82 protein-coding genes and 2 pseudogenes (2 of these 84 running past the window's edge) are annotated in these 52779 nt (G+C 32.8%); 61 read left to right on the top strand and 23 right to left on the bottom strand.

Features of this window, described 5'->3' with window-relative positions:
• Window positions 1–368, bottom strand: the 5' portion of a protein-coding gene (locus tag CVD28_RS03105) for a hypothetical protein (protein ID WP_101590896.1). 118 nt of this gene lie to the left of the window's left edge; the window shows 368 of its 486 coding nt (coding positions 1–368); it begins with the start codon at window positions 366–368; its stop codon lies beyond the left edge, outside the window.
• A gap of 290 nt (window positions 369–658) precedes the next feature.
• Here CVD28_RS03105 and CVD28_RS03100 point away from each other — a divergent pair, with 290 nt between their 5' ends.
• From CVD28_RS03100 to CVD28_RS03085, 4 genes are all read left to right on the top strand, one after another.
• Window positions 659–1210, top strand: a complete 552-nt coding sequence (locus tag CVD28_RS03100) for a hypothetical protein (RefSeq protein WP_101590895.1) — start codon at window positions 659–661, stop codon at window positions 1208–1210.
• On the top strand, window positions 1207–2022 hold the full coding sequence (locus tag CVD28_RS03095; RefSeq protein WP_101590894.1) for a hypothetical protein: 816 nt from the start codon (window positions 1207–1209) through the stop codon (window positions 2020–2022). Before CVD28_RS03100 ends, CVD28_RS03095 begins: the two co-directional genes overlap by 4 nt.
• A gap of 27 nt (window positions 2023–2049) precedes the next feature.
• Complete coding sequence (locus CVD28_RS03090) at window positions 2050–2406, top strand: hypothetical protein (protein ID WP_101590893.1); 357 nt, start codon at window positions 2050–2052, stop codon at window positions 2404–2406.
• A 174-nt stretch (window positions 2407–2580) separates the two neighbouring features.
• A complete protein-coding gene (locus CVD28_RS03085; protein ID WP_180953881.1) occupies window positions 2581–4371 on the top strand; it encodes an LTA synthase family protein in 1791 nt (596 codons plus the stop codon).
• Between the two features lie 109 nt (window positions 4372–4480).
• Here CVD28_RS03085 and CVD28_RS03080 read toward each other — a convergent pair whose 3' ends face one another.
• Both CVD28_RS03080 and CVD28_RS03075 read right to left on the bottom strand, forming a co-directional pair.
• Window positions 4481–5308 (bottom strand): 5'-nucleotidase, lipoprotein e(P4) family, encoded by an 828-nt coding sequence (locus CVD28_RS03080; protein WP_101590891.1) that lies wholly within the window; start codon window positions 5306–5308, stop codon window positions 4481–4483.
• Window positions 5309–5681: 373 nt separating this feature from the next.
• Complete coding sequence (locus tag CVD28_RS03075) at window positions 5682–6368, bottom strand: J domain-containing protein (protein ID WP_101590890.1); 687 nt, start codon at window positions 6366–6368, stop codon at window positions 5682–5684.
• Window positions 6369–6581: 213 nt separating this feature from the next.
• On the opposite strand from CVD28_RS03075, the gene CVD28_RS03070 reads away from it, so the two are divergent.
• Window positions 6582–6923: a hypothetical protein gene (locus CVD28_RS03070; RefSeq protein ID WP_101590889.1), complete on the top strand. Its 342-nt coding sequence runs from the start codon at window positions 6582–6584 to the stop codon at window positions 6921–6923.
• Window positions 6924–6987: 64 nt separating this feature from the next.
• Here CVD28_RS03070 and CVD28_RS03065 read toward each other — a convergent pair whose 3' ends face one another.
• Window positions 6988–7845, bottom strand: a complete 858-nt coding sequence (locus CVD28_RS03065; RefSeq protein WP_101590888.1) for an FxLYD domain-containing protein — start codon at window positions 7843–7845, stop codon at window positions 6988–6990.
• Window positions 7846–8083: 238 nt separating this feature from the next.
• Here CVD28_RS03065 and CVD28_RS03060 point away from each other — a divergent pair, with 238 nt between their 5' ends.
• The 10 genes and pseudogenes from CVD28_RS03060 to CVD28_RS29155 form a co-directional block, all read left to right on the top strand.
• Window positions 8084–8434, top strand: coding sequence for a hypothetical protein (locus CVD28_RS03060; RefSeq protein ID WP_101590887.1), 351 nt, complete (start codon window positions 8084–8086; stop codon window positions 8432–8434).
• Window positions 8435–8590: 156 nt separating this feature from the next.
• Entirely contained in the window at window positions 8591–8851 is a 261-nt protein-coding gene (locus tag CVD28_RS03055; protein ID WP_142384718.1) for an autorepressor SdpR family transcription factor, read from the top strand.
• 4 nt (window positions 8852–8855) lie between these two features.
• The gene (locus tag CVD28_RS03050) at window positions 8856–9488 is read left to right on the top strand and encodes an SdpI family protein (protein WP_101590885.1); all 633 of its coding nucleotides are present in this window, start codon (window positions 8856–8858) and stop codon (window positions 9486–9488) included.
• A 104-nt stretch (window positions 9489–9592) separates the two neighbouring features.
• Entirely contained in the window at window positions 9593–9892 is a 300-nt protein-coding gene (locus CVD28_RS03045; RefSeq protein WP_101590884.1) for a hypothetical protein, read from the top strand.
• A gap of 77 nt (window positions 9893–9969) precedes the next feature.
• Window positions 9970–10320, top strand: coding sequence for a hypothetical protein (locus CVD28_RS03040; protein WP_101590883.1), 351 nt, complete (start codon window positions 9970–9972; stop codon window positions 10318–10320).
• Between the two features lie 65 nt (window positions 10321–10385).
• A complete protein-coding gene (locus CVD28_RS03035) occupies window positions 10386–10721 on the top strand; it encodes a hypothetical protein (protein ID WP_101590882.1) in 336 nt (111 codons plus the stop codon).
• 94 nt (window positions 10722–10815) lie between these two features.
• Window positions 10816–11097: a hypothetical protein gene (locus tag CVD28_RS03030; RefSeq protein WP_101590881.1), complete on the top strand. Its 282-nt coding sequence runs from the start codon at window positions 10816–10818 to the stop codon at window positions 11095–11097.
• A gap of 14 nt (window positions 11098–11111) precedes the next feature.
• Window positions 11112–11384 carry a hypothetical protein gene (locus tag CVD28_RS03025; RefSeq protein WP_101590880.1) on the top strand — a complete coding sequence of 91 codons (273 nt, stop codon included), beginning with the start codon at window positions 11112–11114 and terminating at the stop codon, window positions 11382–11384.
• A 174-nt stretch (window positions 11385–11558) separates the two neighbouring features.
• Window positions 11559–11954, top strand: a pseudogene (locus tag CVD28_RS29160) (PAS domain-containing protein); the annotation flags it as partial.
• Between the two features lie 117 nt (window positions 11955–12071).
• Window positions 12072–12377, top strand: a pseudogene (locus tag CVD28_RS29155) (methyl-accepting chemotaxis protein); the annotation flags it as partial.
• Window positions 12378–12455: 78 nt separating this feature from the next.
• Here CVD28_RS29155 and CVD28_RS03015 read toward each other — a convergent pair.
• Window positions 12456–13130, bottom strand: coding sequence for a hypothetical protein (locus CVD28_RS03015; protein WP_101590879.1), 675 nt, complete (start codon window positions 13128–13130; stop codon window positions 12456–12458).
• Between the two features lie 254 nt (window positions 13131–13384).
• Here CVD28_RS03015 and CVD28_RS03010 point away from each other — a divergent pair, with 254 nt between their 5' ends.
• The 10 genes from CVD28_RS03010 to CVD28_RS02970 all read left to right on the top strand — a co-directional run bounded on the left by CVD28_RS03010 (window position 13385) and on the right by CVD28_RS02970 (window position 17841).
• Window positions 13385–13681 carry a hypothetical protein gene (locus CVD28_RS03010; RefSeq protein ID WP_101590878.1) on the top strand — a complete coding sequence of 99 codons (297 nt, stop codon included), beginning with the start codon at window positions 13385–13387 and terminating at the stop codon, window positions 13679–13681.
• A 25-nt stretch (window positions 13682–13706) separates the two neighbouring features.
• Window positions 13707–14000, top strand: a complete 294-nt coding sequence (locus tag CVD28_RS03005; RefSeq protein WP_142384716.1) for a hypothetical protein — start codon at window positions 13707–13709, stop codon at window positions 13998–14000.
• Window positions 14001–14055: 55 nt separating this feature from the next.
• Window positions 14056–14517 (top strand): hypothetical protein, encoded by a 462-nt coding sequence (locus tag CVD28_RS03000; RefSeq protein ID WP_101590876.1) that lies wholly within the window; start codon window positions 14056–14058, stop codon window positions 14515–14517.
• Entirely contained in the window at window positions 14514–14825 is a 312-nt protein-coding gene (locus CVD28_RS02995; protein WP_101590875.1) for a phage repressor protein, read from the top strand. Before CVD28_RS03000 ends, CVD28_RS02995 begins: the two co-directional genes overlap by 4 nt.
• A 13-nt stretch (window positions 14826–14838) precedes the next feature.
• Window positions 14839–14997 (top strand): hypothetical protein, encoded by a 159-nt coding sequence (locus tag CVD28_RS27800; protein ID WP_180953880.1) that lies wholly within the window; start codon window positions 14839–14841, stop codon window positions 14995–14997.
• Between the two features lie 21 nt (window positions 14998–15018).
• Window positions 15019–15258, top strand: coding sequence for a hypothetical protein (locus CVD28_RS02990; protein WP_101590874.1), 240 nt, complete (start codon window positions 15019–15021; stop codon window positions 15256–15258).
• Between the two features lie 58 nt (window positions 15259–15316).
• On the top strand, window positions 15317–15811 hold the full coding sequence (locus CVD28_RS02985) for a DUF6440 family protein (RefSeq protein ID WP_180953878.1): 495 nt from the start codon (window positions 15317–15319) through the stop codon (window positions 15809–15811).
• 90 nt (window positions 15812–15901) lie between these two features.
• Window positions 15902–16177, top strand: coding sequence for a hypothetical protein (locus CVD28_RS02980; protein ID WP_101590873.1), 276 nt, complete (start codon window positions 15902–15904; stop codon window positions 16175–16177).
• 306 nt (window positions 16178–16483) lie between these two features.
• Window positions 16484–17092 (top strand): YczE/YyaS/YitT family protein, encoded by a 609-nt coding sequence (locus tag CVD28_RS02975; RefSeq protein WP_101590872.1) that lies wholly within the window; start codon window positions 16484–16486, stop codon window positions 17090–17092.
• 140 nt (window positions 17093–17232) lie between these two features.
• Window positions 17233–17841, top strand: coding sequence for a YczE/YyaS/YitT family protein (locus CVD28_RS02970; RefSeq protein WP_101590871.1), 609 nt, complete (start codon window positions 17233–17235; stop codon window positions 17839–17841).
• Window positions 17842–17899: 58 nt separating this feature from the next.
• Here CVD28_RS02970 and CVD28_RS02965 read toward each other — a convergent pair whose 3' ends face one another.
• Window positions 17900–18238 carry a hypothetical protein gene (locus CVD28_RS02965; protein ID WP_101590870.1) on the bottom strand — a complete coding sequence of 113 codons (339 nt, stop codon included), beginning with the start codon at window positions 18236–18238 and terminating at the stop codon, window positions 17900–17902.
• Between the two features lie 132 nt (window positions 18239–18370).
• On the opposite strand from CVD28_RS02965, the gene CVD28_RS02960 reads away from it, so the two are divergent.
• The 3 genes from CVD28_RS02960 (at window position 18371) to CVD28_RS02950 (ending at window position 20072) form a co-directional block, all read left to right on the top strand.
• Entirely contained in the window at window positions 18371–18751 is a 381-nt protein-coding gene (locus CVD28_RS02960; protein WP_101590869.1) for a BC1872 family protein, read from the top strand.
• Between the two features lie 72 nt (window positions 18752–18823).
• Window positions 18824–19570: a helix-turn-helix domain-containing protein gene (locus CVD28_RS02955; protein WP_101590868.1), complete on the top strand. Its 747-nt coding sequence runs from the start codon at window positions 18824–18826 to the stop codon at window positions 19568–19570.
• Between the two features lie 199 nt (window positions 19571–19769).
• Entirely contained in the window at window positions 19770–20072 is a 303-nt protein-coding gene (locus CVD28_RS02950; protein ID WP_101590867.1) for a hypothetical protein, read from the top strand.
• A 40-nt stretch (window positions 20073–20112) separates the two neighbouring features.
• On the opposite strand, the gene CVD28_RS02945 is transcribed toward CVD28_RS02950, so the two are convergent.
• From CVD28_RS02945 to CVD28_RS02930, 4 genes are all read right to left on the bottom strand, one after another.
• Window positions 20113–20991: a prohibitin family protein gene (locus CVD28_RS02945; RefSeq protein ID WP_257985731.1), complete on the bottom strand. Its 879-nt coding sequence runs from the start codon at window positions 20989–20991 to the stop codon at window positions 20113–20115.
• A 228-nt stretch (window positions 20992–21219) separates the two neighbouring features.
• On the bottom strand, window positions 21220–21708 hold the full coding sequence (locus CVD28_RS02940) for a hypothetical protein (RefSeq protein WP_101590866.1): 489 nt from the start codon (window positions 21706–21708) through the stop codon (window positions 21220–21222).
• Between the two features lie 4 nt (window positions 21709–21712).
• Window positions 21713–22285 carry a hypothetical protein gene (locus CVD28_RS02935; protein ID WP_101590865.1) on the bottom strand — a complete coding sequence of 191 codons (573 nt, stop codon included), beginning with the start codon at window positions 22283–22285 and terminating at the stop codon, window positions 21713–21715.
• Between the two features lie 97 nt (window positions 22286–22382).
• A complete protein-coding gene (locus CVD28_RS02930; protein WP_101590864.1) occupies window positions 22383–22694 on the bottom strand; it encodes a hypothetical protein in 312 nt (103 codons plus the stop codon).
• A gap of 144 nt (window positions 22695–22838) precedes the next feature.
• Between CVD28_RS02930 and CVD28_RS02925 the strand changes: the two genes are divergently transcribed.
• Both CVD28_RS02925 and CVD28_RS02920 read left to right on the top strand, forming a co-directional pair.
• Entirely contained in the window at window positions 22839–23648 is an 810-nt protein-coding gene (locus tag CVD28_RS02925; protein ID WP_180953876.1) for an asparagine synthase-related protein, read from the top strand.
• 133 nt (window positions 23649–23781) lie between these two features.
• Window positions 23782–24573: a uracil-DNA glycosylase gene (locus tag CVD28_RS02920; RefSeq protein ID WP_101590862.1), complete on the top strand. Its 792-nt coding sequence runs from the start codon at window positions 23782–23784 to the stop codon at window positions 24571–24573.
• A 349-nt stretch (window positions 24574–24922) separates the two neighbouring features.
• On the opposite strand, the gene CVD28_RS02915 is transcribed toward CVD28_RS02920, so the two are convergent.
• Window positions 24923–26074: a tyrosine-type recombinase/integrase gene (locus CVD28_RS02915; RefSeq protein ID WP_101590861.1), complete on the bottom strand. Its 1152-nt coding sequence runs from the start codon at window positions 26072–26074 to the stop codon at window positions 24923–24925.
• 216 nt (window positions 26075–26290) lie between these two features.
• On the opposite strand from CVD28_RS02915, the gene CVD28_RS02910 reads away from it, so the two are divergent.
• Together CVD28_RS02910 and CVD28_RS02905 are read left to right on the top strand one after the other, a co-directional pair.
• Window positions 26291–29152 carry a preprotein translocase subunit SecA gene (locus tag CVD28_RS02910; protein WP_101590860.1) on the top strand — a complete coding sequence of 954 codons (2862 nt, stop codon included), beginning with the start codon at window positions 26291–26293 and terminating at the stop codon, window positions 29150–29152.
• A 52-nt stretch (window positions 29153–29204) separates the two neighbouring features.
• On the top strand, window positions 29205–29807 hold the full coding sequence (locus CVD28_RS02905) for a metallophosphoesterase family protein (protein ID WP_101590859.1): 603 nt from the start codon (window positions 29205–29207) through the stop codon (window positions 29805–29807).
• 65 nt (window positions 29808–29872) lie between these two features.
• Here the strand turns inward: CVD28_RS02905 and CVD28_RS02900 are convergent, their stop codons facing one another.
• From CVD28_RS02900 to CVD28_RS02890, 3 genes are all read right to left on the bottom strand, one after another.
• A complete protein-coding gene (locus CVD28_RS02900) occupies window positions 29873–30454 on the bottom strand; it encodes a hypothetical protein (RefSeq protein ID WP_101590858.1) in 582 nt (193 codons plus the stop codon).
• Window positions 30455–30601: 147 nt separating this feature from the next.
• Window positions 30602–31759, bottom strand: a complete 1158-nt coding sequence (locus tag CVD28_RS02895; protein WP_101590857.1) for a hypothetical protein — start codon at window positions 31757–31759, stop codon at window positions 30602–30604.
• A 74-nt stretch (window positions 31760–31833) separates the two neighbouring features.
• On the bottom strand, window positions 31834–32424 hold the full coding sequence (locus CVD28_RS02890) for a hypothetical protein (RefSeq protein ID WP_101590856.1): 591 nt from the start codon (window positions 32422–32424) through the stop codon (window positions 31834–31836).
• Between the two features lie 624 nt (window positions 32425–33048).
• Here CVD28_RS02890 and CVD28_RS02885 point away from each other — a divergent pair.
• The 11 genes from CVD28_RS02885 to CVD28_RS02845 all read left to right on the top strand — a co-directional run bounded on the left by CVD28_RS02885 (window position 33049) and on the right by CVD28_RS02845 (window position 37725).
• The gene (locus CVD28_RS02885) at window positions 33049–33603 is read left to right on the top strand and encodes a hypothetical protein (RefSeq protein WP_101590855.1); all 555 of its coding nucleotides are present in this window, start codon (window positions 33049–33051) and stop codon (window positions 33601–33603) included.
• Window positions 33604–33685: 82 nt separating this feature from the next.
• Window positions 33686–33976 carry a hypothetical protein gene (locus CVD28_RS02880; RefSeq protein ID WP_101590854.1) on the top strand — a complete coding sequence of 97 codons (291 nt, stop codon included), beginning with the start codon at window positions 33686–33688 and terminating at the stop codon, window positions 33974–33976.
• Window positions 33977–34039: 63 nt separating this feature from the next.
• Window positions 34040–34243, top strand: a complete 204-nt coding sequence (locus tag CVD28_RS02875; protein ID WP_101590853.1) for a hypothetical protein — start codon at window positions 34040–34042, stop codon at window positions 34241–34243.
• Between the two features lie 46 nt (window positions 34244–34289).
• Complete coding sequence (locus CVD28_RS02870) at window positions 34290–34712, top strand: hypothetical protein (RefSeq protein WP_101590852.1); 423 nt, start codon at window positions 34290–34292, stop codon at window positions 34710–34712.
• A complete protein-coding gene (locus CVD28_RS02865; RefSeq protein WP_101590851.1) occupies window positions 34687–34929 on the top strand; it encodes a hypothetical protein in 243 nt (80 codons plus the stop codon). The genes CVD28_RS02870 and CVD28_RS02865 overlap by 26 nt, the downstream gene beginning before the upstream one ends.
• A 129-nt stretch (window positions 34930–35058) precedes the next feature.
• Window positions 35059–35448 carry a DUF7768 domain-containing protein gene (locus CVD28_RS02860; protein WP_101590850.1) on the top strand — a complete coding sequence of 130 codons (390 nt, stop codon included), beginning with the start codon at window positions 35059–35061 and terminating at the stop codon, window positions 35446–35448.
• Window positions 35449–35461: 13 nt separating this feature from the next.
• Window positions 35462–35842 (top strand): hypothetical protein, encoded by a 381-nt coding sequence (locus tag CVD28_RS02855; protein ID WP_101590849.1) that lies wholly within the window; start codon window positions 35462–35464, stop codon window positions 35840–35842.
• 151 nt (window positions 35843–35993) lie between these two features.
• The gene (locus tag CVD28_RS02850) at window positions 35994–36554 is read left to right on the top strand and encodes a class I SAM-dependent methyltransferase (protein ID WP_101590848.1); all 561 of its coding nucleotides are present in this window, start codon (window positions 35994–35996) and stop codon (window positions 36552–36554) included.
• Between the two features lie 110 nt (window positions 36555–36664).
• Entirely contained in the window at window positions 36665–36817 is a 153-nt protein-coding gene (locus CVD28_RS27795) for a hypothetical protein (RefSeq protein ID WP_180953874.1), read from the top strand.
• Between the two features lie 447 nt (window positions 36818–37264).
• Window positions 37265–37393, top strand: coding sequence for a hypothetical protein (locus CVD28_RS28540; RefSeq protein WP_257985730.1), 129 nt, complete (start codon window positions 37265–37267; stop codon window positions 37391–37393).
• A 47-nt stretch (window positions 37394–37440) separates the two neighbouring features.
• Entirely contained in the window at window positions 37441–37725 is a 285-nt protein-coding gene (locus CVD28_RS02845; RefSeq protein WP_101590847.1) for a hypothetical protein, read from the top strand.
• 13 nt (window positions 37726–37738) lie between these two features.
• Here CVD28_RS02845 and CVD28_RS02840 read toward each other — a convergent pair whose 3' ends face one another.
• Window positions 37739–37948, bottom strand: a complete 210-nt coding sequence (locus tag CVD28_RS02840) for a hypothetical protein (protein ID WP_101590846.1) — start codon at window positions 37946–37948, stop codon at window positions 37739–37741.
• 126 nt (window positions 37949–38074) lie between these two features.
• Between CVD28_RS02840 and CVD28_RS02835 the strand changes: the two genes are divergently transcribed.
• The 3 genes from CVD28_RS02835 to CVD28_RS02825 all read left to right on the top strand — a co-directional run bounded on the left by CVD28_RS02835 (window position 38075) and on the right by CVD28_RS02825 (window position 39552).
• On the top strand, window positions 38075–38341 hold the full coding sequence (locus CVD28_RS02835) for a DUF1294 domain-containing protein (RefSeq protein WP_257985729.1): 267 nt from the start codon (window positions 38075–38077) through the stop codon (window positions 38339–38341).
• Between the two features lie 164 nt (window positions 38342–38505).
• Entirely contained in the window at window positions 38506–39096 is a 591-nt protein-coding gene (locus tag CVD28_RS02830) for a hypothetical protein (RefSeq protein ID WP_101590845.1), read from the top strand.
• A 234-nt stretch (window positions 39097–39330) separates the two neighbouring features.
• The gene (locus tag CVD28_RS02825) at window positions 39331–39552 is read left to right on the top strand and encodes a hypothetical protein (RefSeq protein WP_101590844.1); all 222 of its coding nucleotides are present in this window, start codon (window positions 39331–39333) and stop codon (window positions 39550–39552) included.
• Window positions 39553–39593: 41 nt separating this feature from the next.
• Here the strand turns inward: CVD28_RS02825 and CVD28_RS02820 are convergent, their stop codons facing one another.
• Entirely contained in the window at window positions 39594–39947 is a 354-nt protein-coding gene (locus CVD28_RS02820) for a hypothetical protein (RefSeq protein WP_101590843.1), read from the bottom strand.
• Between the two features lie 164 nt (window positions 39948–40111).
• Here CVD28_RS02820 and CVD28_RS02815 point away from each other — a divergent pair, with 164 nt between their 5' ends.
• From CVD28_RS02815 to CVD28_RS02795, 5 genes are all read left to right on the top strand, one after another.
• Window positions 40112–40366, top strand: a complete 255-nt coding sequence (locus CVD28_RS02815; RefSeq protein WP_101590842.1) for a hypothetical protein — start codon at window positions 40112–40114, stop codon at window positions 40364–40366.
• Window positions 40367–40403: 37 nt separating this feature from the next.
• Complete coding sequence (locus CVD28_RS02810; RefSeq protein ID WP_101590841.1) at window positions 40404–40688, top strand: hypothetical protein; 285 nt, start codon at window positions 40404–40406, stop codon at window positions 40686–40688.
• 24 nt (window positions 40689–40712) lie between these two features.
• A complete protein-coding gene (locus CVD28_RS02805; protein ID WP_101590840.1) occupies window positions 40713–41012 on the top strand; it encodes a hypothetical protein in 300 nt (99 codons plus the stop codon).
• 74 nt (window positions 41013–41086) lie between these two features.
• Complete coding sequence (locus CVD28_RS02800) at window positions 41087–42163, top strand: zinc-ribbon domain-containing protein (protein ID WP_101590839.1); 1077 nt, start codon at window positions 41087–41089, stop codon at window positions 42161–42163.
• Window positions 42164–42284: 121 nt separating this feature from the next.
• Window positions 42285–43604, top strand: coding sequence for a hypothetical protein (locus CVD28_RS02795; RefSeq protein WP_101590838.1), 1320 nt, complete (start codon window positions 42285–42287; stop codon window positions 43602–43604).
• 51 nt (window positions 43605–43655) lie between these two features.
• Here CVD28_RS02795 and CVD28_RS02790 read toward each other — a convergent pair whose 3' ends face one another.
• Genes CVD28_RS02790 through CVD28_RS02780 form a run of 3 tightly spaced genes read right to left on the bottom strand, consistent with a single transcriptional unit; the run spans window position 43656 to window position 44800 of the window.
• Window positions 43656–44063, bottom strand: a complete 408-nt coding sequence (locus CVD28_RS02790; protein WP_101590837.1) for a DUF4240 domain-containing protein — start codon at window positions 44061–44063, stop codon at window positions 43656–43658.
• Window positions 44064–44099: 36 nt separating this feature from the next.
• Entirely contained in the window at window positions 44100–44426 is a 327-nt protein-coding gene (locus CVD28_RS02785) for a hypothetical protein (protein WP_101590836.1), read from the bottom strand.
• Between the two features lie 17 nt (window positions 44427–44443).
• Window positions 44444–44800 carry a hypothetical protein gene (locus CVD28_RS02780; protein WP_101590835.1) on the bottom strand — a complete coding sequence of 119 codons (357 nt, stop codon included), beginning with the start codon at window positions 44798–44800 and terminating at the stop codon, window positions 44444–44446.
• A 254-nt stretch (window positions 44801–45054) separates the two neighbouring features.
• On the opposite strand from CVD28_RS02780, the gene CVD28_RS02775 reads away from it, so the two are divergent.
• The 5 genes from CVD28_RS02775 (at window position 45055) to CVD28_RS02755 (ending at window position 48638) form a co-directional block, all read left to right on the top strand.
• A complete protein-coding gene (locus CVD28_RS02775; RefSeq protein ID WP_101590834.1) occupies window positions 45055–46623 on the top strand; it encodes a hypothetical protein in 1569 nt (522 codons plus the stop codon).
• Between the two features lie 366 nt (window positions 46624–46989).
• Complete coding sequence (locus CVD28_RS02770) at window positions 46990–47397, top strand: hypothetical protein (RefSeq protein ID WP_101590833.1); 408 nt, start codon at window positions 46990–46992, stop codon at window positions 47395–47397.
• Between the two features lie 28 nt (window positions 47398–47425).
• The gene (locus CVD28_RS02765; RefSeq protein ID WP_101590832.1) at window positions 47426–47638 is read left to right on the top strand and encodes a hypothetical protein; all 213 of its coding nucleotides are present in this window, start codon (window positions 47426–47428) and stop codon (window positions 47636–47638) included.
• 488 nt (window positions 47639–48126) lie between these two features.
• Window positions 48127–48405 (top strand): hypothetical protein, encoded by a 279-nt coding sequence (locus CVD28_RS02760; protein WP_101590831.1) that lies wholly within the window; start codon window positions 48127–48129, stop codon window positions 48403–48405.
• 29 nt (window positions 48406–48434) lie between these two features.
• Complete coding sequence (locus CVD28_RS02755) at window positions 48435–48638, top strand: hypothetical protein (protein WP_101590830.1); 204 nt, start codon at window positions 48435–48437, stop codon at window positions 48636–48638.
• A 100-nt stretch (window positions 48639–48738) separates the two neighbouring features.
• On the opposite strand, the gene CVD28_RS02750 is transcribed toward CVD28_RS02755, so the two are convergent.
• The 3 genes from CVD28_RS02750 to CVD28_RS02740 all read right to left on the bottom strand — a co-directional run bounded on the left by CVD28_RS02750 (window position 48739) and on the right by CVD28_RS02740 (window position 50485).
• Entirely contained in the window at window positions 48739–48930 is a 192-nt protein-coding gene (locus CVD28_RS02750; protein WP_101590829.1) for a hypothetical protein, read from the bottom strand.
• 72 nt (window positions 48931–49002) lie between these two features.
• Window positions 49003–49593: a hypothetical protein gene (locus tag CVD28_RS02745; RefSeq protein WP_101590828.1), complete on the bottom strand. Its 591-nt coding sequence runs from the start codon at window positions 49591–49593 to the stop codon at window positions 49003–49005.
• Window positions 49594–49771: 178 nt separating this feature from the next.
• A complete protein-coding gene (locus tag CVD28_RS02740; RefSeq protein ID WP_101590827.1) occupies window positions 49772–50485 on the bottom strand; it encodes a hypothetical protein in 714 nt (237 codons plus the stop codon).
• A gap of 208 nt (window positions 50486–50693) precedes the next feature.
• Between CVD28_RS02740 and CVD28_RS02735 the strand changes: the two genes are divergently transcribed.
• From CVD28_RS02735 to CVD28_RS27790, 5 genes are all read left to right on the top strand, one after another.
• Complete coding sequence (locus CVD28_RS02735; RefSeq protein ID WP_101590826.1) at window positions 50694–51458, top strand: HAD family hydrolase; 765 nt, start codon at window positions 50694–50696, stop codon at window positions 51456–51458.
• Entirely contained in the window at window positions 51446–51658 is a 213-nt protein-coding gene (locus CVD28_RS02730; RefSeq protein WP_101590825.1) for a hypothetical protein, read from the top strand. Before CVD28_RS02735 ends, CVD28_RS02730 begins: the two co-directional genes overlap by 13 nt.
• Before the next feature lie 155 nt (window positions 51659–51813).
• On the top strand, window positions 51814–52200 hold the full coding sequence (locus CVD28_RS02725; protein WP_142384715.1) for a hypothetical protein: 387 nt from the start codon (window positions 51814–51816) through the stop codon (window positions 52198–52200).
• A 49-nt stretch (window positions 52201–52249) separates the two neighbouring features.
• Window positions 52250–52522 carry a hypothetical protein gene (locus tag CVD28_RS02720; RefSeq protein ID WP_101590823.1) on the top strand — a complete coding sequence of 91 codons (273 nt, stop codon included), beginning with the start codon at window positions 52250–52252 and terminating at the stop codon, window positions 52520–52522.
• Window positions 52523–52567: 45 nt separating this feature from the next.
• Window positions 52568–52726 (top strand): hypothetical protein, encoded by a 159-nt coding sequence (locus CVD28_RS27790; protein WP_180953872.1) that lies wholly within the window; start codon window positions 52568–52570, stop codon window positions 52724–52726.
• A 49-nt stretch (window positions 52727–52775) separates the two neighbouring features.
• Here CVD28_RS27790 and CVD28_RS02715 read toward each other — a convergent pair whose 3' ends face one another.
• Window positions 52776–52779, bottom strand: partial view of a hypothetical protein gene (locus CVD28_RS02715; RefSeq protein ID WP_101590822.1) — the end only. It continues 1151 nt past the right edge of the window; only the last 4 of its 1155 coding nucleotides appear in the window; its start codon lies off the right edge, out of view — the gene reads right to left on this strand; the stop codon is at window positions 52776–52778.

Here is a 52779-nt window from a genome sequence, read left to right as displayed (position 1 = left end):
CATAAATGTGCCATTGCTTCTACGATTTTCTTTTTACGTGTTTTGAAGCGAACCATTTTTGGTCTTTCTACACGAATTAAGATTCTTCTCTCCATTTGACCAGAAGCATTAAGTGTTTCATTGTATTCCACAATAAAATCCTCTATATTACGTGCTAAAAGTGTATCTTGAACATCGTCAAGGTCTAATGAAACACATTTCTTTTTCAAATGTTTAGATGCTTTTGCTTTCCAAGTAGGAAACATTTTGATTTCCTTCTTTAAATAAGCAATTTCTTCTTTTGTCATTTGAGTGACATGCTTTTTCTTCTGATTATCAGTCTTTTTTACTTTCCCTCTATAAAGTTCTGCCTTGTATGCCTTATTCATGTTGTTTCCCCCTATTTTTTATCTATAAAGGCTCTTCATTTCGTTTATATAAAAACACCTGTTGTTTTGGTTAAAGATATATTTTCTTATATTCAAATCATTGTTATTTCACAAACAAAATGACTGTTTTCTCGTTCTTACGTTGACTATAGTCTAATAATACATCTTTAATTGAATTTAGTCAACAAAATGCAGAACATTTTTTGTAAATTATATTTTACAACAAGTGATATATATGATAGTCTATTGATAATGAAGGAAAGATATTTTACATAAAAAGAGGGATAGTATTGGAAACTGTTACATTGGTTCGATATGCGAATGAAGGCTTTAGAAATTATGAACAATCTCATGTTCGTTCTGTAAAATCAAAAATAGAAGGGTGTTACGCCTTTATTGAAACAGAAGAAGACAGTCTTTTAACTTATACACCCAACTATCAAGAAGAATATTCTTTGATAAATAGAAGTCAACATAAGCGACAGGAACTTTCGATTTCAGAGGACACACTTGTTTTTGTGAAGAATAAAAGAATTTCGGAAAGCAAAGAATCTATTTTCTTTAATGAAGAAAAAGATTTTGTTATCATTCCAGAAGAACCCATTGAGAAAGAAATCTTGATTGCAGGAGAAGCCTTTCCACTTTCAATGGATATTTACGTAAAAGTACCCCTTTCTTTTGCTAAAAAGCAATTACAGACACTACATTCCCATTATCAATGGATTCGGGAAAGAGTGCCTAATCCAGATAATCTAACCAGTAATACAAAAGTCATTGATTATTGTGAGTGCATTATTGATTGTACTGATATACATAATGAAGGTGAGGAGTTATCCATATGAGTATTGCAGATGTCTTTTATAATGCGAATGAACAATTAAGATTAGAAAATGTGATTCCAGTCACGAAACAGATTTATAAATCTATTGATAAACGGTATTGGAATGAAGAACATCAAGGATTAACTTATGAAAAATGGAAAACTCTTTTGAAAAAGCATGGATATGACATTAAGAAAATCATGAAAAATAAAAACCCAAGAACCAACAGGCAATTTTTCTATGTAGGGGATTACTATACCGTTGAAATTAACTCATTAGACCCTGCTTGGTTGTTAAATGAATTTACAATTGGGTGTTTAAAAGCAAACGAATTAAAGAGGCAGGACTTTTTAAACAAAGAGTATATTTTGTTTTTCTTCCCTGAATGGAATTTATTTGCAATAGATTATTTCCTCCGTCTATACAAGGACATTGAGAAAGAGCAATTATGGGAAGTCTTTAAGAGCATGTACACTCATGCTAATTATGGGTTCGGAATGTTCCCAAAAGAAGTGTTGGAGGAAGTGTTTACGTATGCAGATAATACGTCTGCTGTGGCTGTTTTAAATGAATTGGGAGCGGTAGATAGTGAAGGATACCTAACTCTTTACAGAGGCGAAGGAAAGCGTTCTACGCCATTAGAGAAGGCTTATTCGTGGACATTATCGAAAGACATAGCCAATAAGTTTGCCAACCATTTTGAGAGGGGTAGACTCTATCAAGCGAAAGCCAAAGTTGATTCCATCATAGATTTTGACAATGAAAGAAATGAAGAGGAAGTTTTAGTTCGCTTTGAAAATATTGAACACTTGGAAATCATTCAAGATTATTAATACAAGAGAGAGTGGGGGGAGTAAAAAATGAGTGATACAAAGAAGCTATGGACTAATGAATGGGTAGAACATGAAGGATTGAAGATTATTCCACCCAAACCAGAAGACAAAGGGGCAGAAAAGGTGAGTTTAACAAAGGAACAAGTTGAGCTAATGGAAGCAGTAAATGATGGAGCGACTATTTTTGGCTACAAGGATGCTAAATTGTTAAGGGAAGTACAAAAACAAGAACCCACCTTTATCACCATTATTGACAATTTAGATGAATTAGCCCGAATAGAAGGAAAACGATACAAAGGAAATGAACAACTACCTTATTTTGGGGCTGTTATCACCGAAAAAGGTCAAGATTTCGTAAAAGAGTTTTTTTCCAAAACCTATTAATATCGTTTATACAAGAAAGAGAAGGAGAGGGAATTTCCTCTCTTTTTTATATGGATAAAATGAAAATTTTTCCTATAGAACATAATAAAGTTCTTCCTTTATATTCAAAAATATCCATCCTAACTATAATGATTAAAACATAAAAAACAAAAAAGGATGGTGATTTATTTATTAATGAATAAGAAAGTGAACGACATCTTAGTGTATTTTACGATGTGTTTGATATTGCTTATAAAGTCTATTGGGTTTATCTATTTTTTTGTGCCTGAAGAAGATATTGGTGGGAGTAAAACTATCTTTAATATCTTAAATTATACGTTTGTATGGACTACTTATATGTATCTCTATGTAGCGTTTATTTTGCTGGTTACGTCTTTTTTCTTCCTCCTGAAAGGAAAGGGAAGGGTGTGGTATCTATTTTGGGTAGACCTTGTTCTTACAGTGCTTTTATTTGCAGACCTGGTTTACTTTAATGGGTTTAGTAGTTTTCTCTCTTTCTTCCATATTCAATCATTATCAACGATAGAAGAAGGGGCAAGTGGGATTGGAAGCCTGATAAATCCTCAATTCTTTATTCTTTTCATTGATTTGTTGGTGCTTATTCCAATTATGATAGTTACCGCAAAGACGAATGAAATAAGCAAAAGGAGTCCTATTATTTTCATTCTTATTCTACTTGTTGCAGTAAATGGGATTTGCAACACTGAAAGATGGTCAACATTTACAGGTCTTCGCTACCAACCAAGTGATACCATGATAACACAATCTCCAATTGGCTATCATTTGCATGATATCTATACGTATGTAGAATCTCAATACAGAACGGTTAGCAAAGAAGAGAAAGATTCTGTTCATAAATGGATGAACGAAAATAAAGAGGAATTACCAAACAATGAATACTATGGTTTATTTAAAGAGCAAAATTTGATAACGATTCATTTTGAATCACTTGAACAATTTGTGATTAATGAAAAGGTCAATGGACAAGAAATCACACCGAATTTAAACAAACTTCTCAAAAACAGCCTTTATTTTGATAATTACCATGAAATTGTGAATGAGGGAATATCTTCTGATGCCGAATTTACGACTAACACATCACTTTATCCGATTAGAAAAGGTGCAGTTTCCTATGTATATCCTGAATTAAAATACAATACACTTCCTGCTATATTAAATCAAAATGGATATGAAACAACCATTTATCATCCAGATAAAGAGATTTTTTGGAATTGGGAAAAAATGCACACTTCTTTAGGATTTAAAAATATTTACAGTGAATCAGATTATCATTGCGAAGAACGTACCAGCATTGGAATAACAGATGGATGCCTCTTAAATAAAGTTTCTGACTTTATTCAAAAACAAAAGAAACCGTTTTATTCTTCCGTTGTAACCATGACAAGTCATATGCCTTTCATTATGCCTGAAGAACACCAGGAGCTAAAGTTAGATAAGAACTTAGAAAATACAGAATTGGGTCATTATTTCCAAGCGATTCATTATACAGATAAACAACTTGGTTTGTTTTTAGATAAATTAGAAGAGCAAGGGTTAATGGATAACACAGTCGTTGCGGTCTATGGAGACCATATGGGGGTTCATAAATATTACTTTAACCAAGTATCCGCTATGGAAGGAATTAAACCTGAATGGAAAGATATATCGTTTAAAGTACCTCTAATTATTTATCAAAAGAACTATTTAGATGCCAAAACCATTAGTGTTTTAGGAAATCAAGCCGACTTCTTGCCAACGATTTCTTACCTATTGGGAATCAATGATTCATATTACAAGGATTATGCAATGGGAAAAGTCTTAGTGAATACCACTAAAGAATATACCCTACTAAATGATGGCTCTATTCTATTTGACAAACCAATAAGTGAGGAAGAACGGAAGCATATATTAGATTCCTTCATTATCAGTGAAACCATTACAAAAATGAATAATCACAAAGAATAAAGTGAGAAGTTAAAGAAAGGAGGGGAAGCCCTTCTTTTTTTGTTTTTATAAGGACAATCAGTGGATTATTATGTAAAAAGAGAAGGCAAACCTTCTCCTTTTTTATTTATTATGGGTGAAACACGTTTAGAGCGTCTTTACGAGCTTTATCTTTTTCAGCAGGAGATTTGCTAAAGTTATACTCATAAACTGCCCCTTCCCAATCTCCATACATAGGGTTAGGAAGAACAATGAACTTCTTACCAAATTCATCTTGTAGACGGTCAACATTGCCATTTCGTTCAGCTAAAGGTTTTTTATCGAAGTCTTTTGCAAAGTCACCCAAGTTATCGCCAAAGAACGCTACGATTTCATAGTCTTTTGCAATAGCTTCTCTACGTGCTTCTTTACTGCTTGTTGTTGTTTTTAACACAACATTATCAACTGAAACTTGTGGGAATCCTTTTTCCTTTAAGTTTTTCATTGTTGCGTCTTTTTCTTCAGTAGTACGGTTAGAGACATAGAAGATTTCAATTCCTTTAGAATCAACATAGTCAAGGAACTCTAATGCACCAGGAAGAGCTTCTGCTTGTGCAGATGCAATCCATTCACTCCAGCCAGTAGGGTAGTCAACATTTTCAGCAATAGAATAAGCAGAGTGTGGACTGTTATCAAGTACCGTTTCGTCAATATCTAAAACAATAGCCAATTTAGGAGCTTTGTTTTTATTTTTCATGTCTTTTTGTTCTAAACGCTCGTCAACCATCATTTTACCTAAATTATAGGCTTGGTAATAAAGAGCTTTCATTTCTCCTGATTTCTGATACCAAAGAACTGAATTTGTCATATGCTCATTCTTGGATTGTTGATATTCTGCAGTTGCATAAGCACTCAAAGTCGAAACCGAGACGACTCCTGCTAAAGTTAAAAATGCGATTTTTTTCTTATTGTTTTTCATAAAGATATAATTCCTCCTCAAATATAATAATTTATGGGTATTCCCACAGTTATTATAGAAATCGAGAATCGTTTCACTACCTAATAGATTGTAAGAATGTCTAAACCGTTGCCATTTCAACAATATATGCCATGTTTAAGACTATTATTTAATGAGATTCAACTGCTGGTTATATCTTGACCAATCCGTTGTTTATAGTTAGGAGAGTATTTATTTAATAATGCCAAAAGTACATACACTTGAATTAAAAAGAGGAAAGGGCAAGAAAGAAAGACAATTAGAGAAAAAGGGTGAGAAAAGATAACGAAAAAACATAAGGTCTTATGTAAAAGTCTTAAAGGGCATAAAAAAAGAAGGATTGCTCCTTCTTCTCTTACGATGCTTTTAAAAATTTTTGAATTTGTTCATAAGCTAAGTTTAATTGTACTGTTTTCTGACCAGCTTCTGGTGAAGGATTTAAGTCAGGGTGATATTTTTTAACCAATGCTTTGTAAGCATGTTTAACCACTGACATATCTCTTGTTCCTTCTGGAAGTCCTAAGATATATAAAGCCTGTGACAATGCAGAAGATGTTGAAGCACTCTTTTTTGCTCGTTGTGATTGAGTTTTTTCTTGTGCTTTTTCTCTTGGCATATTGGCTACATACATCATACGGAACTCTAATTTGTTTTTAAACAAAACATAATCCATAACCGTTTGACAATTAGATAGCTCATGATAAATGTCGTCAATCAAAGGATTGTTTCCTTTCTCTATGCTATACCCTTTGGCAACTAACACGTCTTCAATGTGTTGAATGAATTTCATGCACGTTTCATGTAAACTGTGAATCTTTTGCGTATTATGTAGCGTTTCTCTTCGTTGTTTTGTTTTTCTTGAAATTAGCTTTTCTGATTTTCTAAATCCCCAAAAATTAGAAAGAAAGAAAAGAGACAAAAAACCCTTCAAAATAAGAGAATCCACCATAAATACACTTGGGATAAACGCTATACCTGATACAATCAACACATTTTGAAATCTTCTTAACCCTTTTGCTGAACATTTTTCTAACCATTTCATAAGTAAATTTCCTCCTAATTGTAAGCCTGTGCTTAACCTGTTTTTATATAAAATCTATATATATTACGGTAAATCTTGTCTTTTCATAATTAACCATTCCAACTTTCATAAAAGGTCAGCAGATTTCTATAATATAGAAGGTTCAACAATCAAGGGAAATGTTGATTTATATAAAAAAGGGAAAGATTTTTTACTTAAAAAGGAGAGATTTACATGACAAATCAAGTAGCAGGGAAGCCAGATATGAGTTGGATTATCGCCAATTACGAAAATCCAGAATTAGAAGTAAAAGCAATACAGGAAGCCATTGAGTTGTGCGTGAAACAAAAGGGGAGACAACAGGTGGTTAATGATTCGATTCAAAGTTTTCGTGAAGAAAAGGTGGATGAAGGGAATCCAACAGAATTAATGGCAAAAAACACATTGATTGCAGTCGCAAAGACTAAGTTTTTGGAGGATGACCAAAAAGAAATTTTGGTTCGACTTTTAGTTGAACGCAATTTCAGAGGGTATCAAGCTGATTATTCTTATATCTTTGATAAACAGATTGCATAATCAAATAGAGTTATGTACCAAACAAAAAACCGCAGGAGAGCATCATCTCTTTGCGGTTTCTTTTTTATTCTTCATCTAATGGCTCATAAGCATCGATTTCTTTGACTTTTAAGGTCTCAGCATTTTCTTCGTAATTGTACAATTCGATTTTCCATGTTTCTCCTGGTTCAAAATTCTCTGTTGATTCAAGGAAATTATCTAAGAATTTACCTTCTTTATCTAAAATATGAACATTGATATAAGCGGAACGATAGAGTTGGTCAGATTTATTTGTAAGTTCTCCTACAATTAAATCTTTTTCTTTGTCTAATGTGATACTTGTGACTTCAATTCCATATTCTTTAAATGCTTCTTCTGGTGACAAACCATCTAATGTAATTTCCTCATTGCTTGTATCTGACAATGATGTTTCTGATACTGACATTTCTTCATAAATACCAACACCAAATCCAATTAAAAAAATAATACACGTAACAAAGCCAACGAATTTGAAGAATCCTCCTAAGAAAGAACCTTTTTTAGCTGGTTGCTGATATGGTTCATTATCTATATAACTATCAAACAACTCCAATACTTCATTTAAGTCATAATTGGAAATATCTCGAACATGAGCTTTATTTTCCTTTAAGTAAATTTCGATTTCTCCATAAAATGAATCTCTTTGAGGGTGAATAAATGTAATGTCCTCATAATTCATTTGGTCGAATCGTGTATATCCATTATCACGATAAATGAATAACACTCGTTCGTCTGTTAAAGCCAATAATCCCTTTTTGTTATTCATTGTTGCACTTGCTATATATTCAATATATTCGTCTTCCGATAATATTTGAGGCAAGTCTTGAACTTCGTGAAAGGATAATATTTGTTGTGCATTTTGCTGTTCTTTAATATTGTCTAATATTTCTTCCATACTCTGCATATTTTGTTCTCCCCTTTACTCATTTTTTATACTTTATACATAACCTTTTTACTTCAACACTTTTGTAAGAATGATGATGATTTACCCCTAATGTTTCCCACTGTTTTTTCAGAAGGTTGTTGTGATAATTTTTCCTTTGGTTTCTTATGAAATGAATTTCAAACAACTAAAATATAAGAAGTTTTATATATAAGGTGATTGATTTCACCAATTAACTATTATCGGGAGGGCTTTACTTATGCAAACATTAGATGTATCTAAAAACGGAATCGTAATGAACGGTATCGTACAAGAGGGAAGTGTACAATACATGATTTATCCATTCTATTCGGATAAATTAAAAGAATGGGGAAAGGTCATTACCTTTTCAGAGTATGTAGATAGAGCTAAAATGGTCTACTGCGGAGAAGAGAGAGTAGGTTTGATTCTACCTTATCGTGAAGGAGATAATATACTTAAAACATTGAAACGATACCAAGAAAAGGTCAAAATGTATGTGGGTATGCAAATTACTATTTTCTCTTTATACGATTTTAATGGGAATAAGTTGAGAGATATTGAGTTCTTTAAGGAAGGATACTGGTTTTAAGGAGGAGGAGTCGTTGGACTTCTCTTTTTTTTGTACATATATATGATATAAAACTCTCTTAAACAAAAAAGGGCTGTTATAAAAAATATTCTGTCAACTATAATAGTGAAAAACATTTAGATAGCTGTCTAAATGAAAAGAAAGGGGAAAGAACAATTGGATAGTTTGTTTAAAGCCCTATCAGATAAGAATAGAAGAAAAATCCTCAATCTATTAAAAGAAAAGGACTTATCTGCAGGAGAGATAGCTGAATCATTTTCCATTAGCAAACCTTCATTAAGTCATCATTTAGGTATTTTAAAAGAGGCTGAATTAGTGTTAGTGGAAAGGCAGGGGAAACAATTGATTTATTCCCTTAATACAACTGTTTTTCAAGAAGTGATAAGCTGGTTTTTTAATTTCAAAGAAAGGGAGTGAAAGTGTGAAAACAAAAACATTGATTTGGATTTCTATTATTTTATCATTTGTAGGTACGTGCTTCGTTTATTCAGCATTACCAGAATCTATACCTACCCATTGGAATATGAAAGGTGTTCCAGATGATTTTAGTTCTAAGCAATCTATATTTGTCATGGCAGTGATTCCAGCCTTTTTGTACTGGATGCTAATCTTTTTGCCAAAGATAGACCCGAAGAAAGACAATCATATTAAACATGACAAAGCCTATATTAAGATTACAGCATCGATTATCTTTGTTATGATAGCTCTTCATTGGTTGACTGTTTTAGCGTCTCTTGAAATTATAGAAAATGTATCGTTGTTCTTCCGAATAATTGTTGGGGTATTATTTATCATGATAGGAAACTATATGACACAATTACGAATGAATTACTTTGCAGGGATAAAATTGCCTTGGACATTAGCCAATGAAACGGTATGGAAGAAGACACACCGAGTAGGTGGAATTGGGTTTGTCCTCATTGGATTAGTTTCGATTGTTACATCTCTATTCCAAACTCACCTAAGTTTTTATTGGTTTATTGTTTCAGCGATTGTAGTGATTCTTTTCACAGTCATTTATTCGTATATTGAATACACAAGAATTAAGAAGTAAGAACTCTTTTAAAAGGGTTCTTCTTTTTTGTAAAAAATAATTTACTTACTATGAAATCTATGGTATGATGGAAATAAGCGTAATGAAACGGAAGGTGTAAACAAATGAAAGAAAACTATCAATTTTTCAATGATACAATAGAAGAAATTAAACAAAAGGGTTACTTTTCTTGTAGTAATAAAGAACTTTGGGAAGAGCTATACAGTGAGTTGAAGCCATCTATTCCTACATTGTATAAATCTGAAGACAAACATTTTTACTATCTCCATATTATTAAAAGAGAACAAGTGAGAAATTTGGCTAAGATGATTGAGCGTAGAGAAAAATTGAAAGAGCAAGTTCAAGAGATTGATTTTATTATGAAACACTTAAATATTGATTTAAAAGAATTAGGGTTGGCGTAAGACCAGCCTTTTACATAAGAAAAAACGAAAAATAGTAAAAAACGAACTACTTTTCTTAAAAAAGAGGGGAAAAAGAAGTGATTCATTGGAAAAAAATCCATTCTATTGAAGATGAAGATGTTCTAAAATTTTTAGGCAATCAACAACGTGTCGCAATGAGAGGTGAAGGTTATTATGCTGAACAAACAGAACAGGATATATATGTATTAGTTGTAGGGAATGGAGTAATTATTCAAATACATAATTGTTCTTATATTTATATTGTTGTAAAAAAACATTCCTATATAGAAGACCCCTTTTCTAACAAAAGCAAATTAGGCAAAATATATGCCTATGCGATAAAAGAGGTGCATGGAAGTATCGAAGAACAATATTGGTTAAAAAAATACAAGGAGATAGCAGAGCGTGATTTTGGTATAGCTTGGTAACATTGAAATAAGCTGAAATCAATGAGCTGTCATCTCATAACATTCACTTAAAGGAGAGAAAAGATATGAACAATGAACTAACAATTCCTCAACTGGAAGAATATTTACAACCCCTTATTCACTTTGGGAAACTTGAATTAAAGTTATCAGATACAGAAGACGGTAAAAAAATTGAGGTCTTTGAACGTGATGAATATACCTATGAAGCAGAGAATGGAAAAATAGAAAATGGGGGAGATTTAACCCGACCATTGGCTTTATATACGAATGAAAAAGGTGTGATTGGGTTTATCGAGCATACTTATGGTGCTTTTACGACAGCCAATAAAGAAGAGGTCATTCATGTTGCTAACTTAATTGGGAAAGTGATTAAATTCGATGAATCTATAAAGCTCCTTTAAAAAGGGGCTTTTTCATTTCCAATGATGTTTGATTTATAAATTGATTACATACACAGTATATCATCTATATACCTAAGAAAAAGGAGATAACTTTATGTATCAAATTCGTGATGGACAAGGGAAAGTTTTTAATGAAGTGGTGAACCCAACTGTAGTGTATGATTCCAGAGATTCCGTTCTTTTAAAAATTGGAGAAAAGGAAGTTATGGAAACCTATTTTGAAACCGTACAAAATCAATATCGTGCATTTGGACTACATGATGTGGCAGATGATATTTCTCTAATGGAACTACCAAAGAACCAAGAAGAAATCGACAAGGTGTTCCAGATTTGTGATTATATTGGGGTTCTGCATAAAAAGGCATTTATTAATTAAAAGGTGGGATAGTCATGAACTATAAATTTGAAATTGACGGTATTGGAGTTCAGTTTGAAACTGTATATCGAAAGAAAATCGAAAGTGGTATTCAGTATCAAATCAAAACTTTGCTTGGTTTTTGGCACTCACCTAAAGAGTACGCCTATGTATTGGTTTATCAGCGTAATGAGGAAAATGAATTTGAGAGATTCCCATTGCAAGTTACAAAGGTCTACAAAGATGGTCGCTACGAACCTATTAGCCTTGAAGAATGGGAAGAGGATAGAAAAATTATCCGAAGATAGAATATAGAAAAAACTCTTATTAAACATCAGTATCTTTTATAGGTACTGATGTTTTTGTATTTTTTATATAAAATAGTAGAAATATATTGATTATAGTCAATTAAATAAGGTATAATTAGGAGAATAGCATTAGAATGACATTGAAATAATTATAAAAGCATAGGAGAAGCAATAATGTTTAATACATCAGAGAATATAAGTACACAAGTATTGGAGCAAGGAGCAGTATTATCGGCTCTTGAATCCCATTTAGCCATGATAGAATTTACTCCAAATGGAGAAGTGATTTGGGTCAATAATAATTTCGCTAAGACAATGGGATACCAGGTTAGTGAAATGAAAGGGATGCTACACAGACAATTTTGTACGGAAGAATTTAGAAATAGCAGGGAATATACTTTTTTATGGGATAATTTACGTAAAGGAATTAAATCTCAAGAAAAAATTCAACGTGTAGGGAAGAGAGGTAATATTCTATCATTGGAAGCTACCTATATTCCTATATTAGATGATAATGGAAAAGTGACTGCAGTCTTAAAAATTGCTACGGATATTACGGAACGTGAAAATCAAGAGAAAAAAGTAGTGTCGGAATTAAACGATATGTCTATTGAATTAGGGGATGTGGTGAAAACTAAGTCAAAAGAAAATATTGAAGCCCTTGATTACTTGCACGAACAAACGAAAAAAATTCGGGACATTTCTAAGTCTATCAAAGACATTTCTTCTCAAACAAATTTATTAGCTCTTAATGCTTCCATAGAAGCGGCCCATGCTGGTGAATATGGTCGTGGTTTCGCTGTCGTAGCCGATGAAGTTCGTAGATTAGCGAACAATGTTGATATAGCGATTAAAAATGTAAACACGAATGTAGAAGAGATAACAAACGGAGTAGCAAACGTATCAGAGATTACGAAGGATTTGCAAAAAACTGTAGCTGATACAGAAAAGAAAATCACAACAACAATGGAAAATTTTAAAGCCATTAAGTAATGGGGAAATGCCAGTATTTCGATACTGGTGTTTTTTTATGTAAACCATTACTCTTTTAAAGAGTAATGAGGAAAAGCGTTAGTTTAACTGTCCTTTGGGTAATAGTTTAGTTAAATCATGTAAAGCATCTACATGTACACCGTAGTTATCTGCCAACAATTTTGTTCCTTTTGCATTCCAATCTAATTCAGGAAGTCTTTTACGTTCCATAAGATAGCGTTTCGCATTATCTTTGTTTAAGATTAACCCTCTTGGCATAAATTTTTTCTTTTTCCAAAATTCCTTAGAAGAAATTGACCCTGTAATTTCGGCATACACATTATCAGGATTAAAAAGATTCACACGAACAAAGATAAAATAATCAGGAAGAGGTTTCTTTTCTAACAACAAGCAATTCCCATTATCGTCTTCTTTGAACTTCTGTTTCTCTATCATTAAGCAACTTGAACCAAATTTGGAGCTTTTTATACTAATTTCAGTGTCTCCTACCAAAATATCAAAATCATCCGTAACGCCTTCTCCATATATATTAAAATCCAACGCTGATACCAATTGTCCGTAGTGCTGTTTTAGGTATTTTTGCACCGCAACTTCGGCTAACTTTCCTAAAATGACACTTTCTTTTACTTGTTCTTCTGTTCTCTTGGTATGGTTTTTCTTATCTAAAAAATGAGGATGTTTCCACTTTATTTTTTCAGCAAAACTTTCTACCAGATTTCGTTCTTCTTTTGTAAATCGAATGATTTCTCTCATATATACACTCCTTTAGGTTTTATCGACTATAGTCAATTAAACCAAGATGAAGGATATATAAAAATATAGAAATCGTTCAACCAGACACGACAGTTAAGAGATTGACAATCAGATTTATTTACCAACAAAATCATTGACTATTGTCAATTGAATAGTTACAATAAAAGAAGAGGAGTAAACCCTTATTTTTTTTAAAAAAACATAGACTATAGGCTACATAAATATAAAAATTGACTAAAAGGTAGGGTAGAAACATGAGCACAACGATGAATGAACTGAAAGAACGAATGTTTTTACAGCAATATCTAAAAAATGCAACTAAACAAAATCAATGTAGATACGCTCATTTCTTAAATAGAAAGTTGAATGGAGAAGAATTATCTATCAATCAACTAACGGAAGAAGATTTGAAGATACTTTATATCAAAGAGGGATTAGTTGATAAGCAAATTGCTTCTCTATTTGGAGAGACAAATAGAGAAATTCAAAAAAAGAGAGAACAATGGGGAATCAGAAAGAAATTACACCAAGAGATTACATTGGTTTCCTAATTTGAATATAGAAAGGGAAATGCTTGTGAGTGATGTATTTCGTGGCATCTTTGTATGCCTGTATTGGTTAGGAAGTCTTATTTTTATTGGTTGGAATGTGTTTAATCAAGATTTTGTAAAAGCGATTATCTATTTCGGTATCGCTGTCATTCTGTACCTTTTTATTTTTCAGCTTATTTGGAGAAAGAAAAGGAAAAGAGAAAAAGGGGAAGCCTCCTTCTTTGACATATTCGATTGTGATGGATTCGACTGTGACGGATTCGACTGCGATGGCGGTGGCGGTGGATTTGACGGAGGCGGTGGTGGAGGAGGAGATTAAATTGCTCCTCTTTTTGCCTTTCTTACATAAAAAATAGAAATGGAGGATTATTAATATGGATATTGGTTCAGGAACAGGATACCCTTCTGCTTCATTAAGTAACTTTTCTCCGCATCCATTCGTTATCGATGGAGTAGAGTGTGCTTCAATGGAAGGTTTTCTGCAGTCATTAAAATATTCTAACCCTGATATGCAAAAACACGTTTGCACATTAGTAGGAAAACAAGCCAAGTTTAAGGGAAAAAAGAAAGCCTGGTATCGCACACAAACTCTTTATTGGCAAGGGGAAGAGATTAATAGACATAGTGAAAGGTATCAAGAGTTGTTAGATAAAGCATTTTCTTGTTTAGCAACAAATGAAAAGTTCCAGAAAGCCTTATTAGCAACTGGAACAGCAACTTTAACTCATTCAATGGGGCATAATGATGAAAGTCGAACAGTTCTTACAACAAGAGAATTTTGTAGTAGATTAACCAAAATTAGAGAAGAATTGAAGAAAAAAGGGGTGAAAAAGTGAGTAAATCGTCATTTATAGCACAATTACTCCAAAATGGAGAACCAGTTGAACGATACAAAGAGGGTGGGAACAGTATGTTGCCTATTCTTAAAAGTAACCAACCAGTCACTTTAACGCCAGTGAAGGAAGAAACGGAATTAAAGATAGGAGATATTGTCTTTTGTCGTGTAGGTGGTCGTTATGTTACGCATAAAATCCATTCTATTAGGGGCAAACAATATCAAATTGGAAACAATCGTGGATATATGAATGGTTGGGTTACAAAGCAAAAGATTTTCGGTCTTGTGACAAAAATATGGGATAAATAAAGGAGAGGTAGAAGTGGACTTTAAAGATAATTACAGAGCGAAAGTGACCATATCTAATATGAAGAAACTATTAGAAGAAATTGAAGAGAGTATGGATTCTTTTGATGATACATCTCATTTAGTAAAAAAAGTAGCCAATCAAGCGAATGAACTACTTAAAATGACAAAATAAGAAAAAAAGGAGGATGTAAGAATGAAGCCTATTGTTGAATTTATTAATGAGAAAATCGAAGCAATTGACGAAACCGAATTAGAATCTTCAGACTTAAAAGCGATTGCCAATGAAGTGATTGACACTTACAAAACACAATGCAAAGTATTTCATGCTGGTAGTTTTGATAATCCTGGTTATAGCATTGATGGATATATCATTTCCTATATTGATGAACTTGGTGAATTACAAGGAATATCCGTTGATATAGAACGCTGTTAATATCCCTATAAACCAATATTGTCCGTCATAAACGGAAATTAAAACAGGAGGAAGTCATATGAAAAAGGTAATATCTATTATAGCTGTCTCACTATTTTCGGTTCTTTTATTATCAGGTTGTGACAATCCATTTGAATCCACGACTTCTGATACTGGAAGCAAAGTGGAATCCGTAGCAACAACAAATGATTCAAAGGAAGAGAAAGTAGTAAAACAGGTTAGATTTCTTGAAGCACAATTAGATAAATATACATTTATCCTTATTGATAAAAAAACAAAAGTTCAATATATGAAAGTCGTTAGAAATGTAAATTTTGATGGTGGAGTAGATATAACGCCTCTATATCAGAAGGATGGAAAGCCTTTTGTTGGAGAAGAAGTAAAGGCAAATCGTTTCACAACGGAACAATTAGACGGATATACGTTTATTCTTACTGATACCGAAACAGGAGTACAATACCTAAAAGTTACAAGAAATAAAAACTTTGATGGTGGTGTTAGTATCACACCAATGTTAAATGCAGAAGGTGGATTATTAACCAACGAACAGTAATGTTGTTTGAAATCAATTCCTAATATACTATTCTGTCCGTCATAAGGGCTATATCAAACTACTAAAAAATGATAAAAGGAAGGGGATTTTATGTCAAAAATCATAAAAAGTCAGGACATTAAGGATTCTCCAGTAGCCAAACAGCTTGAATTTTATCGAAATTATTTTGCAGGACTGCATTGCGAATTGGATGGTTGTGGTGCAGAGCTTCATAGTGATTGGGTGATATATAAAGGAGAACGATATTGTTCTGATTGCTTTGAATGGAAATGGAATGACGAAAAAGAAAAAGCTGAAATAGAAATAGAGAAAATGAGGAAAAAGATAAAAGAATTGGAATCAGAATATGATTTGCAATCAGAATAAAAAAGGCTGTTAAAGGAAGAGTGATAGATTATGAATATAATAGATTCAGTCAACCTTAGAAGAATGGCTAAACACTAAAGAAGGGCGTGAAGGGGCAATTGTAATCCCTCACGTATCAGACTTTTAATAAATAACCTATATTTCACGAAGCAGACTAAAACAGTCTGCTTTCTTATTTTTTAATAGACTAAAGGCTCTTTATCTACCAGAATAATAAGACTTTTCCTGCATAGGATATCGAGTATTTATATAAAGCAGGAGTGAATCCATTCACGCCACGTTTATTTACAGGGAGGAATTTAACAGATGAAAGAACGATTATTACAGTTGGTAGTGGGACACATTATTTTAACATTTGGGATTAGCTTACTGGTCATTTCAAATGTAGGTGTAGGTTCATGGGATACCGTTTACTTAGGATTGAAAGAGCATATTGGTGGTACATATGGCACATGGTCATTTGTTATTCAATTATCATTAGTTTTAGTGAACAGCTTAATTCTTTGGAAGAAACCTGAATGGAAATCATTGATTGGCATAGCTTTATCTTCTGCATTAATTGATTTTTGGTTGGGTGTAGTGTTTCCTGGTGTGCTTATGGAAGGTGTTGTTCTTCAAGCGGTTGTCTTTGGGACAGGTATTGCTTTATTAGCATTAGGCATTGCTACGTATATTCGTACAAACTTCTTCAACAGTCCATTTGATGGGTTAATGATTGCCACGTCTAAAAGGCTTCATGTATCTCTTCAAACAGCAAGAACAATTAATGAATTTACTGCAGTAGCAATAGGTTTTTTACTTGGGGGACCTGTTGGAGTGGGAACAATTATTTTATCATTATGTTTGGGTTATGGTATTCAAACAAGTATGAAATGGTTGGATTCATTAAAGAATAAAGGACTTGTACACGCATAATCAGTAAAAGGGAGTGCCTTAAATAGCACTCTTTTTATTTTTATCAGACTTACATAGGAAGAAGATACGTTGTAATCAGACTCTCTCTGCATAACATAAAAAGCTGTTTTAGAGACACGAAAAAAGAGAGGGGAAAATGTATGAAAAAACGATTGATTCAATTAATGATTGGACAACTGATATTAACATTTGGAATTAGTTTAATGATTGTAGCTGATTTAGGAGTGAGTTCATGGGATACGGTTTACTTAGGATTGAAAGAACATATAGGAGGAACGTATGGCGTGTGGTGTTTTCTTGTACAAATCTTCGTTCTCTTTTTGAGCAGTTTTATATTGAGAAAAATACCTGATTGGAAAGCATTAATTATTGTTGTTTTATCATCCGTACTTGTAGATATTTGGTTCGCAACTCTATTTAACGGGGTAGAAGTAGAAACATTATCTGTGCGAATCATTTTATTTGGTTTAGGGATATTCTTATTAGCGTTAGGGATTGCTGTTTATGTAAGAACGAATTTGTTCAAAGCACCATTTGATGAATTTATGGTCGCTACTGCTACCAAATTAAAGGTTTCGTTTGCATTAGGCAGAACAATAAACGAATTTATAGCGGTACTGGTTGGATTCATACTTGGTGGTCCTGTCGGGTTAGGGACAATCGTTTCTTCCTTATGTTTAGGGTATGCCTTACAAGCCTGTATGAAGGGCTTAGATAAACTAAAAGAAAAAGGATTACTATACGCATAACCACAAAAAAAGGAGTGCTTTGTTGGCACTCCTTTTTAAGTATTTCTCATATTGATGATTACATGACAAAGTTACTTTTATAAATACTAACAGTTCTTTCGACTTTGATTGGTTTCTTTTTGTTGTCATAGGTCGTTTTAGTAGAAAGTTTACCGTCAAAGGAAATTTTCTTTCCATCAAGTTTTTTAAACGTATAAGACTGAGAAGTAGAAACTTTAAAAGTTCCTTCTTTTGTCTTAAGGAAAACTTGAGAATTAACTACATCAATTGTACCAAGCTCTTTCGTTACATTCTTTTCGGAAATTTTTTGTGTCGTAGATGACGCTTCTGCTGGAGCTACCAATGCTACGGATACTACACCAGCTAAAGCGATAGCTGTCATTGCTTTTTTATTCAAAATTTATTCCTCCTTTATATTTAGACTACAAATTATCATAGATAAAAATGAGATATTTATTCTCTGTATATAATAGATAAAACAACAAAAAAGGATAGTATCGTACTAACCACAGAAAGGAAGGAATCACTCATGAAAATCAAATGGAATGAGTTGACAACAAGACAAAAAAACGAGGTAATTGCTGAAAAAGTAATGAAAGGAACAGAAGATAGAAAATATCGAGATGTTTCTGATATGACAGGCATATTTAACCCAATGGAAGACATGAATGATGCTTGGCAAATCGTTATGAAGTTTGGACTATGGTATTCCTATAAGAAGAAGTTTAATCGTCAAATGGAAGTCAGTATGGGAAATGATTTGTCAGATGGCGATGTTGTCACATTCGTCTTTTGTGTAAGAGATGGACTTCAAAATCATCTTTATTCTGGTGAAGCTATTACTCTGCAAGAAGCCATTTGTTTAGCTTCTTTAAAAGCAGTAGGTATCGAAGTAGAAGAAGAGGAGTAATCCTCTTTTTCTCCAATAAGGAGAAGGAAATAAGGAAAGAACTAACTTATACTAAGAGTAGAGGTGCTGAACATGAAGTTAAAAGACATAGTAAAAATGGAACGTATCAAAAGAGGTTGGACATTAGAGGAAGTAGGAGAAAAAATACAAAAGAGTCATAATGCAATTTGGCACTATGAAAAAGGCTCAAGAACCATTGATTCAGAAACCTTAGAAAAGTACGGAGAACTCTTTGGATATGAATGGAGGAAAACAGGAATGGAAAATCAAGGATACAAAACAGTACGTGAACTTTATAATTCGTTACCAGATGAACAAGCCTATCAATCTTTAGGAAGATTCTATTATAGTTGGAAAGCCGAAGAATTAAGGGAATCTGAACAAAAACTATGTAAAGACATTAATGAACAATTAGGTCTTTATGGGTATCGTCTAAAAGATAAAGAGGAAGCTGGAACATACAATGACATTATTGGATATATGAATATGGAAATCATATTTGTTTCTGAAGATGAAGAAATAGATTTTCAGCAAAAAGAAGATGTTTTGATTCAAAATCCAAGCGATTTAAGCTATGTAGCTCTTTGTAGTAATGGAATATTTAGATACAAAGTTCAATTAGACGGTAGTTTTAAAGAAATTATAACGATTGAAAAACAAGAACAAGGTTATCTATTAACGACTTATTCACCCTTAATAGAAAGAAGTCAGGGATATGGATATGTAGAAGAATGTTTTTATCGTTTAATTGAAACAAATGTATTTAAGCTCAATTACGAAGAAAAACAGAAAGTTTTACGCTACTTTGAAGAAGAATAAATAAAAAAAACAAGAAGAGAGTGAATTTCGCTCTCTTTTTGTCCCTAAAAATCAATACTGACCGTCATAAAGATTTATTAAAAAAGCCAAAAAGTCAACAAGGGAATTTTGGAGTGTATAATATATACATATAATATAAGAGTTTTAAAATAAACAGGATTTACTTCAGTAAAACATAAAAAGGGAAGAGGGTATTCAAATGGATTACACAAAAGAAGAGAAAAAAGTCATGATTTCTGTATTGAAAGAAAGAGATTTTAAAAAAGCGTTTCTTTCTATTACAGAATGTAATTGGTGGGCTAATCATACGATAACAAATGATATGGAACGTGAAAATTTTCTTTATCGTAAATACTTTGATTATCACCATTTAATTTTCGTAGAGGGCATTAAAGAGATTGAAGTAGAAGAAGGATACAAACTTATGAATCATTTAAAAATTCAATTGGATGATGAATTAAGAAAGGTAAAGAAGGGGATTTACGAATCAGAAGAAGAATAGAGTACAAAGAAAGAAGCAGAGTTAATTCTCTGCTTCTTTGTTAGTTTTGAGTAGTAGATGTCAACTCTGCATTAATAAACGGAACTGCTCCACCAGTAACATTTGGCATTTTGCCATCCCATTTATCAATAGCCTTCTCTTGTACTTCTAACATGCGTTCTTTAACCTCAATTTCTTTTAATCGAACCAGGTCTTCCGTTACACTTTGTTTTTTCAATTCAAGAGATTTTGCTTCAGCTTTTGCAGTTTCTACTTTTTGTTGAGCTTCAATTTCAATACGCTCTAAATCACGTTGAGCTTTCAAGTATTTTTGTTCAGCAATTTGCTTTTGTTCAATGCTGTCGTTGAAGTTTTTACTGAAGGTGAAATCTTTAATGTTAATGTCCGTTAAAAGGATATTGTATTTCTCCATCTTTTTACCCAATGCTTCTTTCACCATTTGAGATACTTCTTCACGTTTGGAAATCAATTCATCCGACTTGTATTTCGCAGTGACCGCCTTTAAGGACTCTGCAACAGCAGGAGTGATAATACGTTGTTCATAGTCAAACCCAACTTCTTGATACACTATGTTGACTGCATTTGGATTTAATTCAAAGTTGACGACAATATGCGTAACCACGTTTTGTAAATCCTTCGTAGAAGCAGTTGTTTCCGCTTCCATCTTTTGAACACGTACTTCCATTTCCTCTACGCTTTGGAAGAAAGGAGCTTTAATATTAAATCCTTCTTTCATGACTTTATCTTCAACTGCTCCCATAGTCATTAACACGCCCCTATGACCAGCAGGGATAATCGCAAAAGAATTAACTGCAGTCATTAAAGCAATTACACCCACGATAGAAAGGGCGACAGCTTTCTTAGTATTTTTTTTCGGCTTATCTGATTTTTGTTTTGAAATAGTATTGTTTAAATTCAAATAAAAAGACACCTCCGTTTTCAAAATTTTCCTATCCTTATATCTTAGAAATTTAAAGAAAACGTATAACAAAGAGGAGGGTGGATGTCTTTTAAGATGACAAGAAAAGGAATGCCTTGCAATCCTTACAATCAATCCTGTCCGTCACAAAGTTTACTTAAAAAAAGAAAAGGGGTCATTAAGGAAATTTAAAAAAGAATGACCATTTTCAGCCATCCTTTTTCCAAATTACTTTTCTTTTTCTGATTCAGGTAAACATTTATTATATGAACAAACAACATCTAAACCGCTCATGTAAGAATCATGAATAAAATCTTTCAAATAATATTCTTTTTCAAACGTCATTTTGAATGTTCCATTTTTCTCTTTCAATGGGATAATTTCACTGTAGCCGAATTTTTCTGGATTCGGAATCGCATAAGCATCATGTTCAGAACCAATGATTATGTATCCATCTTTTGTTTTCTTTACTGGATAAGCAGTAAAGTAGGACATCTTTCCATGATTATCCCATTTAAAGGTAATGTATTTATCTTTTCCATATAGATTCTTTGTATCATTCGCAATATAGTAATCTATATCAACAGTCGCAGGATACTTTTCTGGATAGTCTGAATCAGAAAGCTGGAACATAATAGGGGATACGTATTCTTCACAAGCTGTAAGAGATAACAACATTAAAATGAGAAATAAAAATCCTATACATTTTTTTATCATATTTTTAGCCCTCTAATGCAAGAGCATCTAATGAATTTTGCAAAACTCCTAATTGCTCATATTCTTTGTCTAATTGAGATTCCAATATATCTGCTGTATCCATTTCAGGAATTTCTTGTTTCATTTCTTTTTCATAAATAGAAATTATCTGTTTTTGCTCCTCAATGGCTTTTATCAGATATTTTTCTCCTGCTTTTTCTTCACCAGTAGAAACAATTAAAGTATTTAGATAAGCAAGTTTATCTTTCTTAAATTGAAACTCGTCAAATAAAACCTTATCTTGGTTTACATCATAATAAATGTTGTAGTCTTTACTATCTTCTTTATTAGAGAGAGAAGCTACAACCATATTAATTCGGGATTCTCCTTCAGGTGAGAAACTTTTTATCTCCATATTTTTTCCATGTGTTTCTTCAACATATTCTTGAATATCTGATTTCGCATTATGAGCTTGAACATGGTCATATACAACCATTGCTCCGAATTTGCTAAAAGGATATAGATACCACATAACACACAAAATGATTCCTATAAGAATACAAGATAGAAGGAAAGAGCCTGTCTTTTTCTTTTTCAACACAAATCACTCCTTTAGTCTATCTTAATAAATATATTGTTTATAGTCAATAAAAAAGAGAGGAATTATCCCCTCTTTACATGTTAAATCTTTATCATTATTGTTGTTCTTGTTGTGGGATTTTGGTTGCAAATCCTTGAATCAAAAGAACTAATCCAGTGATACCATGAACCAACATACCAACAAAAGGAATGAAAGCAATGAGATTTGCTATAACACCAAAGATATGTCCACCCATGCTTTGCTTTGTAGTAACAGATAATACAATTCCGATTATATGAAGGAACATCATAAGACCTAAAACAGTCCATGCAGAACCAAATACAATAGAAGCACCCAAGAACGGAACTGCTAATAACAATTCCCCTAAAGCAATAACAATTTTATAATATTTGTTTATTTGTTGCACCTAAACATTCTCCTCTCTTAGATAAGTTCTTATATTATATACAACTATAATATTGTTTAATAAACAGAAGTCCGTCTATCTTGTTTTTGAAAAACTTGTCTTTCTTACATATGATAGAACATTATAGAAAAAGGAGGAATTGGTGTGATAACAGAAAAAATAAAGCACGTATTAAGTTCGGAATTGTCTACAATTAATGAAAACGTAGCTCTTTTATTATCAAAGGGGATAGATTCAAGCTCTCTTTTATTCACTTTACTGGAACAGGGGAAATCTGTAACGATTTATTCATTTACTTTAGACTACAGAGAAAGTTCAGACTTTAAAGGGGCAAAAAAAATAGCAGAAACATTCGGAGTTCCTTTTATTCCGATTTATTTGCCTACGGATATAGAATTATTAAAGAAAGATGTTCTTTATTTAATTAAAGAAAAAGGGTTGAAAAAGAAAACAGAGGTTGAATGTACATGGGCGATGATGTATGCGTTAAAAACAATTAAAGAAACCGTTGTTGTAGCTGGTTTAGGTGCAGATGGTCATTTTGTGATTAGCAAAAAGGGATGTCTACATTATAAACATACTGTAGAACTTATGAACGAGTTTAGAAACAAACTCTTTTCCAATCCCAACTATGCTCAAAAAGAAATTGTTACACAATTAGCTGAAGAACAAGGAAAGAAAATGATTCTTCCTTATTTATCAAAGAACATGATAGATAGTTTTAAAAACACAACATGGGAAGAGTTAAATAAGCCGAAGCAAAAACAGGTCATTTTAGACATGTATCCCGCTTTTTTTGAACAAATCAAAGTTTATCATCATAGCAATTTCCAATTAGGTGATTCAGGAATAGCCGAACATTTTACAAGTCTCATGAAAAGCGACTGGAATCAAGGGAAAGGAAAGACCGTTGTGAGTATTTATAATGCCATAGCAAGAGGTGAAATCTATTAATAAGCAAATAGGAGAATTTATCTTCTCTTGCTTTTATTTTGTAAAAAATAATTAACAAATTAGTAAAACTAATGTATAATATAAATACTTTGAAAGCGATATAAGAAAAACAAAAGGAGAAAGGAGAAAATAAATGTCACAATCAACATCTCTATTTTTAAAAAACCTATCTATTCATGATTCATGGGAATCATTTTTCAACCAATCTCATGTAATCAATGAACTGCAGAAAATAGAGCAATCTATTATCTCAAAACCTTTTACACCAAAAGCAGAAGTAGTCTTACGCTTTGCTACACTAAATGTAAAGGAACTAAAGGTTATTGTATTAGGAAAAGACCCTTATCCTCAACAAAAAGCCAATGGAGAATTTGTTGCAACTGGAAGAGCTTTTGAAGTGAGCGGAGCAACTTCATGGTTTCAGAAGGAGATTAATCCCTCCCTAAAAAATGTTATCAAGCTCATTCATAAATCTTATTTTGATTTAGAAATGGGACTTTCCATTAACGAAGTAAGAAATGATATGGAAATTGATGTTTTTCCAATTCCTACACCTGATAAAGCCTTTGGATATTGGGAAAATCAGGGCGTTTTATTCTTAAATACTGCTTTTACATGTGAAGTGGGTGGTATCCAACAAGCAGGAAGTCATTTATCTCTATGGAAACCCTTTTTTCAAATGCTAATAGAATATCTATCAAATGAAAACCCTGATATTCGTTATTTCCTATGGGGAGATGCCAGAAAATATGGTAAAACACTTCGTAAATTAGGAATGTCAGAAGACCTTCTATATGAAAGTAAACACCCTTGTACCAATGGAGATAGTGGTGGTTATGAAAAAAATTCATCTTTCTTAATGAATCCATGTTTTTATGAAACAAAGAACATCATTTCATGGACTGATAAAAATGTTAATGTATAGATAAAGAACAATTTTATTGCATCTTCTTCTTCCTGAAGGATAGCTTTTATAAAGAAGATGTTTTACAAAAGAATGAAGATGGTTTACAAGAGAGGTTCTATAAACAGCTTGGCTGTTGATTAAAAGTTAATAACAGCTTAGATATTTTTATAGAGCTTTTCTTTTTTTTCTCTTTCCTATCATTTTAGATTTTTCGATGGACTATATAGGTTTATGTATTCCGAAAGTTGTTCTTTGACAAATACATTGAGAGAGTAGGGCTTACCGCTATTTTGTTCAAGAAATTATCATACATAAAAAGAGAGAGAACTCTTAAAGTTCTCCCATTTTTCCCCATTATAGATTCTCCTTATTCAACTAACAAGTCTCCAATATTCATTCCTGTTAATTTCTCCAATTCCTTCAACTTTTGAATACTAATCGAAACAGATGGCGTTTTATCTTTTGTTTGACCAAATTCAAAATCACGCATTGACTGTCGTGTTCTTTCTTCATTCGGGTCAGCATAGAATTTCCTGGTCGTTTCGGCTGATTCATGCCCCATAATTTGAGCAGTTAAATACATATCACGATAACGGTTGTAATGTTCTGTTCCAAAGGTTCTTCTAAATACATGTGGAGTGATTTTCATTTTAATTCCTGCACGTAAACGATATTTGTCAAGCATAGCTCTAACTGTTTTGGGGTCAATACGTTTCTTATGTAAAGAAACAAATATCGCTTTGGTATCTACTTGTAATTCATTTCGTTGACGTAAAAACTCTTCAATATCCTGAATAATAACAGAGGGAATGTCTACTACCTCATTTTTCCCACCCTTACGAACGACCACCATTGCTTGTTCTTCTACTCCAATATCTCCTATGTCCAACTGAACCAGTTCTGATATACGAACACCTGTATAAGAAAGCAATAATACCATGATATAATCACGAAATTTTACCTTTTGATGATAAATGTACTCTCGGTCATTAGAGATATTCATGTCTTCTAAAATAGTCGTGTAAAACTTATCCATATCATCTGGTGTTAATCGGTTTTTAATTGAAGCCTTTCTATCAACCTTTACATCAATATTTTTGGTTATGTCTTTGGATATTAACTCGTTATCCAGTAAATAAGAGTAAAACTCATGAAGTGAAGCGATTTTTCGAGACTTTCCAGCATCGGAGTTTGTAAACTCCTGAATTTTGGTTTTTCCAGTTGTCGTAACATAAGCCTTTTTATAACAAGTCAAGTACCCTAAAAAGTTTCCAATATCTCTTGGCTTTAAGGATTTTAAATCAGATGGCTCAACTTCTTGTAGACTTTCCTTTTTAACTAACCCATCAGATAAAAGGAAATCAAAAAATAACTCAATGTCTTTGGCATATTCAATTCTCGTTCGTATTTCCTTCTTTTGAAATTCTAAGTGAAATATATAATCAGCTACAAATTCAGGAAGACGTATTAATCGCTCTCTCAACTTTTCTTCGAGCTTCTTCTGTATATCTGCTTTCACTGTTTGCACCTCCTGTTCCAATCCCTCTTATTATACCAAATTTACCCTACAACTTACAGGAAATGAAGGGAAAATAAACCGTCAAGTAAGGCTTTCTTTCGTGTTTCCTTGTAACCGCCACCACTAAAAACTATGGTCTAAACCCTTTATCTCATTGACTATAAGCAATAAAAATAGTATGATAATACATATGCGAAGTACGAAAGGAGATTTTACATGTTATTCTGGAAGAAAAAAGAAGAAATCGAGAAAGTCCCATATAAAAAAGAAATCGAAAAGATTCATGAAGCACATGAGTCTATTAGCCATATGACACAAGAAGAATTAATTTCTTATACAGCAGAGGTTCGTGAAGAATCGAATAAAGATAAACAAAAAATAAAAGCCTATGCGATTGCACATGAGGTTGTTAAGCGTACCCTTGGTGTTACACCTTACGATGTACAATTAGCTGGTGGATTTGCTTTAAGTGAGGGAAATATCTCTCAAATGAGAACAGGGGAAGGGAAAACAATTACTGCTTTATTTCCTGCGTTTTGGGGATATATGGCGAACTTACAAACGTATGTTATCACTGTTAATGAATATTTAGTAGAACGTGACTACGAACAAGCAAAAGCTGTTTTTGATTATCTCAACATTGAAGTTGGTCTGATTCTAAAAGACATGGATACTTTGGAGAAACAAAACAACTATAAAAAACCAATCGTGTATATTACAAACAGCGAATTTGCTTTTGATTATCTTCGTGATAATATTGCTCAAACCAAAGAGTTCTTCATGCAAGGGAAATTTGATTTTGCTATTATTGACGAAGCGGATTTGGTATTAGTAGATGAAGCGAAGAACCCTGTTATCATTTCAAGTTCTTCTTCTGAAAATGTACCTCATATGCTAAAAGCAAAAGAATTTGTTGAAGCATTGGAAGAAGGGGATTATGAGATTGATGATGAAGTCTTTATTCCTTATCTAACGGAGCAAGGCTTTGATAAAGCAAAAGAATATTTCGGTTTTGAATTGATTGAAAATCATACATTATTCCATGCAGTAAAACAAAGCATGATGGCATACTTTAAATTCAAAGCGGATGTGGATTACATCGTTCGTGACGGTGAGGTTCATATTGTCGATAAATTTACAGGTCGTGTGCTTTCAGGAAGACGATTCCAACAAGGTCTGCACCAAGCAATTGAAGCAAAAGAAGGAGTAGAGATTCTACCTGAAAACGTGGCAGTGGCAATGGTCACATACCAAAACTTATTTAGAAAGTTTGCCTTACTATCTGGTATGACTGGAACAGGGATTGAATCCAAAAAGGAATTTAACGAAATTTACAATATGGATGTAAAAGTCATTCCAACGAATCGACCTGTTGCTCGTATTGACCAAAACGATGTTATGTTCCAAACGAAGAAAGATAAATATGCTCATTTGCTTCAATTAGTAAAAGAGAAGCATGAAAAGGGACAACCAATTCTGATTGGAACAATTTCTGTAAAAGAAAGTGAAGAAGTATCAGAAATTTTAACAAAAGCCAATATACCTTTCCAACTGCTTAATGCGAAAAATGATAAAGAAGAGAATGAAATCGTAGCAAAAGCAGGAGAAAAAGGAGCAATTACCATTGCAACGAATATGGCTGGTCGTGGTACAGATATTAAACTGACAGAAGAAGTGGAAACTTTAGGTGGTTTATTTGTATTAGGCGTAAGCCGAAATGAATCGAAGCGTATTGACCGTCAGCTAATGGGTCGTTCTGGTCGTCAAGGACAAGCAGGGGAAAGTCAATTCCTAACTTCGATTGAAGACGAGTTCCTTGTTATGTATCCAACAAACAAGTTTGAAAAATTCGTGAAGAAAAATAAAGAATACCCTGCAACGAAGGAAACTGTGACAACAATGGTAGACGAAATCCAAGATGTTATGGATTCACAAGGCGTTTCTGTTCGTAAATTCCAATTCCAAATGGATGAAATCCTTCACTATCAAAGAGAGTATGTTTACAATATCCGAAGAGGTATTTTAACGAATGGCTTAACAATGGATTCTGTAAGAGAAAAAATAAGTGAAATGGTAACTGGTTTATTGAAGGCATATCGTGAAGTCTCTAATCATGTGAGTGATTGGGACAGAGAAACATTGAAAGAGGATTTGAAAAAGAAATTCGGTATTGAACTTGCTGTTTCTAAAGAAGAATTAGGAGAAATGGACTACAAAGAATACAAAGCTCTTGTTGAAAAAGAACTTTCTCAATTCCTTGAAAAATTGGAAGAAAAGATTGAAAAAGGTGAAATAGACCAATTACTATATGAAACTTCTTTAGAAGTCATTGACGGTGGTTGGATGACATTCCTTGAATCTTTAGAAGAATACAAACAAGGTTTTGGTTTAATGGCTCAAGGTGAGCAAGACCCAATTCGTAAATTCTCTATGGATGTGGATTCCATTTTTAAAGACATCATGGCTGAATCGTATCAAAAATTCTTCTCTAACATTACAAAGCGTGGAGATGTTCTTTTAACAGTTGCAACTCATGGATTCTTTACTGTATTCCCAATGAAGAGTTCTTATCTCTTTAAGTTCAACCTAAAATCAGAAGAACAAAAACAAGTAAAATCCGTTCTTTATTCAGAGAGAAGCATTGTAGAAGAGTTTAACTTAAGTGGCACAACGGATGTCGTCATTGTGATTCCTTACATGCTGAACCCTGGTAAATACGTGATTAAAAACTTTGTAGATGGAAAAGAAATTAACCGTATTGGGTTCAAAGTCATTGCAGAAGGTGTCGAAGACATTACAGATGACGCACCAGCGTTGACATTCCGCTTACCAGTAGAAGAAATGCAACAAGTAGAAGAATCAATGTACAGAGCGACATTAACGCATGTTATCACGAAAAACACGTTTGAATTTGAAGTGCCAACAAACAACGAATGGCTGAACATTGAAAAGCCAGAAGGACAAAACTGGATGTTGGGTAGATACGTCATTACTATCTTTGGTTCAAATCTTCCTCTTTATCACAAAGAGTATGTGGTATATCCAAAACAATTAAATGAAGAAGAAGTAGCTGAATAAGAGGGGAATTTCCCCTCTTTTCTTGTATAAAAAAAGAGAGAGGAGAAACAAGATGAAATTATTGGTTTTTGCTGATTTGCACTTTGTTGATTATTTTAAATGGAGAGAGTTTCTAAATATTGACCACAATCGTTTTGATGCCGTTCTTTTGCTTGGAGATATAGATATTATGTTTCTAAAGTCGATTAAAGAGAATTTTTCTGACAAGCCAATAGCAGGGGTATTAGGAAATCATGATTATCCTGGTGATTTAGAGTATTATGAGATTCCAAACTTACATGGGAAAACAGCGAAGATAGGAGATTGTCGATTGTTAGGTGTAGAAGGGTGTGTTAGATATAAAAGGGGAGAAGCCCCGATTCATGAACAAGAGGAAATTAAGGAGTTGTTACGAAATAGTCCTGCAGTCAATATGGTATTGTCTCATAACTCACCGAAAGGCATACATGATAAAGCTGGAATCGCTCATGAAGGCTATGAAGGATTGATTGAATACATGGATAATCATTCGCCTTTATTCATCTTACATGGACACCAGCACATTAATAAAAGGACAAAATACAAGAATACAACGGTTTTAGGATTATATGGTGGTGTAATTTTAGATACAGATAATGCCACAACCGAAATCGTGTTAGATTTAGAACAAGATTAAAATAATTAGACTGTATTTACACAAAAAAAAGAACCCCTACATTAGTAGGGGATTTTCTTTAGTCATTATTTAGAATCATCTTTGATTTTTACTTCTGTACCTGGTTCAAATACAACAACTTTTGATTTAAGAGATAGACCAGAGCCACCTTGATACATAGCCAATACAGTGAAATCATATTCACCAACAGCTAATTCACCAAATTCTAAGTTGGCTTTTACTGCTTCACCTGGTTTTAGAGTTGGAGATTGATAAATTGTTTTGCCATTGTAGATAACTTTTGGCTCGATAGGAATGTCACCACTGTTTTTGATTGCCATTTCAGCTTTACCATTTACATTTCCTAAAATAGCACTTTTGATTGCCATACCAATGTTAGGAGCTTTTACTGGAACTGGTTTCCCTGATTCGTCAAATTCATAATCTCGTACAATTTCTCCACCATCTGATTTTTGTTTTTCTTCTGTTTGTGCTTTTCCATCGTCTGCAATGTAAGTTTTGTAAACATATGCTCCACCAGCAAGTAATGTAAACAGTAAGAATATGATAATGGCGATTAACACCTTACTTCCTTTTTTCTTTTCTTTATTAGGATTCGGTGGAAGAGGCTGTTGTGATTCTTGATTTAATACTTGTTGCTCGTTCATGATTTTCCTCCTTAATTTTGTATAATTTCATTGCCTATAGTCATAATATTATATTACAACAACTTTAGTCATTTGTATATATGAAAACCGTATTATCTATATCGAGAAAAACAGGAAAGACAGGGAGATTATCCCTGCCTCTTTTTGTTATTCTAATCCAAATTCAAAGACATAGTTAGCAGTTAAAACACCGTTTACATTTAAGGCAGTACCCGACTGAACAGTTGGTTTTACAACAACAGGAGAATCAGTTTTGATAACACCTATTTTTTGTCCATCTTGAACTTGTGTACTCCAGATATTGTTTGTTTCAACACCACGAAGCCAGTTTAGACTTTCATTTGCCACAATACCAAGAGCTACTTCTGCTTGTGTCTGCTCTTTTGTTAAGTTGTTCCATTGTTCTGCAGAATAAGCAGTAGGAGCAACTAAACTTGGCTTCCATGTTGATTCAGGAGAAATCGCAATAGATTTCATTGTTGCATAAACAGGAGCATTGGTTTGATTAAAAATCGTAAACTCTTGTGCATCGATACGGTTTGTATTTGGGTTATAAATAAAAGAACTTGTTACAGGAATAACAACATCTAACGTAGTTGCTTCAAAAGTTCCAATTACTTTTGTTGTAAAATCATCGCCTGTTACTCCATTAGAATCAGCAGGAGCTTCATAGCGGTCAACTAATGTCACCATGCTATCTGGTTTTAAACGTAGAGCAGGGTGTACGTTTGCAATATGGTCAACAGAGTAATATTCATAAGAAGTTCCATTTAGAACAGCCAATGGCTTTGAAATCCCTCTTTCTGTATCTTTAAAAGCGGTTCTTGTCCAAGCGTTGTTTAATGCTTCAGCAAGTACAGGATTGTTCTCTATTTCTTGTAAAGAAGGTAGTCCAACACGCACACCAATTTGAGATATAAGTTCTCCTGAATATTTATTTTCAACAGTCCACATACGAGAAGTAAGCATTGATTTTTGGTCAGTAGGAATACTGTTTAAAAATTCATTGTTTAAATATTGTCCAATGTTCCCTGCTGACATAGGATTGAAATAAAAATCAGAATCAGAAGAACTGAAGTTTTTACTTGTAACAGGTGTTTGTTTTACGATATATCCAGTCGCAGGGTCAACTACAATATAGTTCTCTCCTGCAAATAAAATGATGTCTCCTGCATTTAATGAGTTAATATTGACGGATTCCGCATGAGAATTAATGGTTACTAAAGGAGCAACTACTCCTAAAGCCATAATACTTGCTAATGCAAGAACAACAGGTTTTTTAAAGGTAACTTTTTGTGTTTTCAATTTTTTTCCTCCTTAATAAGATTCATAAAAAAAGAGCTAAGAAATTGTCTTAGCCCTTCTTAGGTGTTGCTTGATTATTCTAATCCAAACTCAAACACGTAGTTAGATGTTAGAACTTGTTGAGCATTAATCGCTGTACCAGCTTTTAATGTTGGTTTTACATCAACGGATTGATTTGCTTTGATAACCCCAACTTTTTGTCCTCCACCAATTGAAGTGCTCCATAGGTTGTTGTTTAAGATACCAGTTAAATAATCAGCATCTTGGTTAGCGAATAAACCAAGAGCTACGTTTGTTTGAGTTTCAGCTTTGGTTAAGTTCTTCCAACCTTCAACAGTGTATTTGTCAGGAGCTACAAGGCTTGGTGTCCAAGTAGATTCTGTAGAAACTTCAATTCCTTTCATAGTCATATAAACTGGTGCATTTGTACGAGATGCCATGTTCATGTTTTGAGCAGTCATTTCCTCAGTGTTTGGGTTATAAAGGAATGTGCTTACTGCTGGAATCGCAACATCTAAAGTCGTTGCTTCAAAAGTTCCAACCACCTTTGTTGTTTGATTTGATTGAGCTGGTGTCACCTCAGTTGCGTGAGCGAAAGTAGGTGCTACAACACCACCCATAATTGCAAGTGCTAATCCTGTTTGTAATGCTTTATTCTTTTTCATAATATATTTTCCTCCTCTTAAATGTTTTTTTATTTTGGTTTTTTATATAAAGTAAATTGTTATTATATACGTGCTACTTATAGATGATTCCACTAAATACCTCAAATGTTGTCGAATATTGTCAACAAATTTTGCCAATTATTTATATCCCTTTTTTATTCTGTTTAGAGGTGTCTCTTGTTTCCCTCTCCCTATTTTAATTGACTATATTCAATAGTCTGATATGAAAACTGACATAAAATTGAAGTTCTTTATTTTCTTTCTATAAAACTTTTATTAATATAACAACTATGAACCAATAATATAACAAAATATTGTTTGATACCATACAGCATTTGCTTGAATAAGTCGGATATCGTAACGCATTTGCTATATTGATATAAGTGTTTTGGAAGGCTGTTGGATATGAACCCAACCTATTCCAATTTAAAGTTCACAGAAAATTTCCCCATAAATCATTGACTTTAGTCAATAAAATAAGGTACACTAAAGATAAGATATTGAACCAAAAATATCAATAGTAAATTAATGGGTTGAATATAATATAAAGAATTTTGACAAAGCAGGATTTCGATTGAAATAAATAATAAGGTTTTTTACTGATAAAAAGGAGAGATTTTAAACATGGAGAAGAAATACCTGAACAAATTTGTGGTAATGAAAGACCATGTTCTGTTGTATATCTACGGTTTAAAACACGAAGCAACAATTGTTCTGGAAAAAGAGGATTATGAGAATGTATCCAAAGTACATTGGGGCTTAATGGCTGTTGGGAGAGAGGGGAATAAAAAGATTATTCCTTATACAACCATTGACCGCACTTCTATTCCATTGGGAAGATGGCTCTTGAATGTTCAAGAAACTGGAAAACGTGTGGAACATCGTGATAGAAACAACCACAATTTTTTGCGAAATAACATTTATGTAGCAGGGAAACGTGACTACAAACAACAAATCTCTAAGCATGGAGAGGATTTGATTTGTGGGATATATGAAATCAAACAAAAAAGTGGAAAAGTAACTGGATTTAAAGTGCAATTTACAAATTCAGAATCAAATAAAAAGGAATGGATTAGCTTTAATGCAAGAGAGTTTAAAGGTCTTGATAACGCAAAAGAAGAAGCCATTCGCTTTAAATTAAGTTTGATTGAAGATAACAGCATACAAGCCATTGCATAAAAGGGGAACAGAAATGTCTCCCTTTTTACATATAATCGCACAACATCTATTTTAAATATCTTTTGAAAGGATAGGAATAAACATGAATTTAGAAGAAGGTAAAAATTATAAATTAATCAACAAAGTTGGCGTTTCATATGATTTGTATAATCCCTCTTTAGGAAAAGACTACCCTATTCGTGTATATGGAAAGTATGACTTGCTTGTAAACAATGATACAAGGGAATCTCCAAGTGATTTCTGGATTGTCATGCCTGATATAGATGGAACAACATTTGCACAGCCAATAGACGGAGATTCGTTAGCGATAAAGTTAATGACTTTGGCGTTCGTTCCGATTATGAAGGAAATGGTTGATGGGAAATCAATTTAAGTAATATGTCTGAAGATAATGGATTTCTATGAAATCGAAAGTTCAAATCAGTGAGGTGATATTATGGGGGCATTTAGCAGTGGCAGTGTCATTGTCAATCAAAAAAATAGAACAGTGATTCTTGGGAGTGAAGTTGTCGCATTTCCTCCAAATATGAAGGGGAGAAATATCACAACCATTAATGGTAAGTGTTATATAGATGGGTACGAGTACGTGAATGGAAAGTGGAAAAAGACCTTTTGGGCTACTTGGCACAAATGGTTTTAATAAACCATTGAAGTATATTAGGAAGTAAATTTAAGGGGGAATTTTAATGGGAATCACGATTAAATCTAAAAATTTTAGTGCAGATATCGGATATGGTGGCTTTGGTCGATTTAGAAAAAAGGTAGCAACCCTTTCTAATTCAGAGTTCGGAAATCATTATGAAGAGTTAGATAAAGCAATGTTTATTTATGGAGAACGAGATGCTTTTTACAAAACCTATAACGCAAAAACAGACAAACTACTTGAAGCCAATGTAATAACGGTTGAAATCGCTAATTTTTGTTATCAATCTGATTGTGAAGGTTCTATTGACCAACACCAAGCAAAACAGATTTACGAAAAAATCAAAGATTATAATGACGATATTTGCTATGGATATGCAGGAAGGTCAGACTGTGCAATGTTTTCTGACTTAAAAAATATTTTTAAAGATTGTGCAGAAAATGGTGGTTCAGTTAAATGGCGGTAATGGAGATTTGAAACATATTGAAATGACAACTATAGAAATTGAACAAATGGGGAGAAAAACAGAAAAAGTTTTCAAAAATCGAGAAATAGCTTTCCGTTTTTTATCAGCAAAAGGATATGAGTACGATGAAATGGGTAACTATTATTGGAAAGTAGACCCTATGCTTGGATGGTTGACCAAAGCAAAAATAATCGAGCAATCCAATGAAGATGAATAGGCTACCAATAAGGTAGCTCTTTTCTATGCGTTGAATTGTTGTTTTATAAAAGACTTAGACTTCACGTAAAATATACAAGCTATTAGAAATGAGGATTACACTTGTAAAACTAAAAAAGGAGAGATATTTATGAGAGAAAATCAATTAGTTATTATGGAAAGCCCATTTGCAGGAGAAGTAGAAGCGAACATTTATTATGCACGAATGGCAGTAAGAGATAGTTTGCTACGTGGTGAAGCCCCAATTGCTTCCCATTTACTTTATACCCAAGATGGAATCTTAAATGATGATATACCAGAAGAAAGACAACATGGAATTGAGGCAGGATTAGCTTGGGGAAAGGTCGCTGAAAAGACCGTTGTGTATATTGACAAAGGAATTAGTCGTGGCATGACATATGGAATTGAACGTGCAATCAAAGAAGGTAGAATGCTTGAGTTCCGTAGCTTACCTGAATTTGCTGGTTCTTTAACCGTAAAAGAATGTGAAGAACAATTCTTGAAAAACGTGGCACGATAAAGGAGAAAGCAATATGACAAGAGATGAAGCAAGAGCTTATTTCAAAAATAAAGGTTTAACCTATCAGGATATAAAAGAAGGAGATATTAATAGGTTAGTAACTTTATTGGGAGAGTCATTAGAAGATTACCGCTTACATGGTGGTGAACATGCCGAATCAATGGGAATGACCATTCGGAAGCCAAGAGTGAGAGATGTGAAAATCTTAAAAAGAACTGGTTTCCAATATGCTTATCTAAGAGTAAAAGGCAGTTATTTTGAAGGAAGAGAAGCAATTTCATTCAATCGTGATGGTTTTATTGGTTTCGGTGGAGAATTAGACTCTAAAAATATTGCTCCTATTATTAAAGCCTTTTGTAAATGGTGTGACAGCTTAACGCCTCTATCAATTTAAGGATAAGAGACCTTTCGTGGTCTTTTTCCTCTACATATCCATATCCAAATTAAACTGACAGGATAATCGTGTTTGCTAAACATTCGTAAATAACCTCCTGCCTTATTTTTGCGGATACGCTGATTATAATGAAAATTAAGAGGAGGTATTTATGAAGAATTTATTATTTGTGATTCAATATCTATTAAAACCAAGAACAGTGGGAGCAGTTCTTCCAAGTTCAAAAAAGTTAGCCAAAAAAATGATGGAAAATGTGGAGTTTGAACATGCAAAATGTATAGTCGAGTATGGCCCTGGCACTGGTGTTTTTACAGAGCAAATCTTGAAAAATAGAAAGAAAGAAACGGTTGTCATCCTAATAGAACATAATCATGAATTTTGTGAGTTATTACAAAAGAGATATAAAGGAGAGAAAAACTTATATATCGTTCATGATTCTGCAGAAAAGATTGACCACTATTTAGAAGAACACAATATCAACCAAGTAGATTATGTGGTTTCAGGTCTTCCATTTGCCAGTTTGCCTAAAGCTGTATCCAGTAATATTCTAAACAAAACAAAAGAGATTTTAGGAGAAGAAGGGAAGTTTATCACCTTTCAATATACGTTATTGAAAAAGGACTTTATTCAACAGTATTTTGAAACCATTCAGGTAAAAAGAGAACTGATAAATATGCCACCAGCGTATGTATTCTGCTGTCAATTGTCATAAAGGAGACCATAAAGGGTCTTTTTTTATTGGTAAGGGGTTCAAAATCATTGAAGTTATGGTAAACGAATGGTTCTACTATCATATAAAAATGAGAGAAAGGAAGATTAACAATGGATATAAGCGAATTAGTCATGTATATAGTTGGTGTAGCCTTGTTTTCCTTTATGATGATATTCCCTGATACCAGAGACCATTTTGATTTAGAGGATTCATCAGAGAAAAAGAATGAGAAAAAGAAAAAAACGGAGAAAACACAGAAATAGATAAGAATTAAAGGAGAGAAAAAGATAGATTGGAGAGTCATTGAACGAAAAGATGGTTATGTTTGATATATTTTGTGGTGATGATTAATGCGTTTCACCAGGAAATCCATATGAAAGAATCGAATATTTCAAGATTTCAGTTGGTGCAAGCAACAAATCAACATCTATATCAACAAACCCATGCAAGACCATGAAGGAGAGGGTAATTCCTCTTCTTTTTTATTTGCAAATAAAGAATAACTCTAAACCGTATTAGGACTGGATGTACAAAAGCATAATGACCTCTTTTTCTTTCTACAATATAAGAAATTTATATATTTGGGTTTCTTTTTAGAAAACATACTGGAGGATAAGAAAATGACACAGACATAACTTGCGATTTTAAAATTAAAGAAAGAAGATGAAATTCTTCGTTTAGAAATAGAAGTCCTGGAGTTAGAAGCACAAATGACAGGGAAGATGAACACGACAAAATTAAAGAAAATCAAAATTCGTGGAGATAAGTGCTTTGAACGTGTGATGTTAGAACAACAGGTAATACATGAACATCATTTTGGCGAAGAGAAAATTGCGTAAAAAAGGAAAGTACAAATAAAAGGTGAAGATTGAAAGGGGAAGTCTATATGTTGAAAAAAGGCTTAGTTGTAGAATTTGAAGTTTTGGTTAAATATCCTCAATTTGTTTCTGTTGGTTCATTAGTTGAATACCAGGATACGGAAATTGAGATTAAAAAGATAGAAACGGTTGTACCCCAAGAAGGAAAAGTGTTGGTCATTGGTACTGGAAAAGTATTAAAAGACAAAAAAGCTAAAAACAATGGTCATGCCTGTGATGACTGTAATGGTTCAGGTGGAGATATGCGTAGAGCCTGTTCAACATGCAAAGGTTCAGGCTGGATGAAAGAATAGAAGAAAGAGAGGATTATTTCCTCTCTTTTTTTTGCTTTATAACGGTCAACACCCTATCAGGATATATTTTTTGATAGGCTTTTAAAAATTCTTGGTCATTATTGACTTTGTTAATCAAAGTGATAGTTCCCCAACTACCGATAAGTAATCCCAATGAAATTCCACCAACCCAAATCAATATATGTTGAGCTAAATGTGGCAACATAATATCACTCCTTTTCATTATTATTAAGCTCTCCTAAAGGAGCAAGTATTAATCATATATATCAAAAAGGTAAGGGTCTTTCCGTTCTTTTTTATTTGTTTTTTTTGTATAAGATATAAAAATAGGAGGAAAAGAGGGATAAAATTGGGAAAAATCTTGTTAATCTATTTAATCGTAATGAACTTATATGGATATTTTATTATGTATAGTGACAAAGAACGAGCAAAAGCTGGACAATATCGCATTCCAGAAGCAACTTTGTGGAAAGTCACCTTAATAGGTGGAGCAATAGGGACTTGGTTAGGTATGAAGTCATTTAAGCACAAGACGAAACATGCTACATTTAAGTTTGGTTTTACAGCGATTGCAGTTTTAGAAATTATTTTAGTAATTTATATGATTTTTTCATAAGAAAGTAAGAGGTTTTACTAAAAAGGTAAGACCTTTTACTTTAAATAGTTCAAATATGGTTAGTTTTCAAACGATATTGAAGAAAAATACATAAATATAAGAATCACATAGAAAGAATAACTTTTTTGTATAAGGTAAATGATAAAGGGGAAGGAGATGGTGGGATGATATTGTATCATGGAACAACTTTTGCTTCTATTGGGTCTATTTTAGAAAAAGGAAAGCTGATTGGTACTCGAAAAATTAAAAAACATAAACATGCGTATGTCTCCTTTACACCTGACATATCAATGGCTCATGAGTTTGGTTTAATCATTTTAGCTTTTAAGGATATTGATACCCGATTAATCCCTGTAAAAGATTATGATTTTGATTGGGTTTGTCAAAATAAAGAGATATATGAGTATTGTGACTGTATGGAGTATGAAGATTGGCTGGACTTAAAATACTCCAATGATTGGGAATTACTCGAAAAGTCCCGAAACCTTCAGATACATGAATATGTAGCAATGAATGAAATGTCATTCCAACCAAATGAAGTGAAAGTGATGATTTGTGGTGCAATAGAAGAAGAAAGAAAAGAAGTATTTCAGAAAGTACACTCATTGTACGGAAAAGATTACGAAATTATGAAAGAAAACAGAATGACGAAGAATATTTCCAAAATGAAAAATCAACATATCTATTCCTATAAAAATTTTATTAGGGAAGATTTATGTACACAAGACTTTTACAAAGACCTTCTGAATGGATAGAAAGGTCTTTTTTTGTGAATGTCTATTCTTAAACGTGAGATTGTGGTCAATCAATATAACGGAAGACAATAAGCGATTACTCCATTAAAACAAATTAAAAAATAGCCAAGAACACTCTTTGTTGGTGTCTTTGTTTGATGAATAAAAGAATAAACAATACGCCTTATCTGTACAATATAAAGATTTTATATATTTGGATTTCTTTATATAGAAAATGTACTGGAGGATAAAAAAATGACACATACAGAACTTGCGATATTAAAGTTAAGAAAAGAAGATGAAATGCTCAAATTACAGATTGAAGTATTAGAGCTTGACACTCAATTAACAAGTAAAAATCATTCAAAGAAAATTGCTGGAATTAAAAAACTTCGTGGGGAGAAATGTTTTGAACGTGTGATGTTAGAGCGAGAGCTACAACAAGAGCATAATTTCGATGAAGAAAATATTGCGTAACAGCAAAAAAAGAGAGAGGAAAATTCCTCTCTTTTTTATTTCTATTTCCATTGGATTTTATCTGTATTGGAATTGTAAGAACCGTAAATCGCACAATCTCCACCTTTTTTAAAGATAGATAAGAGTTTGTTTTCAAACGCCTTTACATAATTCATGACATTAAAGTAATCTTTAAAAGTCCATTTCTTTTGACCTTTGTAAGCTAATTCTTTTGCCATTTTTGTTGCTTTAGAAGAATTATCCCACAAGGTTTTCTCCAATTCTTTCCCCTGAGACTGACATTGTGCTTTTGTCATTTTAGCTTCCGCTTGTGTTGCCATCATTGGTGAGAAAAAAGCTCCAATAAAAAAGAAAAGTGTAAGAAGTTTTAAAAATAAGACAGCTTGTTTTTTCATAATTTTATTTCCTCCCTTTTTAAAAATTTCCTTCTATCATATGCAAAAAGTAGAAAAATTAATTCACACAATGTAAGATTAGAAGAGTAATTTTTATTGCTTATAGTCAATAATTAGGTTATCATAATATAAAGTCAAATATTTGGAAATAGGAGGGTAATAGAGTGAATAAACGAGAACATATTGCCGAATTAAATGAGAACGCTATTTTATTAGAAGAGGAATTTGATGAAGCCCTTGTGGGGGTACAGGAGAGAAACAGTGTATTTGTGCCTTTATATGATATTCATAAACTGATAGATATTTATATCGAAAAAGGACTATCAGGTGAAGATGCTACAGACCATGTTTATACGAACATTGTTAATGCTTATCTTGGAGAGAACACTCCTGCTTTTTATTACAGTTTTATGGAGTAAAACGAAAACAAGTATCAAATAGAAAGGGGTGCAAAATATGCAGTTATCCACTAATGAAATTGTAGACATTATCCGTACTTACTCGGCTTGTGAAGATGAAGGAGTTGGTTCTGGAATTGATGAATTTGAAACCCCAACTAAATTGTTAGAAAAGCTCAAAGAGGAATTGAAAAATAGGGGGGCGACAGATACATGTGGTTATTGCCATCAACCATTGTATGTAGACAAACCTTTACCTGAATATAAAGGGAAGAATTTCTGCTTTGGAAGATGTAAAGATTTATGGAAAACTCATTTCGAGAAAAAGAATGAGGATAAGTAGATAGAGAAGAAATGGGGAAAAGAATTGAAATTATTTATGAGTGATATGAAGCTCATGTATAAAGTCTTAGGAAAGCGACTTTTAAAAGAGTTTGTTAAGATACAACTCATTGTCATGCTCTTTGCTGGTGTTATGCTTTACGGACTTGATTTCTCATTTATAGAATCACTACTAATTTTGATTATGCCGATGTTAGCCTTTATACTTGCTTATTTATCTATGTATTTTGGTGAATATCGAACATTGTTCAAACGAATTAGAATAGAAGTGAAATTGGAAGATAAGTATGAAGGGCTATTAAGGAAGTTTATGCGAACCTATTAAATTACAAAAAGATGCTTTTAACCGAAGCATCTTTGCTGTTTTTATATGAAATATAAAGAAAAGGTGATAGAAACATGGTGAAATTATCTAATGAAAATAGATTGTCTGTTCTTTATCCTGAAATAGCGAAAGAATGGCATTCAACGAAGAATGAAACACTAAAACCAGAGGATGTTTCTACTGGTAGCAACAAGAAAGTATGGTGGCAATGTCCTAAAAATAACAAACATGCTTGGGAAGCTAAAATTAGTTCAAGGACAAATCTTAAAACAGGATGTCCTTTTTGTTCAGGGCGTTTAACAACTCCTGAAGATTCATTTAAAGTAACACATTCACATATAGCAAAAGAATGGCATCCAACCAAAAATGGCGTTTTAAAGCCAGAACAATTTCGATACGCAAGTCATAAAAAGGTTTGGTGGTTATGTCCAGAAGGTCATGAATATCCAACCATTATTTCTCATAGAACCGTAAGTGGAACAGCTTGTCCATATTGTGCCAATCATTTTGTTTGTTTAGATAATTGTTTAGCCACTGTAATGCCAGATTTAGCAAAGGAATGGCATCCAGAAAAAAATAAAAAGTTGACTCCTTTTGATGTTACACCAGGAATGGAAAGAAAGGTCTGGTGGAAATGTGAACAGAATCACGAGTGGGAAGAAAAACTTAAACATCGGAAAAGGGGGGTTTCTTGTCCACATTGTTTGGAAGAAAAGATTAAGTTAGATAATCGAATGATTGCTCTTTTTCCTGAATTAGCAAAGGAATGGCATCCAACAAAAAATGGTGATTTAAAAGTAGAAGAAATCACTTTTGGTATGAGAGCGAAGATATGGTGGAAATGCGAAAAAGGACATGAGTATCCTTCAAAAGTTTCAAGTAGAACGAAAGGTCGAAGTGGGTGTCCTTATTGTGCAGGGCATAAGCCAACAAAAGAGAATAATTTAGGTGTGCTATTCCCAGAGTTAATTAAAGAATGGCATCCCACGAAAAATAAAGATTTAACTCCATTCCACGTATTGACAAAGAGTAAAAAGGTGATGTGGTGGAAATGTAAAGATGGACATGATTACACAATGGAAATTGTTCAAAAAACAAAAGGATTAATTTGTCCAGACTGTAAGGAAGAACTAAAGAATAAAGAGAAGTAATAATCAACCATTATTCATTTTCTAAAACTGTATAGAACCAAAACTGTATAGATGAAGCGACCAATTTTGTCATATCATTGACTATAATCAACGAGATTTGACATAGGAGGTCGTTTTATTTTTGGAAAGATTTATACAAGGATTATTAGAAATAATGAATATAAAAGACGCAGAAGAGGTAACGATTGAACAACAAAGAAAAGTCATCTCCCTGTTAAATCAATATCTATATACGAATTATGAAGGTATTGGAGATACCCAAGCATTAGGAAAGAGCTTTGAATATATCTCTGATTTCCATAAATTTTGGGAACAACGTCACCAGGATATTTTAAATCCTACAATTAATCGAAATAAATGCAAAGAACTTGCTGATGTTTTTCACGAATTATATAAAGAATCAAAAGCTCATTTTTATAGTATTTATGAGACATATGGGCTATCAAATGAAGCCATTTGTCAGGTTCGATATTTTACTGCTTCCCAAGATTTTAAAATGGATTTAGAAATTGAAAAGATATTAAAGGTTTATAAAAAGAAGCCCCATCTATTTGATAAAGAATTTATCTATGAAAAGCCCGAAACCTTTTTAAAAGAAACAGGCATTACATTGGAACAAAGAGATAAACGAATCAAATTCTTAAAGGCAAGTGCCAAATTATTAATAGATTATCAGATTGAGGCAATAGATTTAGCTTTTATGTGTGACAATGATGTGTTGAAAGTGAAAGAGTTTCTTATAAACAGTGAGGGATTAGGGATTAAAGATAAGAAGGCAGATATGTTTATTCGGGATATGGTCGTATTGAATATCTGGAAAGATGTAAAGAACTTTGAGAAAATTGGTGTAGCCAGTGATTCCAACACGATGAAAGTAGCTTTACGGACAGGAATTTTAAAGACCGATATACCTTTAGTATCCAGTTTCTTTGATATTTTTGACCATCAGCATGATTTAATCTATCAAATGAATGAAAAAGCATGGAGAACGGTATGGGAAGTATGGAAAGAGAAATATCCAGATGAATGTATAGAAAGTCCTTGTTTATTGGATTACTTAGTCTACCGAATCATTGGAAAAGAATTTTGTATAGAAAACATGTATCTATTTACTTGCGAAGATTGTGAGGAAGAGTTTGTTGCAAAAAGCAAAGCAGTGAAGAAATGCCCTCATTGCAAAGGAAATACTATTCAATTTCAAAAGAAGTACATTCCTTGTATGCACCCCAAAGGAAATGAAATCATTAAGAAAAACAAGTTTTTATCCAATCACCATTTATATCAGAATTGTGCAGAGTGTCCTTTTGCTACCGTATGTAAATCGAAATCGGAAGACTTTGTGAAGCTGAATCCACCAAAAACGATTAGCATTTTAAGTGCTTCAGGTTGGGACAGAGCCAGAGTAAAAGGAGAAGAAGGTGGAGGAGGCATTTCCGCTTAATCTACACATAAAAAAGAGGAGTTATTTAACCCCTCTCATTACATAACCTTATTAGTCAAGAGCATCAAATTGGTGGAACGCATAAATCATACATTCATACCGATACTCACTTTCATCAAGATTATGTTTCTTCACATAATCAAGAACTGCTTGATGACCACGTTCTTTAAATTCCTTATATAGTGTTTCGCCCTGTGCAACTAACCAGTTACCAAAATCCATATAGAATCCGTCATCCCCTGCATTAACAATCCCACCTTTGCTCCAATGCAGTTTATTGAATTCAACACTTTTACTAAAGGATTGATACAGCTTGTTCCACTCTTCGTATATACCTTTGATAGTTGCTTTGTCATATTGACCTAATACCTTTAGTAAATTCTGATATTGTTCTTCATTATGACAATACTCTTTTCCTGCTTTTGATTCTTCGATTACTTTCCACATTAATTGCTCCATGTTATGCAACTCCTGTTCTATTCTTAATATCTTCTATTATACTGCATTTACCTGAACATCTATGCTTACGCTGAAAGAAATTTCACCTGTCACAACCTTATCTAAATGCCACCACCATTCAGTAAAAGGTTCTTTTGATAACGAAAAATTATAAATTTCCTGAATACGTTCTACCATTTTCTTCGCATTTTGAATTAACTTCATATCATGAGTGTATAGTTTAAGTTTTTCTTCGTATGTTAGTTGCTGAATAATCTTTTCTAAACAACTCCTTATATGTAACATATGTAATGCTTCAAATGGGCTTGTTTCAAATTCATCTACCTCTAATCCATAATTTCTAATTAGTCTACTATTATCCATCTATATATTTCTCCTTACTAAAGAGTAATTTGGTTAATCTCTTCTAAAGCCAATTCTGTTAATTCGTGAATTTCTTCATATGTATAACCTTTCTCAATCATTTTCTTTGCAACTTTAATTGCTTTATGATGTTCTCCTGCTTCAATAGCCTTTTCTTTAGCTCTGTTCATATATGTAGCATTTTCCACATGTCCTATCATAGTGGCAACCGCACCTTTTTGAGATGTATCATTATCTGTATTTAAAAAGATATGGATAAGCTCCGCATAATCACGCAGTTGGTCATCTGTCATAAGAGGGTAGGCATGAGCGTGTTTTTTTAATACTGCTACCATAAAGTCATATCTTTGCTCTTTATTTAAACCATGACTCATATTAATCATCCTTTGGTATTTTATTCTGTTTCATTCTTTATTTTCATTATACAAAATGTTTGCTAAAAAATGGAGAAGAAGCACACGTAATCCCTATTGTTAAAAATTATAGTTTTATAGACTATAGTGTACAAACTTGATATACTGGACTATATACGAAAAGGGATAGGAGACTATTCCTTTTTCTTTTAGAATGTTTATCGACTATAGATTAAATAAAATAAATTTTGACTAAATTGTGAGGTCTGATGCAAATGTGTCGTGATATAAAGAAACGAAGTCCAAAGGATATAAAAAATGAAGAGATGTTTGGTTATTGGAAAGTCAAAAATATAGGTAAAAATAATAATATAAACAAGTATCAGGTATTATGTGAATGTACCTTGTGTAACACTGAATTTTATGTAAATGCTTTTAATTTGATAAATGAAAAAACAAAAAAATGCAAAGTATGTAGAAATAAAGAAACCGCAAAAACAAGAAATATAGTTTACCAAACAAGATGTAAAACTCATAAAGAATACATTAGTGCGTTAAAAGAAATTAGGAGTCCAGTGAAAGTAAAAGAAGGTCATTTTTATAAGAAAGTATCAGAAAACCTCTTACATGTTTGCCCTTCCTGTGGTCAAGATTGGAATGTTACACCTAATAATATTTTACGTGGAACACAGGAATGTATTTGTTGTTCCAGTAATCGGAAAGAATCATTCATGGCAAAAGTTTTAAAACAAGTATTCAAACACTTTCATCCAGATACAGAATGGGAAGTAGATTTGGGGTTTAGAGGTCAAAAAGGAGGAGTTAGTAGGTATGACATTTATATTCCCTCTTTTAATTTAGTTATTGAATGTCAATCGGCATTTCATGATGAAAAGGAACGAAAAAACCACGATAAAAAAAAGAAAGTGTATGCTTTAGAAAAAGATTATAAGTATATTGCTTTAGATAGTAGAGATTATACTCCTTTAGAAGCTATACAGTTGTTTTTTCCCTTTTTAAACAAAATACCTAATTTTGTTGATATGAATAAAGACACTACTCGTACTTGGAGTTTAAAAGAAGCACAAGCATCATTAAATGAATTTCACACTTTTAAGGAAATATCAGAGAAATTAGGAATAAAACCACATGTCATCTCAAGCTGTATTAACAGAAAATTATTAACAAAACCAAAAGGATATGTCGGGTTGAATAGAAGAGCTTGGGATTTAAGGAAAGCCCAACAATTATTAGATGAAAACAAATACACTTACCTTGAAATTTCTAATATGCTTGGAAACAGATGTACACCAACATCAATATCTAATGCAATATCTAAAGGTCTGCTTATAAATCATGATTCAAAAAAAGGGGTTGTTCAATTAAGCATTAATGGAGATTTTGTAAAAGAATATACTTCTGCATCTGAAATTATAGGATTCAACATGAATGGAATCATACAAGCCAGTAGAGGGAGCTATAGTACAAAAGGACACGAATATCGTAATTATCTTTGGTATTATAAAGCAGATTATGAAAATTTATTAACAAAAAATAAATTCATAAAACCTTCAGAAGTCATTATGCAAGACCAATTAAGTTGTAAAAAAGAACCAAAGAATATAAAGCCAGTTATTCAAATAGATATGGAAGGTCACATAATTTCGGAATATTATATGTTGAAGGATGTGAACTTATATAAATTTGATATTTCTTCTGTTGGAAAAGCATGTAGAGGTAAATATCGCAATAAAATAAGTGGACACATGTATAAAGGATATTTGTGGTACTACAAAGAAGATTACGAACAAATACTTGAAGAAGGTCAAAAAATAGCGATGTAATGCTATAAAAATGTCGCCAAATAGAGATTTGGTGACGTTATCCAGATATTTGCTGTTAGAGACCGTATTTTACGGTCTTTTTCTATAAATTTAAGTATCTATATATAAAAAGGAGAATAAACCATTTTTGTTATTCCATTCTATCATGGAATTATTTTCGCTCTCTCAGGCGAATCGAAATACACTTTTATATACATAGCTCCACAACACTTCGTCTGACAGAAATAGTCTGACAATTTAATAGAAGCAGTTTTTATTTTAAAAAGAGTGCTGGAATAATAGAGTTTTGAAAGAAACTATAATACTACAAAGCCATAAGTAAGGGACTTTATAGAAGTAAATGGAGAAAAGGCAGGAGTGGATAATATGAATACATTAGTGGAACATATTCTTTATTTAGGACAAGAAGAAAAAGGGAGTATCAATAATTTAATTTTGAACAAAGTGTTGTGTCTGTCATTTCGTGATTATTTTCATGATTACGGAAAAAACGAGTTGGTTCAAGAGCTATATGATAACGGATTTGAAATTTGGTCATATGGATTAGCTCATGTCAAACAATATCGTGAATACAAACATTTTGGTCGATTTGCGATTAGGAAAAAAGGGATTTATCATGAGAACCTTTCTGACTTTGACGCTTATATCCATAAATGGCTGAACGTCTCTTTAAGAGAGATGGTCATGGAAGCACAAAATTATGAGTTATGGCGAACAAACATCGATAAAATTCAAAAGGGAAAACAAGTACGGATTTCTTTAGAATCTATTTAATCAGAATTAAAAAAGGAGATACTATTTTATGTTAAACATGACGTTGTATATGAAGTGTGATTGTGGAAGTGAAGGAAAGGTAGAACTAAAACCATCCGAATTTACGGAGAAGGAAGAACTTGACCTATCTGAAAGCATTGAGCAAAACTCAAATGGGCTATTTTATTGTCACCAAAACCAACCAGATGCAATGGATGTGATTTGTGTCATGTGTGGGAAAGAAACCAAATTGGTTTATTAAAAAGAATTTAGTAAAATAGAGCGTATTAAGCAATAATGAAGCCCACAGAAAATCAATTTTTTGTGGGTTTTGCTTTTACCTATTAAATATCTTTAATACAGCCCTATAATTGTAAATAACCATATTTTATTGAATATAGTCTATGAATATGGTAATCTTAACCTATAAGCAGACTTAACTTACATAAAAATGAAGGGGAACTATAAATTATTCAAAAAGTAATAATTCGACATTGGGAGTTGAAAGTAAAATATGCCTTTTGATTACCTCAAAGAACTTGATACGTTGATTAACATTCATAACAGAACAAAGAAAAAACGTATTCTCAAAAAGACAATTAAAAAACTCGAAAAGTTTAACTTTCTATGGGAGTAGTGAACAAATTAACAGACACTTTTTTGTTGAATAAATAAATTGCCTTTTTCTTACTATAGTAAGAGTTTTATAGATTAGGATTTCTATTCAGAATTTATTATGGAGGAGAAAAAATGAAATTAGGTATGGCTATAAATGGAACACCTGATAGTGATAGAAAAAGTTGTTTTGATTGTAACTTTTGTCAGGCTTCTCAATCTTGGTGGTGTGTTAATGAAAAAGCTGTTGAGGAACGTGGAACTAAGTTACCAGGAATCATTAAATGCCCTCATTGGAAACCGATGGTAACGGAAGAAGAGCTATATAACAATGCAACTTTCTTTAGTAAACTATTTGGGACATATAAATCGGGTTATATTGAGGTTGATTTATCTGAAAATGAAAAGAATTAAAAAAGGGTAGATAGAAAGGAGCAGGAATCATGAGTAGTGTTCAACGTGATATGGTTGAAGGATATGAGGAAATCGCAAAAGAGATTCAAGATTTCTTATGGGAAGGAAAACCAGAAAAAAGCCCGAAAAAAGAACGAACAAAAGAAGAATTGGAAGAATTTTTGGAGGGTCTTAGAACGGAATGTTGGGATAATTACAATACTGGTGCAAGAAGTTTAGGATGGGATAGGTAAATCATTGAAATTTGACAAGATTGTTGTTATTTAAAGAATCGAGGAGACCGTTTTTGCGGTCTTTTTCTATGTAAAAAAAGAGAAACAAAGTCTCTTTTCTTTAAAAAAGGTGAAATAAATTGCCTAATGACATCATAAACGCCAAAAGTGCCAGAATCTCAGCATACGTAAACATACTTTCAAATGCTTCTCGTTCCGTCTCATTGCTTATCTTACTACATACCCTGTGCATAAAAAACAACAAAAGAACGAGCAGAAACAAAAGAACTGATACTAACTTTGCTGAAAACATAAACAACCTCCTCTCAATGAATACTCTAATAAAGGAAAAAGACCGATAACCAACTATCAGTCCTTTTACGCATTAAAACAAATGCTGTTCGATTCCTATTTTTATGACTTTTTGAAAGTGTTGAATCGCAAAAGCGTCAGCATATTTCTCTGTTGCAGTGGACTTATGAAGTCGCAATCCTTTTTCCGTACCACCTAATCCATAAGCTCGGATTTGATAGCTGGTATGATTGTTTTCTTCAGTTGTTTCCTGCAGATATTTCTCTACATTTCCTTCATAAGAAACAAACAGTTCATGAGCATGTCCAAATTCATGAAGAATAACAAAGGTCTCTAAAAGAGGTCTTGTTAAGGTTATAGCAATACCATTTTCTCTTAATTGCTCCTCTGTTACAGTGTAAAGAAAGTCGTCATCTTTTTTCATGATTTTATCAGGTAATCCCACATGATAGTATTTCAAATGCTTGTTTTCAATGAAATCGGTAAGCTCAAACATAGGGTCATCGAATAAGTCTTCACCTACTTCATCCCAAATATCTATGCTGTGGTTTCCAATTCCAAAATAAGGACTACCAATGCAATTGGCTTCCATATCAGAGAAATAAACTGGAACGTCTAATCCAGTTACCTGTTTTACAACTTCAACCATTCCTCTATAATCCATAAAAATCTCCCCTTATATAAACTGTCTATATGACTCCGAATTGATTGCTATATGACCATTATATTCAGGATTTGTTAATCCATTATAGCAGGGTATCCCTATCTGATGATTAGACAAATTATCATGAAATACAAAAGACCCTCTAAATAAATAGATAGGTCTTTAGCATTTTTATGAATTATTTTTTATTCCAAGCACCTTGATACTGTTCGATAACCGATTGAACGAACATATCTACTGTTGCCTCTTCATATACCCCTTTTGGATAGGTTGGTGAAGGTGCAATACTTGAATGAACATTCATATATGTTTTATTTGTTTCTGGAAGAGTTCCCAATTCAATAGAAGCTGTAATGTCATGCAAATCACCCATTTTTGCAACACTTCCAACTCCACCATGAACATGTAGCTCATTGTTCAACGCATTATATCCTACCTTAAGTTCCTCATGTAGATAAATCGTTTTTTTCCAACTGTTGAATTCAAAGAAATCATTTGAAAACACTTGGTCAGATAAGGTATTTAAGATAGCGTAAAAATCAATCACATCATTTTCTTCTGAAAAGGATTTTTCGCCTTTTCCTCTTGGAGAATCCAGCAATTCATTCATATAGGACTGAATTACCTCTTTTTTTACCTCTTTGCTTACTTTTTCATAAGTAACAGAATTATTCAGCAAGGATACATGAATCGTATCTTTAGCAGTTAGATAAGATAGTTCTAATCGTTGATGATTTCCATGTGTCGATGAATCACCATTGACAATAAGAATCCGAACGACATGACCACCTGTAGAATATGGTTTTGCTCCAAAATCAAATGAAACACCTTTCTTATTAAATAAACCGACTGTCGCTTCCTTTAAAAATTCTAATTCCTTTTGAAAATCCATAGTAAAAACCCTCTCCTTATTAAGTACATTCAATAGAATCCCTTGTTTATAGATTACCTTATATTATACATTTTTGTTCACATATTATAAAACGGTGGTTTTCACAGATTAAATAAGTCATGTTCCATTGAATATAGTCAATAAAAATGGTATGATTTATATATAATTTAAATTTATTACATAAACAGAAAAGGGCAGGGTAAAAAATATGAAAAAAGTGATTCTTCCATCTAAAGTCGGAAAAGCAATTGGAAAGAAGGGGAACATAATTAAGCCTGTATTAATTTTTGATATGGATGATACATTGATTCCTACGCAAGAGCTATTCAACCAAACGTCTCTTTTAGTAGCCAATCGAATTATCAGCATCCTATCTTTAAGTGAAAGCCCGAAGGAAATCATTGATAAAATGAATGAAATAGATTTAGAAAATGTGAAGCAGATGGGTTTTTCACCTGAACGATTTCCGACCAGTTGGGTACAAACATATGAATGGTACGCCAAAGCATCTCAACACATCATTCAAGAAGAAACGAAAAGAGATATTTATACATTGGCATATAGTCTTTACGAAACCGCTCTTGAAACCTATCCTCACACGTATGAAACACTCACAAAGTTAAAAGAGGAAGGATATTCTCTTATGCTGTTGACTGCAGGGACAGTTGCTATACAAGAAAAAAGAGTATTGGATGCCAAATTATCTTCATTCTTTAATGAAGTTATTATTGTCCCAATGAAAAATCCAGTTGTACTAAAAGAATTGCTAAATGAGAGAGAAATCACCTCTTCTAATGCCTATATGATAGGAAACTCTTTAAAGAGTGACATTTACCCTGCCTTAGAAGTAGGAATGAGTGCTATTCACTTAGAAAGGGATACATGGGCGTTTGACCATTACCAAATTGATAGAACAAATCAACCACTTCAAGTTATTCATTCTATCGAGGAGGTTATTTCTTGCTTGAAATAATAGAAGATAAAAACCTTCTTAAACAAATTAGTGTTATGACTCTAACACAATTAAGGGGGGGGTTGACAGTGAAATACGACAAACAGAAATGTCCTCAATGTGAAAAAGACGTAGTGACGTTATACAAAAAGAAAAGGGAAGATATTGCCCTTTGTTATTGGTGTGACAAGAGGCGTGAAAAAGCATTGAAAAAATCGTAAAGAAGGTGATTATCATTAGTTCACTCACCAGACAGCCTCCTAAATTAAGTGAAGAAGCTACTGAAAAATTTCATAGTAGAGCGAAAGAAAATGAGGCGAAAAGAGAAAATAAGATAAATAGTATCATGGGAGAACAAAGGAAGGAGATATGTAGAGTGTACGATGTTGTCATTATAGAGCCTAAAGAAGAAGATTTAACGCCTAAAGGATTTAATAAACATATTAAAATTAGTGGAAATCAAACTGCAGAATCCTTATTGAAGTATGGATTTACGAACCATCACGAACCTACTTTATACTATTGCAGAAGTGTAGGGAACGACATTAGTTTTAATCTATCAGTCGATAAAGAGACGTTGGAGATTACCAATATAGATATATTGGATGAAGATTTCTTGCAACCATATGATTATCAAGCCATTTTAATGAAAAACAAAGAACATTCTATTGCAAAAGGCGTTTACTACAAAGTGAATGAAGTATTGAAAAAATTGCAAGACGATGGGATTATCGTTGGATTTGAAATCGGAATGTATATTTAAGGGGTAAAGAGCAAGAAATAATAGATTGAAAACAAACTTTGAGGAGGTAATGAAGATAGAAAAGAATAAGAAAGAAGATATACTATCAATATCAAAATGGAAAAAGGGTATTGAAATTAGTACCAAACAAGAGAAATCAACAAAAGATAATCTATCAAATGAGTTGCATTTGTTTAAAAAATTAGCTGGTGAATATCTTCACAGAAAATCACCTAAAAAGAAAAAAGAGATTGAAGACTTATATGTTTCTTTAAATGAAAAGGTTCTTCCAGACTCAATGGAGAAAATTTCCACTGATATGATGTACGATTTAGTCAAATAGTACATAGTAGAAGAGATAAGAGTTTAAAAAAGGAGGTATAGAAAAGTGGATGCCAAATATAAAGCAGAATTAGTCGTTTATACAGGTGAAACCATTGTAGAAAAGGAACATGTTCCTGCTGTAATGAAAGAGTTAGAAGCCTATAATGGTACGTTTTACAGCGACATTGAAATGAATGGATTCGTATTAATTCAAAAGGCATAATGAACGAACATACAGGATAGCCCTTCCATAATAGAAGGGCTATTTTCTTTTAC

This window comes from Bacillus sp. M6-12, from assembly GCF_002860285.1.
GTDB lineage: Bacteria > Bacillota > Bacilli > Bacillales > DSM-1321 > Peribacillus.
Note: the sequence above shows the minus strand (reverse complement) of the source record. Positions and strands in the feature narration are given on the sequence as shown.

What these genes read in the sequence shown, in the direction of transcription:
- CVD28_RS03095 (WP_101590894.1), top strand. Translation starts at nt 1,207, where the DNA reads ATGAGTATTGCAGATGTCTTTTATAATGCGAATGAACAATTAAGATTA.
- CVD28_RS03090 (WP_101590893.1), top strand. Translation starts at nt 2,050, where the DNA reads ATGAGTGATACAAAGAAGCTATGGACTAATGAATGGGTAGAACATGAA.
- CVD28_RS03085 (WP_180953881.1), top strand. Translation starts at nt 2,581, where the DNA reads ATGAATAAGAAAGTGAACGACATCTTAGTGTATTTTACGATGTGTTTG.
- CVD28_RS03080 (WP_101590891.1), bottom strand. Translation starts at nt 5,308, where the DNA reads ATGAAAAACAATAAGAAAAAAATCGCATTTTTAACTTTAGCAGGAGTC.
- CVD28_RS03075 (WP_101590890.1), bottom strand. Translation starts at nt 6,368, where the DNA reads ATGAAATGGTTAGAAAAATGTTCAGCAAAAGGGTTAAGAAGATTTCAA.
- CVD28_RS03070 (WP_101590889.1), top strand. Translation starts at nt 6,582, where the DNA reads ATGACAAATCAAGTAGCAGGGAAGCCAGATATGAGTTGGATTATCGCC.
- CVD28_RS03065 (WP_101590888.1), bottom strand. Translation starts at nt 7,845, where the DNA reads ATGCAGAGTATGGAAGAAATATTAGACAATATTAAAGAACAGCAAAAT.
- CVD28_RS03060 (WP_101590887.1), top strand. Translation starts at nt 8,084, where the DNA reads ATGCAAACATTAGATGTATCTAAAAACGGAATCGTAATGAACGGTATC.
- CVD28_RS03045 (WP_101590884.1), top strand. Translation starts at nt 9,593, where the DNA reads ATGAAAGAAAACTATCAATTTTTCAATGATACAATAGAAGAAATTAAA.
- CVD28_RS03035 (WP_101590882.1), top strand. Translation starts at nt 10,386, where the DNA reads ATGAACAATGAACTAACAATTCCTCAACTGGAAGAATATTTACAACCC.
- CVD28_RS03030 (WP_101590881.1), top strand. Translation starts at nt 10,816, where the DNA reads ATGTATCAAATTCGTGATGGACAAGGGAAAGTTTTTAATGAAGTGGTG.
- CVD28_RS03025 (WP_101590880.1), top strand. Translation starts at nt 11,112, where the DNA reads ATGAACTATAAATTTGAAATTGACGGTATTGGAGTTCAGTTTGAAACT.
- CVD28_RS03015 (WP_101590879.1), bottom strand. Translation starts at nt 13,130, where the DNA reads ATGAGAGAAATCATTCGATTTACAAAAGAAGAACGAAATCTGGTAGAA.
- CVD28_RS03010 (WP_101590878.1), top strand. Translation starts at nt 13,385, where the DNA reads ATGAGCACAACGATGAATGAACTGAAAGAACGAATGTTTTTACAGCAA.
- CVD28_RS03000 (WP_101590876.1), top strand. Translation starts at nt 14,056, where the DNA reads ATGGATATTGGTTCAGGAACAGGATACCCTTCTGCTTCATTAAGTAAC.
- CVD28_RS02990 (WP_101590874.1), top strand. Translation starts at nt 15,019, where the DNA reads ATGAAGCCTATTGTTGAATTTATTAATGAGAAAATCGAAGCAATTGAC.
- CVD28_RS02985 (WP_180953878.1), top strand. Translation starts at nt 15,317, where the DNA reads ATGAAAAAGGTAATATCTATTATAGCTGTCTCACTATTTTCGGTTCTT.
- CVD28_RS02980 (WP_101590873.1), top strand. Translation starts at nt 15,902, where the DNA reads ATGTCAAAAATCATAAAAAGTCAGGACATTAAGGATTCTCCAGTAGCC.
- CVD28_RS02975 (WP_101590872.1), top strand. Translation starts at nt 16,484, where the DNA reads ATGAAAGAACGATTATTACAGTTGGTAGTGGGACACATTATTTTAACA.
- CVD28_RS02970 (WP_101590871.1), top strand. Translation starts at nt 17,233, where the DNA reads ATGAAAAAACGATTGATTCAATTAATGATTGGACAACTGATATTAACA.
- CVD28_RS02960 (WP_101590869.1), top strand. Translation starts at nt 18,371, where the DNA reads ATGAAAATCAAATGGAATGAGTTGACAACAAGACAAAAAAACGAGGTA.
- CVD28_RS02955 (WP_101590868.1), top strand. Translation starts at nt 18,824, where the DNA reads ATGAAGTTAAAAGACATAGTAAAAATGGAACGTATCAAAAGAGGTTGG.
- CVD28_RS02950 (WP_101590867.1), top strand. Translation starts at nt 19,770, where the DNA reads ATGGATTACACAAAAGAAGAGAAAAAAGTCATGATTTCTGTATTGAAA.
- CVD28_RS02940 (WP_101590866.1), bottom strand. Translation starts at nt 21,708, where the DNA reads ATGATAAAAAAATGTATAGGATTTTTATTTCTCATTTTAATGTTGTTA.
- CVD28_RS02920 (WP_101590862.1), top strand. Translation starts at nt 23,782, where the DNA reads ATGTCACAATCAACATCTCTATTTTTAAAAAACCTATCTATTCATGAT.
- CVD28_RS02910 (WP_101590860.1), top strand. Translation starts at nt 26,291, where the DNA reads ATGTTATTCTGGAAGAAAAAAGAAGAAATCGAGAAAGTCCCATATAAA.
- CVD28_RS02905 (WP_101590859.1), top strand. Translation starts at nt 29,205, where the DNA reads ATGAAATTATTGGTTTTTGCTGATTTGCACTTTGTTGATTATTTTAAA.
- CVD28_RS02900 (WP_101590858.1), bottom strand. Translation starts at nt 30,454, where the DNA reads ATGAACGAGCAACAAGTATTAAATCAAGAATCACAACAGCCTCTTCCA.
- CVD28_RS02890 (WP_101590856.1), bottom strand. Translation starts at nt 32,424, where the DNA reads ATGAAAAAGAATAAAGCATTACAAACAGGATTAGCACTTGCAATTATG.
- CVD28_RS02885 (WP_101590855.1), top strand. Translation starts at nt 33,049, where the DNA reads ATGGAGAAGAAATACCTGAACAAATTTGTGGTAATGAAAGACCATGTT.
- CVD28_RS02880 (WP_101590854.1), top strand. Translation starts at nt 33,686, where the DNA reads ATGAATTTAGAAGAAGGTAAAAATTATAAATTAATCAACAAAGTTGGC.
- CVD28_RS02875 (WP_101590853.1), top strand. Translation starts at nt 34,040, where the DNA reads ATGGGGGCATTTAGCAGTGGCAGTGTCATTGTCAATCAAAAAAATAGA.
- CVD28_RS02870 (WP_101590852.1), top strand. Translation starts at nt 34,290, where the DNA reads ATGGGAATCACGATTAAATCTAAAAATTTTAGTGCAGATATCGGATAT.
- CVD28_RS02865 (WP_101590851.1), top strand. Translation starts at nt 34,687, where the DNA reads ATGGTGGTTCAGTTAAATGGCGGTAATGGAGATTTGAAACATATTGAA.
- CVD28_RS02860 (WP_101590850.1), top strand. Translation starts at nt 35,059, where the DNA reads ATGAGAGAAAATCAATTAGTTATTATGGAAAGCCCATTTGCAGGAGAA.
- CVD28_RS02855 (WP_101590849.1), top strand. Translation starts at nt 35,462, where the DNA reads ATGACAAGAGATGAAGCAAGAGCTTATTTCAAAAATAAAGGTTTAACC.
- CVD28_RS02850 (WP_101590848.1), top strand. Translation starts at nt 35,994, where the DNA reads ATGAAGAATTTATTATTTGTGATTCAATATCTATTAAAACCAAGAACA.
- CVD28_RS27795 (WP_180953874.1), top strand. Translation starts at nt 36,665, where the DNA reads ATGGATATAAGCGAATTAGTCATGTATATAGTTGGTGTAGCCTTGTTT.
- CVD28_RS28540 (WP_257985730.1), top strand. Translation starts at nt 37,265, where the DNA reads ATGACAGGGAAGATGAACACGACAAAATTAAAGAAAATCAAAATTCGT.
- CVD28_RS02845 (WP_101590847.1), top strand. Translation starts at nt 37,441, where the DNA reads ATGTTGAAAAAAGGCTTAGTTGTAGAATTTGAAGTTTTGGTTAAATAT.
- CVD28_RS02840 (WP_101590846.1), bottom strand. Translation starts at nt 37,948, where the DNA reads ATGAAAAGGAGTGATATTATGTTGCCACATTTAGCTCAACATATATTG.
- CVD28_RS02830 (WP_101590845.1), top strand. Translation starts at nt 38,506, where the DNA reads ATGATATTGTATCATGGAACAACTTTTGCTTCTATTGGGTCTATTTTA.
- CVD28_RS02825 (WP_101590844.1), top strand. Translation starts at nt 39,331, where the DNA reads ATGACACATACAGAACTTGCGATATTAAAGTTAAGAAAAGAAGATGAA.
- CVD28_RS02820 (WP_101590843.1), bottom strand. Translation starts at nt 39,947, where the DNA reads ATGAAAAAACAAGCTGTCTTATTTTTAAAACTTCTTACACTTTTCTTT.
- CVD28_RS02810 (WP_101590841.1), top strand. Translation starts at nt 40,404, where the DNA reads ATGCAGTTATCCACTAATGAAATTGTAGACATTATCCGTACTTACTCG.
- CVD28_RS02800 (WP_101590839.1), top strand. Translation starts at nt 41,087, where the DNA reads ATGGTGAAATTATCTAATGAAAATAGATTGTCTGTTCTTTATCCTGAA.
- CVD28_RS02790 (WP_101590837.1), bottom strand. Translation starts at nt 44,063, where the DNA reads ATGGAGCAATTAATGTGGAAAGTAATCGAAGAATCAAAAGCAGGAAAA.
- CVD28_RS02785 (WP_101590836.1), bottom strand. Translation starts at nt 44,426, where the DNA reads ATGGATAATAGTAGACTAATTAGAAATTATGGATTAGAGGTAGATGAA.
- CVD28_RS02780 (WP_101590835.1), bottom strand. Translation starts at nt 44,800, where the DNA reads ATGAGTCATGGTTTAAATAAAGAGCAAAGATATGACTTTATGGTAGCA.
- CVD28_RS02775 (WP_101590834.1), top strand. Translation starts at nt 45,055, where the DNA reads ATGTGTCGTGATATAAAGAAACGAAGTCCAAAGGATATAAAAAATGAA.
- CVD28_RS02770 (WP_101590833.1), top strand. Translation starts at nt 46,990, where the DNA reads ATGAATACATTAGTGGAACATATTCTTTATTTAGGACAAGAAGAAAAA.
- CVD28_RS02765 (WP_101590832.1), top strand. Translation starts at nt 47,426, where the DNA reads ATGTTAAACATGACGTTGTATATGAAGTGTGATTGTGGAAGTGAAGGA.
- CVD28_RS02760 (WP_101590831.1), top strand. Translation starts at nt 48,127, where the DNA reads ATGAAATTAGGTATGGCTATAAATGGAACACCTGATAGTGATAGAAAA.
- CVD28_RS02755 (WP_101590830.1), top strand. Translation starts at nt 48,435, where the DNA reads ATGAGTAGTGTTCAACGTGATATGGTTGAAGGATATGAGGAAATCGCA.
- CVD28_RS02750 (WP_101590829.1), bottom strand. Translation starts at nt 48,930, where the DNA reads ATGTTTTCAGCAAAGTTAGTATCAGTTCTTTTGTTTCTGCTCGTTCTT.
- CVD28_RS02745 (WP_101590828.1), bottom strand. Translation starts at nt 49,593, where the DNA reads ATGGATTATAGAGGAATGGTTGAAGTTGTAAAACAGGTAACTGGATTA.
- CVD28_RS02740 (WP_101590827.1), bottom strand. Translation starts at nt 50,485, where the DNA reads ATGGATTTTCAAAAGGAATTAGAATTTTTAAAGGAAGCGACAGTCGGT.
- CVD28_RS02735 (WP_101590826.1), top strand. Translation starts at nt 50,694, where the DNA reads ATGAAAAAAGTGATTCTTCCATCTAAAGTCGGAAAAGCAATTGGAAAG.
- CVD28_RS02720 (WP_101590823.1), top strand. Translation starts at nt 52,250, where the DNA reads ATGAAGATAGAAAAGAATAAGAAAGAAGATATACTATCAATATCAAAA.